Annotated in this window: 49 protein-coding genes (1 of these 49 only partly in view); 28 read left to right on the top strand and 21 right to left on the bottom strand. The window is 74.3% G+C overall.

Features of this window, described 5'->3' with window-relative positions; all coding sequences use genetic code 11:
- Positions 1-95, top strand: partial view of an NAD(P)H-quinone oxidoreductase gene (locus LPA54_RS10340; protein ID WP_228976103.1) — the 3' portion only. It extends 904 nt beyond the left edge of the window; the window shows 95 of its 999 coding nt (coding positions 905-999); its start codon lies off the left edge, out of view; it ends in the stop codon at positions 93-95.
- Positions 96-262: 167 nt separating this feature from the next.
- Here LPA54_RS10340 and LPA54_RS10335 read toward each other — a convergent pair whose 3' ends face one another.
- From LPA54_RS10335 to LPA54_RS10310, 6 genes are all read right to left on the bottom strand, one after another.
- Complete coding sequence (locus LPA54_RS10335) at positions 263-805, bottom strand: bacterial proteasome activator family protein (RefSeq protein ID WP_228976100.1); 543 nt, start codon at positions 803-805, stop codon at positions 263-265.
- Positions 806-923: 118 nt separating this feature from the next.
- Positions 924-3,800, bottom strand: a complete 2,877-nt coding sequence (locus tag LPA54_RS10330) for an ABC transporter permease (protein ID WP_228976099.1) — start codon at positions 3,798-3,800, stop codon at positions 924-926.
- Entirely contained in the window at positions 3,797-4,567 is a 771-nt protein-coding gene (locus LPA54_RS10325) for an ABC transporter ATP-binding protein (protein ID WP_228976097.1), read from the bottom strand. Before LPA54_RS10325 ends, LPA54_RS10330 begins: the two co-directional genes overlap by 4 nt.
- 118 nt (positions 4,568-4,685) lie before the next feature.
- Positions 4,686-5,405 carry a PadR family transcriptional regulator gene (locus LPA54_RS10320; protein ID WP_228976095.1) on the bottom strand — a complete coding sequence of 240 codons (720 nt, stop codon included), beginning with the start codon at positions 5,403-5,405 and terminating at the stop codon, positions 4,686-4,688.
- A gap of 96 nt (positions 5,406-5,501) precedes the next feature.
- Positions 5,502-6,473, bottom strand: a complete 972-nt coding sequence (locus LPA54_RS10315) for a hypothetical protein (RefSeq protein WP_228976093.1) — start codon at positions 6,471-6,473, stop codon at positions 5,502-5,504.
- 246 nt (positions 6,474-6,719) lie between these two features.
- Complete coding sequence (locus LPA54_RS10310) at positions 6,720-8,393, bottom strand: protein kinase (protein WP_228976092.1); 1,674 nt, start codon at positions 8,391-8,393, stop codon at positions 6,720-6,722.
- Between the two features lie 312 nt (positions 8,394-8,705).
- Between LPA54_RS10310 and LPA54_RS10305 the strand changes: the two genes are divergently transcribed.
- A complete protein-coding gene (locus tag LPA54_RS10305; protein WP_228976089.1) occupies positions 8,706-10,472 on the top strand; it encodes a protein kinase in 1,767 nt (588 codons plus the stop codon).
- Between the two features lie 111 nt (positions 10,473-10,583).
- Here the strand turns inward: LPA54_RS10305 and LPA54_RS10300 are convergent, their stop codons facing one another.
- Positions 10,584-11,630: a phosphotransferase gene (locus LPA54_RS10300; protein ID WP_228976087.1), complete on the bottom strand. Its 1,047-nt coding sequence runs from the start codon at positions 11,628-11,630 to the stop codon at positions 10,584-10,586.
- 467 nt (positions 11,631-12,097) lie between these two features.
- Here LPA54_RS10300 and pdhA point away from each other — a divergent pair, with 467 nt between their 5' ends.
- The 5 genes from pdhA to LPA54_RS10275 all read left to right on the top strand — a co-directional run bounded on the left by pdhA (position 12,098) and on the right by LPA54_RS10275 (position 17,986).
- Positions 12,098-13,291, top strand: coding sequence for a pyruvate dehydrogenase (acetyl-transferring) E1 component subunit alpha (pdhA, locus tag LPA54_RS10295; protein ID WP_228976084.1), 1,194 nt, complete (start codon positions 12,098-12,100; stop codon positions 13,289-13,291).
- 2 nt (positions 13,292-13,293) lie between these two features.
- Complete coding sequence (locus LPA54_RS10290) at positions 13,294-14,274, top strand: alpha-ketoacid dehydrogenase subunit beta (protein ID WP_228976081.1); 981 nt, start codon at positions 13,294-13,296, stop codon at positions 14,272-14,274.
- Positions 14,275-14,304: 30 nt separating this feature from the next.
- Positions 14,305-15,756, top strand: a complete 1,452-nt coding sequence (locus LPA54_RS10285; RefSeq protein WP_228976353.1) for a dihydrolipoamide acetyltransferase family protein — start codon at positions 14,305-14,307, stop codon at positions 15,754-15,756.
- A 245-nt stretch (positions 15,757-16,001) separates the two neighbouring features.
- Positions 16,002-16,661 (top strand): GntR family transcriptional regulator, encoded by a 660-nt coding sequence (locus tag LPA54_RS10280; protein WP_228976080.1) that lies wholly within the window; start codon positions 16,002-16,004, stop codon positions 16,659-16,661.
- The gene (locus LPA54_RS10275; RefSeq protein WP_228976077.1) at positions 16,658-17,986 is read left to right on the top strand and encodes a nitrate/nitrite transporter; all 1,329 of its coding nucleotides are present in this window, start codon (positions 16,658-16,660) and stop codon (positions 17,984-17,986) included. Before LPA54_RS10280 ends, LPA54_RS10275 begins: the two co-directional genes overlap by 4 nt.
- A gap of 72 nt (positions 17,987-18,058) precedes the next feature.
- Here LPA54_RS10275 and LPA54_RS10270 read toward each other — a convergent pair whose 3' ends face one another.
- Positions 18,059-18,883, bottom strand: a complete 825-nt coding sequence (locus LPA54_RS10270) for a maleylpyruvate isomerase family mycothiol-dependent enzyme (protein WP_228976076.1) — start codon at positions 18,881-18,883, stop codon at positions 18,059-18,061.
- Positions 18,884-19,059: 176 nt separating this feature from the next.
- Between LPA54_RS10270 and LPA54_RS10265 the strand changes: the two genes are divergently transcribed.
- From LPA54_RS10265 to LPA54_RS10255, 3 genes are all read left to right on the top strand, one after another.
- Complete coding sequence (locus tag LPA54_RS10265) at positions 19,060-19,875, top strand: carbon-nitrogen family hydrolase (protein WP_228976073.1); 816 nt, start codon at positions 19,060-19,062, stop codon at positions 19,873-19,875.
- Positions 19,876-19,880: 5 nt separating this feature from the next.
- On the top strand, positions 19,881-20,264 hold the full coding sequence (locus LPA54_RS10260; protein WP_228976071.1) for a VOC family protein: 384 nt from the start codon (positions 19,881-19,883) through the stop codon (positions 20,262-20,264).
- 66 nt (positions 20,265-20,330) lie between these two features.
- Positions 20,331-22,166, top strand: a complete 1,836-nt coding sequence (locus LPA54_RS10255) for an NHL domain-containing thioredoxin family protein (RefSeq protein WP_228976069.1) — start codon at positions 20,331-20,333, stop codon at positions 22,164-22,166.
- 119 nt (positions 22,167-22,285) lie between these two features.
- Here the strand turns inward: LPA54_RS10255 and LPA54_RS10250 are convergent, their stop codons facing one another.
- The 3 genes from LPA54_RS10250 to LPA54_RS10240 form a co-directional block, all read right to left on the bottom strand.
- Complete coding sequence (locus LPA54_RS10250; protein ID WP_228976066.1) at positions 22,286-22,660, bottom strand: hypothetical protein; 375 nt, start codon at positions 22,658-22,660, stop codon at positions 22,286-22,288.
- Between the two features lie 85 nt (positions 22,661-22,745).
- Entirely contained in the window at positions 22,746-22,985 is a 240-nt protein-coding gene (locus LPA54_RS10245; protein ID WP_228976064.1) for a hypothetical protein, read from the bottom strand.
- An 82-nt stretch (positions 22,986-23,067) separates the two neighbouring features.
- A complete protein-coding gene (locus LPA54_RS10240) occupies positions 23,068-24,363 on the bottom strand; it encodes a M18 family aminopeptidase (RefSeq protein WP_228976063.1) in 1,296 nt (431 codons plus the stop codon).
- Between the two features lie 104 nt (positions 24,364-24,467).
- Between LPA54_RS10240 and LPA54_RS10235 the strand changes: the two genes are divergently transcribed.
- On the top strand, positions 24,468-24,956 hold the full coding sequence (locus LPA54_RS10235) for a DUF6083 domain-containing protein (RefSeq protein WP_228976060.1): 489 nt from the start codon (positions 24,468-24,470) through the stop codon (positions 24,954-24,956).
- Between the two features lie 159 nt (positions 24,957-25,115).
- On the opposite strand, the gene LPA54_RS10230 is transcribed toward LPA54_RS10235, so the two are convergent.
- Both LPA54_RS10230 and LPA54_RS10225 read right to left on the bottom strand, forming a co-directional pair.
- On the bottom strand, positions 25,116-26,942 hold the full coding sequence (locus LPA54_RS10230) for an acyl-CoA dehydrogenase (RefSeq protein ID WP_228976058.1): 1,827 nt from the start codon (positions 26,940-26,942) through the stop codon (positions 25,116-25,118).
- Between the two features lie 125 nt (positions 26,943-27,067).
- Positions 27,068-27,256, bottom strand: a complete 189-nt coding sequence (locus LPA54_RS10225; protein WP_228976056.1) for a hypothetical protein — start codon at positions 27,254-27,256, stop codon at positions 27,068-27,070.
- A gap of 117 nt (positions 27,257-27,373) precedes the next feature.
- Between LPA54_RS10225 and LPA54_RS10220 the strand changes: the two genes are divergently transcribed.
- Together LPA54_RS10220 and LPA54_RS10215 are read left to right on the top strand one after the other, a co-directional pair.
- The gene (locus LPA54_RS10220) at positions 27,374-28,234 is read left to right on the top strand and encodes a helix-turn-helix transcriptional regulator (protein WP_228976053.1); all 861 of its coding nucleotides are present in this window, start codon (positions 27,374-27,376) and stop codon (positions 28,232-28,234) included.
- The gene (locus LPA54_RS10215) at positions 28,215-28,586 is read left to right on the top strand and encodes a DUF397 domain-containing protein (RefSeq protein ID WP_228976051.1); all 372 of its coding nucleotides are present in this window, start codon (positions 28,215-28,217) and stop codon (positions 28,584-28,586) included. Before LPA54_RS10220 ends, LPA54_RS10215 begins: the two co-directional genes overlap by 20 nt.
- Here LPA54_RS10215 and LPA54_RS10210 read toward each other — a convergent pair.
- The gene (locus tag LPA54_RS10210; RefSeq protein ID WP_228976049.1) at positions 28,576-29,256 is read right to left on the bottom strand and encodes an SMI1/KNR4 family protein; all 681 of its coding nucleotides are present in this window, start codon (positions 29,254-29,256) and stop codon (positions 28,576-28,578) included. The genes LPA54_RS10215 and LPA54_RS10210 overlap by 11 nt on opposite strands.
- A gap of 57 nt (positions 29,257-29,313) precedes the next feature.
- Here LPA54_RS10210 and LPA54_RS10205 point away from each other — a divergent pair, with 57 nt between their 5' ends.
- From LPA54_RS10205 to LPA54_RS10180, 6 genes are all read left to right on the top strand, one after another.
- The gene (locus tag LPA54_RS10205; RefSeq protein WP_228976046.1) at positions 29,314-29,646 is read left to right on the top strand and encodes a hypothetical protein; all 333 of its coding nucleotides are present in this window, start codon (positions 29,314-29,316) and stop codon (positions 29,644-29,646) included.
- Positions 29,647-29,709: 63 nt separating this feature from the next.
- Complete coding sequence (locus tag LPA54_RS10200; protein ID WP_058944046.1) at positions 29,710-30,162, top strand: SseB family protein; 453 nt, start codon at positions 29,710-29,712, stop codon at positions 30,160-30,162.
- Positions 30,163-30,390: 228 nt separating this feature from the next.
- The gene (locus tag LPA54_RS10195) at positions 30,391-31,761 is read left to right on the top strand and encodes a hypothetical protein (protein ID WP_228976045.1); all 1,371 of its coding nucleotides are present in this window, start codon (positions 30,391-30,393) and stop codon (positions 31,759-31,761) included.
- Between the two features lie 167 nt (positions 31,762-31,928).
- A complete protein-coding gene (locus LPA54_RS10190) occupies positions 31,929-32,513 on the top strand; it encodes a hypothetical protein (protein ID WP_228976044.1) in 585 nt (194 codons plus the stop codon).
- A 43-nt stretch (positions 32,514-32,556) separates the two neighbouring features.
- Complete coding sequence (locus LPA54_RS10185) at positions 32,557-32,961, top strand: hypothetical protein (RefSeq protein ID WP_228976042.1); 405 nt, start codon at positions 32,557-32,559, stop codon at positions 32,959-32,961.
- A gap of 181 nt (positions 32,962-33,142) precedes the next feature.
- On the top strand, positions 33,143-34,117 hold the full coding sequence (locus LPA54_RS10180) for a pirin family protein (RefSeq protein WP_228976039.1): 975 nt from the start codon (positions 33,143-33,145) through the stop codon (positions 34,115-34,117).
- A gap of 636 nt (positions 34,118-34,753) precedes the next feature.
- Here the strand turns inward: LPA54_RS10180 and LPA54_RS10175 are convergent.
- A complete protein-coding gene (locus tag LPA54_RS10175; RefSeq protein ID WP_228976038.1) occupies positions 34,754-36,871 on the bottom strand; it encodes a SpoIIE family protein phosphatase in 2,118 nt (705 codons plus the stop codon).
- Positions 36,872-37,019: 148 nt separating this feature from the next.
- Between LPA54_RS10175 and aspS the strand changes: the two genes are divergently transcribed.
- Entirely contained in the window at positions 37,020-38,786 is a 1,767-nt protein-coding gene (gene aspS / locus LPA54_RS10170; RefSeq protein WP_228976036.1) for an aspartate--tRNA ligase, read from the top strand.
- A 617-nt stretch (positions 38,787-39,403) separates the two neighbouring features.
- Entirely contained in the window at positions 39,404-40,291 is an 888-nt protein-coding gene (locus tag LPA54_RS10165) for a L,D-transpeptidase family protein (protein ID WP_228976034.1), read from the top strand.
- On the opposite strand, the gene LPA54_RS10160 is transcribed toward LPA54_RS10165, so the two are convergent.
- Together LPA54_RS10160 and metG are read right to left on the bottom strand one after the other, a co-directional pair.
- Entirely contained in the window at positions 40,275-41,309 is a 1,035-nt protein-coding gene (locus tag LPA54_RS10160; protein ID WP_228976032.1) for a DMT family transporter, read from the bottom strand. The two genes, LPA54_RS10165 and LPA54_RS10160, sit on opposite strands and share 17 nt — an antisense overlap.
- 198 nt (positions 41,310-41,507) lie before the next feature.
- Complete coding sequence (gene metG / locus LPA54_RS10155) at positions 41,508-43,118, bottom strand: methionine--tRNA ligase (RefSeq protein ID WP_228976030.1); 1,611 nt, start codon at positions 43,116-43,118, stop codon at positions 41,508-41,510.
- A gap of 214 nt (positions 43,119-43,332) precedes the next feature.
- On the opposite strand from metG, the gene LPA54_RS10150 reads away from it, so the two are divergent.
- Both LPA54_RS10150 and LPA54_RS10145 read left to right on the top strand, forming a co-directional pair.
- Positions 43,333-43,989 (top strand): response regulator transcription factor, encoded by a 657-nt coding sequence (locus LPA54_RS10150; protein ID WP_228976028.1) that lies wholly within the window; start codon positions 43,333-43,335, stop codon positions 43,987-43,989.
- Positions 43,990-44,060: 71 nt separating this feature from the next.
- Positions 44,061-45,314, top strand: coding sequence for a cell wall metabolism sensor histidine kinase WalK (locus tag LPA54_RS10145; protein ID WP_228976025.1), 1,254 nt, complete (start codon positions 44,061-44,063; stop codon positions 45,312-45,314).
- Here the strand turns inward: LPA54_RS10145 and LPA54_RS10140 are convergent.
- On the bottom strand, positions 45,281-46,882 hold the full coding sequence (locus tag LPA54_RS10140; RefSeq protein ID WP_228976024.1) for a VWA domain-containing protein: 1,602 nt from the start codon (positions 46,880-46,882) through the stop codon (positions 45,281-45,283). The two genes, LPA54_RS10145 and LPA54_RS10140, sit on opposite strands and share 34 nt — an antisense overlap.
- Before the next feature lie 270 nt (positions 46,883-47,152).
- Here LPA54_RS10140 and LPA54_RS10135 point away from each other — a divergent pair, with 270 nt between their 5' ends.
- Positions 47,153-49,222, top strand: a complete 2,070-nt coding sequence (locus tag LPA54_RS10135; RefSeq protein ID WP_228976022.1) for a PhoX family phosphatase — start codon at positions 47,153-47,155, stop codon at positions 49,220-49,222.
- A gap of 139 nt (positions 49,223-49,361) precedes the next feature.
- Here the strand turns inward: LPA54_RS10135 and LPA54_RS10130 are convergent, their stop codons facing one another.
- From LPA54_RS10130 to LPA54_RS10120, 3 genes are all read right to left on the bottom strand, one after another.
- Complete coding sequence (locus LPA54_RS10130) at positions 49,362-50,453, bottom strand: hypothetical protein (protein ID WP_228976019.1); 1,092 nt, start codon at positions 50,451-50,453, stop codon at positions 49,362-49,364.
- A gap of 44 nt (positions 50,454-50,497) precedes the next feature.
- The gene (locus LPA54_RS10125) at positions 50,498-51,979 is read right to left on the bottom strand and encodes an APC family permease (RefSeq protein WP_228976017.1); all 1,482 of its coding nucleotides are present in this window, start codon (positions 51,977-51,979) and stop codon (positions 50,498-50,500) included.
- A gap of 128 nt (positions 51,980-52,107) precedes the next feature.
- Positions 52,108-53,151: an endonuclease/exonuclease/phosphatase family protein gene (locus LPA54_RS10120; protein WP_228976015.1), complete on the bottom strand. Its 1,044-nt coding sequence runs from the start codon at positions 53,149-53,151 to the stop codon at positions 52,108-52,110.
- 20 nt (positions 53,152-53,171) lie between these two features.
- Here LPA54_RS10120 and LPA54_RS10115 point away from each other — a divergent pair, with 20 nt between their 5' ends.
- From LPA54_RS10115 to LPA54_RS10100, 4 genes are all read left to right on the top strand, one after another.
- On the top strand, positions 53,172-53,582 hold the full coding sequence (locus LPA54_RS10115; protein ID WP_228976013.1) for a hypothetical protein: 411 nt from the start codon (positions 53,172-53,174) through the stop codon (positions 53,580-53,582).
- A gap of 287 nt (positions 53,583-53,869) precedes the next feature.
- Positions 53,870-54,988, top strand: a complete 1,119-nt coding sequence (locus LPA54_RS10110) for an ATP-binding cassette domain-containing protein (protein WP_228976011.1) — start codon at positions 53,870-53,872, stop codon at positions 54,986-54,988.
- The gene (locus LPA54_RS10105; RefSeq protein ID WP_228976010.1) at positions 54,985-55,851 is read left to right on the top strand and encodes an ABC transporter permease; all 867 of its coding nucleotides are present in this window, start codon (positions 54,985-54,987) and stop codon (positions 55,849-55,851) included. The genes LPA54_RS10110 and LPA54_RS10105 overlap by 4 nt, the downstream gene beginning before the upstream one ends.
- A gap of 336 nt (positions 55,852-56,187) precedes the next feature.
- The gene (locus LPA54_RS10100) at positions 56,188-57,159 is read left to right on the top strand and encodes a helix-turn-helix transcriptional regulator (RefSeq protein WP_228976008.1); all 972 of its coding nucleotides are present in this window, start codon (positions 56,188-56,190) and stop codon (positions 57,157-57,159) included.
- Positions 57,160-57,186: the final 27 nt, after the last annotated feature.

Below are 57,186 nucleotides of genomic sequence, written 5' to 3'. Positions count from 1 at the left end.
TGGCGGAGGCGGCCGAGGCCCACCGGACGCTGGAGGACAGCACGCACGTCGGCAAGGTGCTGCTCACCACCGGCACGGGCGGCGCGGCCGCCTGACGCGGTGGCCTGACGCGGCGCCACCCACGGGTCGCGCCCCATCGGCCCGGACGGCGAACGGGCGGACGGCGAACGGCGGACGGCCCGGCACGCGGTGCGTGCCGGGCCGTCACGGTTCGGAAGTGCGGCCTCGAAAGGGCGGGTTCACGCCCTCACGGGTTCAGGGGTCACAGGTACGGGCCGCCCGTACGAGCCCTGCTCGGCCCCTGCTCGTCGTCCTCCTGCGAGCCGACGCCCGGCGGCAGGGCGCGGCGCATCTGCTCCAACTGGGCGCGCGCCGCCATCTGCTGGGCGAACAGCGCCGTCTGGATGCCGTGGAAGAGCCCTTCCAGCCATCCCACCAACTGCGCCTGCGCGATCCGCAGTTCCGCGTCCGAGGGGATCCCGTCGTCGGTGAACGGGAGGGACAGCCGCTCCAGTTCCTCGACGAGCTCGGGCGCGAGGCCCTCCTCCAGCTCCTTCACCGAGCTGTGGTGGATCTCCTTGAGCCGGACCCGGCTCGCCTCGTCGAGGGGTGCCGCCCGCACCTCCTCCAGCAGCTGCTTGATCATGCTGCCGATCCGCATGACCTTCGCGGGTTGCTCGACCATCTCCGTCACCGGGATCTCCCGCGACTCGTCGTCGCCGTTCCCGCCGCCGAGCGCCATTCCGTCCTGCCCGACGATGAGGACCTGCGGACTCTCCGACCGTTCATTCCTCGGCATCTCCATGCCGCCATTCTCTCGTACAGACGCGTCACCACTCGGTCTGCCCCCGCGCGAAGGTGATCCACCCTCGCGCGGGGGCACGACCCGGTGTCCGTACCGGCGCGGGCCCGGTGTCCCGGACCTAGGCCGCCGCCCGGCGGGCCACCGCCCCGCGCGACCGGGTGAGCAGGGCCGCGAGGAGCGCGGCGCCCAGGGGGACGGCGATCAGCAGGGCGCCGAGCGTCTCCCAGGGGACGACGACCGGTATGTGCGGCAGGTCGCCGGCGCCGGCCCAGCCGCCGTCGCGGGCCTCCTCGTACCAGCGCGCCGCCTCGCGCCGCTCGGTGAGCCGCAGTCCGATCGCGGGCAGGACACCCGCGACCGAGCCCAGCACGACGCCCATCACCGCGACCACCCCGCACTGGAACCCGCTGAGGGTGCGACGCACCCGGGGCGGGGCGCCGACGGCGGCGAGGGTCTTCAGGTCGGCTTCGGCGTCGGCCTGGGCGAGGCCGGTGGCGATACCGGCCGCGCCGATGGTGATGAGGCCGGCGAAGAGGGTCAGGGCCAGCAGGACGATGCCGGACTCGCTGACGTACCCCTCCTCCACGTGCAGCTGGACGTCGCTGCCGATCCGGGCGAGGTCCGCGTCGAGCTTCTGGCGCTGCTCCGAGCCGGGCACGTGGTCGGTGGAGAAGTACGAGCCCATGGGGACGGTGGTGAGACCGGCGGCCTTGGCGGCGGCCGGGCTGATCACGGCGGAGACGCCGTAGGAGTCGGTGTCCTCGGGGGCCGGGTACGCGGGGAGGCGCTTCACCGGGCCGGGCGGGACCTGGCCCTTCTCCAGCGCCGCGGCGGCCTTGGCCGGGTCGGTGACCAGGCGCACCGCGAGGGCGCCGGCGTCGACGTGCGGCTTGTGGAAGGAGACGACGCCGCCCTCGGCCAGCGCCTTCCGGGCGGCCGGGTCGTCGATCCCGAGCACCGTCAGCAGCTTCTCGTCCCCCACGACCAGGCTCTCCTCGGTGGGGACGGAGCCGGAACCGGAGGACTGGCAGCGCCAGTCGTCGGCGAGCTTGCGGCGCTCCTGCGGGGAGAACTTGGCGGAGGGGTCCTCGCCGTCGGGGCCGACGGTGCCCCACAGCGGGCACTCGTTCGCCTTCGGGACGACGACCTCCAGCCGGCCGCACCCCTCGCCCTCCTCGTGGGGGGAGCAGCCGGGCTTGCCGACCACGATCCGCGAGACGTCGGCCCGCACGTCCACGGGGAGATGCTTCTGCACGGCCTCACGCACCGCGGAGACGTCCCGGCCGGCCTCTTCGACGACGAGAGCCGAGACGGCTCCATGCGGCAGCCACGCCGTGTACTCGGCGCGCTGCTGGGCGTCCTGGCTGGCCGCGTACGTGGCCACGGCGACCGTGCCGGCGACGGCGGCGAGGACGGCGGCGACGGCCGGCGCCGTGCGGCCCCGGTTGCGGACGGCGTCGCGCAGGGCCAGCCGGGGCGACAGCGGCAGCCAGCGGCCGGCGCGGCCGAAGACGCCGACCAGCATCGGCGTCATGGCGACGACACCCAGTTCGGCGAGGGCACTGCCCCCGGCGACGATGACGAACTGGTCGGTGACCACCGAGCCGTAGAGGGCGATGGCGCCGCCGACGAGGGCGGCCGCGAGGCCGACGACGGGCAGGACGCGGTTGCTCCTGCGGACGCCGCGGCGGCCGGTCAGCGAGGCGAGGACCGTCTCGCGGGAGGCCGTGACGGCGGGGACGACGGCGGCGAGCAGACCGGTCAGCACGGCGAGGGCGCCGATGCCGAGCAGCTCCAGCGGGCGCACGTCGAAGGCGCCGAACCGCTGGCCCAGGGTGTCCTCCAGCACCGGCCGCAGCGCGAAGGTCAGGGCGAGGCCGAGGACCGTGCCGGTGACGGCCGCGGCCACGCCGATCACCAGTCCGCCGGCCAGCACGATGGCGCGGATGTGGCTGCGGGCTCCGCCGTTGGCGCCGACCAGGCCGAGCTGGCGGCGGGAGCGGCGCGCGCCGACCGCGAAGGCCGGCCCGGCGAGCAGGCAGATCTCCAGCATGGCGAGGCCCACGATCGTGGCGCCGGCGACCAGGACGGCCTTCTTCTCACCGGAGTCGCCCGTGTACCAGCTGCTCTGTCGGTACAGCGGTACGTCGGCGTCGGCGGGCGGGTCCACGAGGACGGCGCGGGAGACCACGCTGACGCCCTTGGAGTTGGCCTCCTTGACCATGTTCCACGTGAAACCGTCGCCCGCGGAGCCCCCCCGGTCGCGGTCGAGCTTCACCAGCAGGCCGGTGGAGCTGCCCGCGGTGGCCATGCCGGACGCTTCCAGGCCCTTGCGGAGCGGGTCGAGGAACGCGCCCGGGAGGGCGTTGACCTGGACCGTCTTCAGGTCGTCGGGGAGTTCGTACGCGCCGGTGATCCGGTACTCGCGGTCGAGTCCGCGGGCGGCGAGCGTGCCGCCGACCTTCAGGCCGCTCTCCTCCAGGAAGCGCGTCGAGGCCGCGACCTCGTCGGCGCGCTCGGGGAAGCGGCCGTCGAGCAGCGTCATGATGCCGCGCGCGGCCGGGTGGGCCGCCTGGAGTTCGCGGATCTCCGTGTGGAGCAGGCCGTGGGCCGTCCGCAGCTTCCCGGACCCGCTGCTGTCCTTCAGCACGGTGGCGCCCGCGGGGACGATGCCGTTCAGGTCGGCGTCGCCCTCGGGCAGCGGCTCGTCGTCGTCCCGCTCGGGCAGCGTGGTCATCTTGCCGTCGGGGGACTGCAGGACGGGCGCCCCGCCGTAGCCGGGGTCGCTCAGCCGGGCGTCGGCGGCGCCGAGCTGGCGGGTCGCGCGCTCCTGCGGGGAGAGTTCGGCGCTGCGCAGGGTCAGGTCGGCGGCGCTCACCCCGAGGATGGGCAGCGCGATCATCGCGAGGACGAGGAAGCTGCGGCCCTTGAAGCGCCAGGCGTCGCGTCTGGCGATCCGCACCGCGGCGCGCCAGGAGTGGAACCAGTTCTTCACCGCTCGCCCGCCTGCCCCGAGAGGAGGGACTCGGCGCCGGAGCGCACGGTCTGGTCGACGACGGCGCCGTCGCGCAGGAAGACCACGCGGTCGGCCCAGGCGGCGAACCGCGGCTCGTGGGTGACGAGGACGCCGGCCGCGCCGGCGTCGCACCGCGAGCGGAGCAGGGCGAGGACGGACTCGCCGGTCTCGGAGTCCAGGGCGCCCGTCGGTTCGTCGGCGAGGACGAGCCGCCGTTCGCCGACGAGCGCGCGGGCTATCGCCACGCGCTGCTGCTGGCCGCCGGACATCTCGTCGGGGAAGCGGTCGGCCAGGTGGGCCAGGCCCATCTCCTCCAGCGCGGCGAGCGCCTCCCCGCGCGCCTTGCGGGCGGAGGTGCCGTCCAGTTCGCGCGGCAGGGCGACGTTCTCGGCGGCGGTGAGCGCCGGGATGAGGTTGTAGTCCTGGAAGACGTAGCCGATGCTGCGGCGGCGCAGGGCGGCGAGGGTCTTGCGGTCGGCGGTGGTGATGTCGGTGTCCTCCACCACGACCCGTCCGGAGGTGGGGGTGTCGAGGCCGCCGGCGATGGTGAGCAGAGTCGACTTGCCGGAGCCGGACGGGCCCATGACGGCGACCAGTTCGCCCGGGAAGACGTCGAGGTCGATGCCGCGCAGGGCGTGCACCTCCGTGGCGCCGGTGCCGTGGACGCGGGTCAGCTGCTGGAGCCGCAGAACGGGCTTGGGTGACTGGTGCGCCTGCTGTGACAGCTGTGGCGTCGGTATGGACATGGAGGGTTCCCCCTTGGCGGGCGGCCCGACACGGGTCGGCGGGCGCGCTCGGAGCGGTCGGTCGTCGTGGTGGATCGGTTCGGTGGCAGGGTCTGCCGGTGCTGCCTGCGATGGGGCCTCAGCGGCCGGGCGCGCGCTCCGCGGCCGCGCCGGCGACCCCCGTGGTGCCGGCGGCGACCCCCGTGGTGCCGGTGGTGCCGCCGGCGTCGGAGTCCGTCGCCGAGGGGACCGGGATGGGGCCCGGCCCCGATCCCGGGGCCGATCCCCGGACCGGGGCGGGGTCCTGCCGGGCCGCCGCCGAGAGGCGGATCAGGCGCGCCTCGCAGTGGTCCAGCCAGCGCGCCTCCGCCTCCGTCTGGAAGATCAGCTGCTCCAGGACGAGGAGCCAGGCCACGTCGTCGCGCTGCTGCGGGCCGGTGTCCTCGACGGCGGAGAGGGCCCGGGCCTTCAGGCGCGTGTAGTCCTGCATCGCCTTGACGGTGTGCCGCCGCTGGGACTGGATCACCGCGCGGATGTCCACGCCGGACGCCCCGACCGCCATGGCGAGCTTGATCGCCAGCTCGTCACGGGCCGGACTGGTGCGGTCGACGGGGCGCTCGAACCAGGTGCGGAGCTCGGCCCGCCCCTCGTCGGTGATCACGTACAGCGGGTGGCCGGCCCCGTCCTCCCCCTGCTGCGCGACCATGCCGTCCCGCTCCAGCCGGCTGAGGGTCGTGTAGACCTGGCCGACGTTGAGCGGCCAGGTGGAGCCGGTGCGCGACTCGAACTCCGAGCGGAGCTGTGAGCCGTAGCGCGGGCCGCGTTCGAGGAGGGCCAGCAGGCCGTGGCGAATCGACATACTCAGTATGTATACCGAGTATGCCCGCGGGGACAACCGACTCAGGAGGGACCGAGGGGGTCCCCCCTGAGGAGGACGGAGGGGGCGGCGGAGGTGTCAGCGGCGGCGCAGCCGCAGCCCGATGAAGCCGAGGCCGAGGCCCATCAGGGAGAGCCCCACGCCGAGGGTGAAGACGGGAACCCGCCGGTCGACGGCCGATTCCGCGGAGTGCGCGCCCGTGTCGCGCGCGGCGGCCGAGGGCGTGCGGCGGGGGATGGTGGCCGCCGGGGGGTCCAACCCGGGTACCGCTTCCCACTCAGGTTCCTGGTGGGCGAGGGCGTCCCGGTCTGTTGCCGTTCTGGTACGGGAGCCGTCGCCGGGCACGTGCGAGGCGGCGGCCGGGCCGGTCGGGGACGGCGGGGCCGTGCGCCCCGGCTTGGGGCGCCCGGCACCGGCGGGGCGACCGGCGAGGGACGGCTGCGGCGGTGCGGTCACCGGGCGGACGGTCGGCGACGCGGGGCCGGCGGGCGGGCGGCCGGAGGCGGGGCGTGAGGAGGAGGGGGCGGGCGGGGCGGCCGGCGGGGCGAGGTGGTCGGGGCGGCCGTCCGGGCCGGTGGCGTCGTCCGCACCCGGCCCGGCACCCGCACTCGTACCCGGCCCGGCACCCGTACCCGGCCCGGCACCCGTACCCGAGCCGGTACCCGTACCCGAGCCGGCGCCCGGACCCACACCCGGACCGGGGCCCGCGTCCGAGCCGGGGCCCGTACCCGGAGCGGCACCGGTGCCCGAGCCGCCTCCGGTGCCCGATCCGCCGCCCGGGCCCGTGTCGGGGTCCTCGCCCGTGCCCGCGTCGGCGGGCGGCTCCGGCGCGTGGGCCGCGCCCTGGCCGGTGCTCGGCACGGGGAACCCGGTCTCCTCCGCGCCGGCGGGGGGCGCCCAGTACAGCCACGCCGAGAGCAGCGCCGCCGACAGGGACAGCGACAGCGGCAGGGACGGCGACAGGGACGGCGACAGCGGCAGGGCGACGGGGGCCGCGGGGGCGGCGGGGCTTCGGGGGCAGGCCCGCGGGCCGAGTGGTGGAGCAGTCACCGGGTGACCCTCTCCTGAGAGCAGCGGGGTGGTGCGATCACCGTCGCACGGCGGGGGACCGCCCGCATGCGGGGGCGGGGGCCGGCGTCGTCCGTAAAGGTGACGTCCGCACGCCCCGCCCGACCGCGCCCGCGGCATCCCACCCGCGCCCGCGGCCCACCCGCGCCAGCCGACCCGCACCGCGCGGAGCCGGAGCGCCCCGGGCACCCAGCCGGGCACCCAGCCGCCCCGCCCCGGGGGGTGCCGTTACTGCCCCGGGTCCCCCGTGGCGACCGTCAGCTCGAAGGTCTGGTTGCCCGGCACCACGGCCGCGCCCTCGCGCGGGAACTGCTGGATGACCTGGTCCTCGGCGTACAGGGGGTCGTCGACCTCCTTGATCTGGTACTTCCAGCCCGCGGCCTGGATGCACTCCTTCACCGAGATGACGTCCTTGTAGATGAAGCTGGGGGCGCGCACCTTCGCCGGGTCGTTGGTGTCCTCCTGTGCCTCCGAGCATTCCGTCGCCTTGATCGTCCGGTAGCGCTCGGGCGGCTTGTGGCCGGCCGCCGCCGGTGCGGAGGCCGTGGAGCCGGCCTGGCCGCCCGTGCCCCCGGCGCCCGGGTCGTCGTCCTCCTTCAGGGAGAGGGCGACGATGACGCCGGCGACGGCGATCAGCGCGACGAGGGCGGCGCCCACGACCATCGGCATGTTCCGCCGGCCGCCACTGCCGCCGCCCGTGCCCGGACCGCCGACGACGACGGGCCCGCCGGGGTACGTCACCGGGCCGGGCGCCGGGGTCTGGTAGGCGGGTGCCGGGGTGTGGGCCTGGTGCGGGTAGCCGTACGCGGCCGGGGCGGGCGCCGGTGTCGGCGGGCCGTACGGGCCGGGGGTCGGCGCGGGGGCCTGGTACGGGGTGTGGACACCGCCGTGCGGGACGGGCTGGGGGTTCGCCGCGTCCAGCGGCGGGAACACCGCGGAGCCCACGCCGGAGCCGCTGTTCGCGGGGGCGCCGGAGACGATCACCGGGGCGCCCGTCTGCCCGGCGTTCAGGACGCGCAGGCACTCGTCGCGCATGGCGGCGGCGCTCGGGAAGCGCTCGTTCGGGTTCTTCTTCAGCGCCCGCGCCACCAGCGCGTCCATCGCCGGGGTCAGCGAGCGGTTGATGGTGGAGGGCGCGACCGGCTCCTCCTGCACGTGCGCGTACGCGATGGCCAACGGCGAGTCGGCGTCGAAGGGGAGCCGGCCCGTCAGCAGCTGGAACAGCATGATGCCGACCGAGTACAGGTCGGAGCGGGCGTCGACGCCGCGGCCCAGGGCCTGCTCGGGGGAGAGGTACTGCGGGGTGCCGACGACCATGCCGGTCTGCGTCATCGACGTGACGCCGGACTGCATGGCGCGGGCGATGCCGAAGTCCATGACCTTGACCACGCCGCGCTTGGTCACCATCACGTTGCCCGGCTTGATGTCGCGGTGGACCAGGCCCATCTCGTGGCTGGTCTCCAGCGCGGCGAGCACGTCCGCGGTCACCTTCAGGGCCTGGTCGGCCGGCATCGCCCCGTGGTCGCGGATGTCCGCGGCGAGCACCGAGCCGAGCGGCCGGCCCTCCACGTACTCCATGACGATGTACGGCATGACGCCGGCGTCGCCCATCGACGGGTCGGAGAAGACGACCGTGTCCTCGCCGGTGTCGAAGACGGAGACGATGTTGGTGTGCTGGAGCTTGGCGACGGCCTGCGCCTCGCGGCGGAACCGTTCGCGGAACGACTGTTCCCGGCCGAGTTCCGTGTGGAGGGTCTTGATGGCCACCTGGCGGTCCAGGGCGCTGTCGTAGGCGAGGTACACCGAGGCCATGCCGCCCTCGCCGAGCAGGTCGCGCAGCTGGTACCGGCCGTTCGCCACGGAACCGCCGGCATAGCGGCCCTGAGCGCCGTCCTGGCTCATCGTGCTTCCCCCTACGCGCGCGCGTGCCCGCGGTGATCCGTACTGACGCGGCCCAGTCTGCCCCAGGCCACCGACACGTCAAGCCGGGTGCCCGTTCCGTGACCGTACGCGGTGGAAGCGTCTCGGAAGCGTTACGTGAACCGCATCGAATTTGCACGGGCGTACACCGAACCGATTGGATGGCCGGTCCATCCCGAACCGCCGCGCCGCGCGGAGGCTGTAGCGTGACGTGGCGAAGTACCCCTTGGGAGACGGCGGCACACCGCTCGCGGGCACAGCGCGCGGACGGCAACGGAAATGACGGCGAGGACGATGGCACCCGGATCCGAAGCAGGTGGCGGCGGAGTGTCGGACGACGGAGCGTCGGGGCGCCGGGAGGCCGTCGAGTTCGGCGAGGGCGGCATGGTCGGCGACGGCCGCTACCGGCTGACCCACCGCCTCGGCCGCGGCGGCATGGCGGAGGTGTTCGCCGCGGAGGACGTGCGGCTCGGCCGCACGGTCGCGGTGAAGCTCCTGCGCGCCGACCTGGCGGAGGACCCGGTCTCCAAGGCGCGCTTCACGCGCGAGGCGCAGTCGGTCGCCGGCCTGAACCACCACGCGATCGTGGCGGTGTACGACTCCGGCGAGGACGAGGTGGGCGGCCAGGCCGTGCCGTACATCGTCATGGAGCTGGTCGAGGGCCGCACCATCCGCGAGCTGCTGGTCAGCGCGGAGGCACCGCCGCCCGAGCAGGCCCTGATCATCGTGTCGGGCGTCCTGGAGGCGCTGGCGTACTCGCACCAGCACGGCATCGTCCACCGCGACATCAAGCCGGCGAACGTCATCATCACGCACGGCGGCGCGGTCAAGGTGATGGACTTCGGCATCGCCCGCGCGCTGCACGGGGCGTCCACGACGATGACGCAGACCGGCATGGTCATGGGCACCCCCCAGTACCTGTCGCCGGAGCAGGCCCTCGGCAAGGCCGTCGACCACCGCTCCGACCTGTACGCCACGGGGTGCCTGCTGTACGAACTGCTCGCGTTGCGCCCGCCGTTCGTCGGCGAGACGCCGCTGTCGGTGGTGTACCAGCACGTCCAGGACATCCCGGTGCCGCCGTCCGAGGTCTCCGACGCGGCGCCGCCGCCGGAGCTGGACGGGCTGGCCATGCGGGCCCTCGCGAAGGACCCGGACGACCGGTTCCAGAGCGCCGAGGAGATGCGCGGGCTGATCCAGTACGCGCTGCGCATGCTCCAGGAGCAGGGCGGCCACACCGGTACCTGGAGCACCGGCCCGGTCGGCGGGCACGACGGCGGTCCGTCGCCGCTCGGCGGCGTCGCGGCGACCGCGGTGATGGCCGCGGCGACGGGCGGTCCCGGGGGCGCGGCGACGCCGGGGCGGCCCGGCCACGCGGTCCACCCCGTGCACGGGGACACCTCGCAGGGCCCGATCCTGCCGCCGCGCAACCCCGACGACGGTGGCTACGCGGCCGGCTACGGCGGGCACGGCGGCGGTGGGGGCGGCGGGCGCGGCAAGGTGCTGCTGTTCGTCGCGTTCGCGCTGATCGCGATCGTGGCGGGGGCCGCGTACGCCCTCAAGGTCGGCGACTCCCCCGGCGGCGGTCCCGGTACGAAGCCGAGCACCTCGCCGAAGCCGTCCGTCAGCAGCAGCACGACGCCCTCGCCGTCGCCCTCGGCGTCGGAGGAGGAGCAGGAGCCCGACACCTCGACGGGCGGCGACCACTGGCAGCCGCAGCCCTCGTGGAAGCCGAGGCCCCCGACGTACAGCCAGGACCCGTCGCCCTCCAGCGGGGGTACGGGCGGCAGCACGGGTTCGACCGACGGCACCACCACCGGCGGCGAGACCGACCAGGGCACCACCGAGGGCAACACCACCGAGGGCTCCACCGACCAGGGGACCACCGAGGGCGGCGGCTCCACCGGCTCGACGGACCAGGGCACGACCGACGGCGGCGGCACCACCGGTTCCACGGACGGCAGCGGTGGCGGCGACACCGGGGGCACCACGACGGGCGGCGGCCAGCAGGGCGGCACGTCGACGGGGACCACCTCGACCACGGGCTCCACGACGGGCGGCTGAACGGGCGACTGAGCAGGCGGCTGAACGGGCGACTGCGCGGCCGGCTGAACGGGGCACCGCGCGGCCGGCTGGACGGCCGGCACCGGGCCCCGGCCGCCGGCCGCGCCCCGGTCAGCCCGTGAAGGCGTCGCGTACCGCCTCGTACTCGCGGGTCCACCACACCGCCAGGGCCGACACCGCGGGGAACTGCGGGTCGGCCCTGCTGTCGTGCAGCTGGTAGCGCCAGCGCAGTATCCAGAAGTCGTTGAGCCGCTCCCACCACACGCGGTGCACCGCGGCCGCCAGCTCCGCCGCGTCGACCCCGGCGGCGCGGCGGTACGCGCGCGCGTACGCCCGCACCTTCGCCAGGTCCAGCCGCCCGGTCGGCTGCACGTAGAAGATCATCGCGGCCCGGACGGCCTCCTCCGCGCGGGGCTGCACGCCCAGCCGGTCCCAGTCGACGATCGCGGCGGGTTCGGCGCCCCGGTACAGCAGGTTCAGCGGGTGGAAGTCGCCGTGGACCCAGCCGCCCGTCGCGGGCGTCGCGGGGGCCGGGCGGCGGTGGGCGTGCTCCGCCAGCAGCCGGCGCCGCTCGGTCAGCCGGTGCTCGGCGAGCTCGTCGAAGGCGACCCGGTGGCGGCGGGCGCGGGCCAGGGCCAGCAGTTCGTCGATGAGCCGGAGCGTGTCCTGCGGGTCGGCGCTGCCGTAGTCGCGGCCCGCGGGGTGGGCGCGGGTGGCTCCCATGACGCGCTCCAGACACGTGTGGACGAACCCGAGGAGCGTGCCGAGCCGCCGGGAGCCCGCCTCCGTCAGCTGGGCGCCGTCGCGGTGGCGGCCCTCCACCCACGGGTGCAGGGCGTAGCAGTGGCCGCCGAGGAGGGCGACCGTGCGCCCCTCGGCGTCGGGGAGCGGCGGGGCGACGGGGACGCCGAGGGCGTGCAGGCGCTGGGTGGCCCGGTGCTGGCGGGTGATGGTCGCGCGGTCGGAGGTGGGGGCGTCCAGGTGCTGTTTGAGGAAGTACGTGCCGCGCGTGGTGGTGAGGCGGTAGCCCCGGTTCAGCAGGCCCTGGGTGACCGGTACGCAGGTGAGGGGCTCGCCGTGCGGCGGATAGCGGCGCAGGAGGGCGCTCACGGGGGGTGCGGGGGGCGCACAGTGGCGGGGGGCGGGGACGTGGGGCACGTCGGGGACGGTGGGCGGGACCGTCAGGGAGGCGGGCGGAGCCGTTACAGATGAGCGCGGCACTTGCCAGATGTTAGATCACTATCAGATGACCCGCGTCACATCGCCTGTCCGTCAACTCTTCCCGAGCCCGGGGTGCGCGGGATAACGTGCCGGTGTTCCGGCGGCCTGCGAGGCTGTCACCCCGTGTTCCCCGTGTTTTTCCGCAGGCCTCGCCGGCGGTGTGACCAGGCGTTGTCCCCACATTTCTCGATTTACTTGGAAATCCAAGCAAAATCGCAGGTCAAATGGGGTTTCGCAGGAATGCGGCGCACTGGGTAACGTGCCTGTGACAGGGTGCTCGCCGGGGCAACTGTCACGCCTGTTCCCGGTCGCGAGAGCACCCACCCCGTGCACGCGACGGATCCAGGCGAGCCGCACTGGTACCCGGCGGACCCCGGGGGCCGGACAGACGGAGGAGCACGCACGTGACCGTGGAAGGCACTGCCGCGCGCAAGCCGCGACGCAGCAGCGGCACCAGCACCGGCGGCACCGGCACCGGTGCCAAGCGCGCAACGCGCGCCGCGAGGAAGCCGCAGAGTTCGCACTCCGAGCCGCCGCTCGTACAGCTGCTGACGCCCGAGGGCGAGCGCGTCCAGCACCCCGAGTACGACGTCGACCTCGGCCCCGATGAGCTGCGCGGGCTGTACCGGGACATGGTGATGACCCGCCGTTTCGACGGCGAGGCCACCGCCCTCCAGCGCCAGGGCGAGCTGGGCCTGTGGGCCTCGCTGCTCGGGCAGGAGGCCGCGCAGATCGGCTCCGGCCGGGCCCTGCGCGACGACGACTACGTCTTCCCGACCTACCGCGAGCACGGCGTCGCCTGGTGCCGCGGGGTCGACCCGACGAACCTGCTCGGGATGTTCCGCGGCGTGAACCACGGCGGCTGGGACCCCAACAGCAACAATTTCCACCTGTACACGATCGTGATCGGCTCGCAGACGCTGCACGCCACCGGCTACGCGATGGGCGTGGCCAAGGACGGCGCCGACTCCGCGGTCATCGCCTACTTCGGCGACGGGGCGTCCAGCCAGGGCGACGTCGCGGAGGCGTTCACCTTCTCGGCCGTGTACAACGCCCCGGTCGTGTTCTTCTGCCAGAACAACCAGTGGGCCATCAGCGAGCCCACCGAGAAGCAGACCCGCGTACCGCTGTACCAGCGCGCGCAGGGATTCGGCTTCCCCGGTGTCCGCGTCGACGGCAACGACGTCCTGGCCTGCCTGGCCGTGACCCGTTCGGCCCTGGCGCGGGCCCGCCGCGGCGAGGGCCCGACCCTCGTCGAGGCGTTCACGTACCGCATGGGCGCCCACACCACCTCGGACGACCCGACCCGCTACCGCCACGACGACGAGCGGGCGGCGTGGGAGGCGAAGGACCCGATCCTGCGCCTGCGCCGCTACCTGGAGGCCCAGGGCCACGCCGACGCGGCCTGGTTCGACGGTCTGGAGGCGGAGAGCGAGGCGCTCGGCAAGCGCGTCCGCGAGGCGGTGCGCGCCATGCCCGACCCCGACGACATGTCGATCTTCGAGAATGTCTACGCCGACGGGCACGCGCTCGTCGACGAGGAGCGCGCGCAGTTCGCCGCGTACCAGGCGTCGTTCGCGGATGGCGAGGTCAAGTGATCATGGCGGTGCAGAAGCTTCCCCTCGCGAAGGCGCTCAACGAGTCGCTCCGCAAGGCCCTGGAGACCGACCCCAAGGTCCTCGTCATGGGCGAGGACGTCGGCAAGCTCGGCGGCGTGTTCCGGGTGACCGACGGGCTGCAGAAGGACTTCGGCGAGGAGCGGGTCATCGACACCCCGCTCGCCGAGTCCGGCATCGTCGGCACGGCGATCGGCCTGGCCCTGCGCGGCTACCGGCCCGTCGTGGAGATCCAGTTCGACGGGTTCGTCTTCCCCGCGTACGACCAGATCGTCACGCAGCTGGCGAAGATGCACGCGCGGGCCCTCGGCAAGGTCAAGATGCCGGTCGTCGTGCGCATCCCGTACGGCGGCGGCATCGGCGCGGTCGAGCACCACAGCGAGTCGCCCGAGGCGCTCTTCGCGCACGTCGCCGGCCTCAAGGTGGTCTCGCCTTCGAACTCCTCGGACGCCTACTGGATGCTCCAGCAGGCCATCCAGAGCGACGACCCGGTGATCTTCTTCGAGCCGAAGCGGCGCTACTGGGACAAGGGCGAGGTCGACACCGAGGCCATCCCGGGCGAGCTGCACAAGGCGCGCGTCGTGCGCGACGGCACGGACCTGACCCTCGCGGCGTACGGCCCGATGGTGAAGGTCTGCCTGGAGGCGGCCGCGGCCGCCGCCGAGGAGGGCCGCTCCCTGGAGGTCCTCGACCTGCGCTCGGTCTCCCCGCTCGACTTCGACGCCGTGCAGGCGTCGGTGGAGCGGACGGGGCGGCTCGTGGTCGTCCACGAGGCGCCGGTGTTCTTCGGTTCGGGCGCGGAGATCGCCGCCCGGATCACCGAGCGGTGCTTCTACCACCTGGAGGCCCCGGTGCTGCGCGTGGGCGGATACCACGCGCCGTACCCGCCGGCCCGGGTGGAGGAGGAGTACCTGCCGGGTCTGGACCGGGTGCTCGACGCCGTCGACCGCGCGCTGGCGTACTGAGGAGGACACCCCGTGATCCGCGAGTTCAAGATGCCGGACGTCGGCGAGGGTCTCACCGAGGCCGAGATCCTCAAGTGGTACGTCCAGCCCGGCGACACCGTCACCGACGGCCAGGTCGTGTGCGAGGTGGAGACGGCGAAGGCGGCGGTGGAGCTGCCGATCCCGTTCGACGGCCTGGTGCACGAGCTGCGCTTCGCCGAGGGGACGACCGTCGACGTCGGCGAAGTGATCATTTCCGTGAACACGGCCCCCGGTGGGGCGGCGCCGCAGGCGCCCGCCGCACAGGAGGCCCCCGTCCCGGCACCGGCCCAGGCCGCGCCCGCCGCGGCCGCGCCCGCACCGGCGCAGGCCGCCGCCGAGGAGGACGAGCCGCAGGGCCGCCAGCCGGTCCTCGTCGGCTACGGCGTGGCCGCGTCGTCCACCAAGCGGCGCCCGCGCAAGCAGGCCGCCGCCACCGGTGCGGCGCCCGTCGCGCAGGCGGCGGTGCAGGGCGAGCTGAACGGCCACGCGCCGGCGCCCGTGGCGCCGGTCCCGCAGGCCAAGCCGCTGGCCAAGCCGCCCGTGCGGAAGCTGGCCAAGGACCTCGGCGTCGACCTGGCGACCGTCGTCCCGACCGGCCCCGACGGGATCGTCACCCGCGAGGACGTGCACAAGGCGGCCGCCCCCGCGCAGCCGCCCGCCGCCGTGTCCCCGCAGGCCACCGCGGTGGCCGCCGCCCCCGTCGCGGCGGAGCCCCGACCCGCGGCGGCCGCCCCGGCGGCCGAGCCCGTCGCGGCCGGCGCCCGGGAGACCCGCGTGCCGATCAAGGGCGTGCGGAAGGCCACGGCGCAGGCCATGGTCGCGTCGGCGTTCACCGCGCCGCACGTCACCGAGTTCGTCACGGTCGACGTCACCCGCACCATGCGGCTCGTCGAGGAGCTGAAGGCGGACCGGGACATGGCGGGGCTGCGGGTCAACCCGCTGCTGCTCGTCGCCCGGGCCCTGCTGGTCGCGATCCGCCGCAACCCCGAGGTCAACGCCTTCTGGGACGAGGCGGCCCAGGAGATCGTGGTCAAGCACTACGTCAACCTGGGCATCGCGGCCGCCACCCCGCGCGGTCTGATCGTGCCGAACATCAAGGACGCGCACGCCAAGACCCTCCCCGAACTGGCGTCCGCGCTCGGCGAGCTGGTCGCCACGGCCCGCGAGGGCCGGACCACGCCGGCGGCCATGCAGGGCGGCACGGTGACGATCACCAACGTCGGCGTCTTCGGCGTCGACACCGGCACGCCGATCCTCAACCCCGGCGAGTCGGCGATCCTCGCCGTCGGCGCGATCAAGCTCCAGCCGTGGGTCCACAAGGGCAAGGTCAAGCCGCGCCACGTCACCACGCTGGCGCTCTCCTTCGACCACCGCCTGGTCGACGGCGAGCTCGGCTCGAAGGTGCTGGCCGACGTCGCGGCGGTACTGGAGCAGCCGAAGCGCCTCATCACCTGGGCGTGACGGCGGCCTGACGGCGGCCCGGCCACCCGCGCCGGACCGCCGCCGCCCACCCCGGCATCCCGCCGCCCGCAGGCCCCGGACGCACCACGCGCCCGGGGCCTGCGGCCGTCCGGCCGGGGCCGTCCGCGCTCCGGGGCCGTACCCCGCCGGGCCGTACCCCGCCGGGGCGTGAGCCGGGCACGCCGGGCGTGTCCACATCATGGACACGCCCTTTGGTGCAACGTACTTGTATCTAAGCTGTGCGCATGCCGTCCGCCGCCCCCGCTCCCCCTTCGCCGCCCGCCGCCGAACGCGTCTACGCCCACGTCAAGCAGGCGGTCCTCGACCGCCGCATCGAGGGCGGCACGCTCCTCACCGAAGGGGAGCTGGCCCAGGCCGTCGGCGTCTCCCGCACCCCGGTGCGCGAGGCCCTGCTGAAGCTGGAGATGGAAGGGCTGCTGAAGCTCTACCCCAAGAAGGGCGCCCTCGTCCTCGCCGTCTCCGCCCAGGAGATCGCCGACGTCGTCGAGACGCGCCTCCTCGTCGAGGAGTTCGCCGTCCGCAGGGCCGTACCGCTGCCCGCGCCGCTCCTGGGGCGGCTGGAGGAGCTGCTGGACGAGCAGCGGCGCCACGCGCACGACGGCGACCTGCGCGCGGTCGCCGTCGCGGATCGCTGCTTCCACGCCGAGATCGTGCGCCACGCCGGCAACCAGATCCTCTCCAAGCTCTACGACCAGCTCCGCGACCGGCAGCTGCGCATGGGCGTCGCCGTCATGGAGGCCCACCCCGACCGCATCGCGAAGAACATCGCCGAGCACGCCGAGATCCTGGCGGCCCTCCGCGACGGCGACGCCGAGCGTGCCGCGCGGTGCGTGCACGCCCACGTCAGCCGGGTGAAGGTGCTGGTCCGGGGTGAAGACCGGTGAGTTCGCCCGCCTCGCCCCGCCCGGTCCCGCCGCCGCCCGCCGCGCCCCCGCCCGACCCGCCGGGCGGCCGCCGCGCCGTCCTCGTCTGGGGCGTCGGCGTCCTGGTGTACCTGGTCGCCGTCGTCTTCCGCACCTCCCTCGGCGTGGCCGGGCTGGACGCCGCCGACCGCTTCCACGTCAACGCCTCGGCGCTGTCCGCGTTCTCCATCCTCCAGCTGCTCGTCTACGCCGGCATGCAGATACCCGTCGGCCTCATGGTCGACCGGCTCGGCACCCGCCGGGTGTTGACGCTGGGCATCGTGCTGTTCACCGCGGGGCAGCTGGGCTTCGCGCTCTCCCCCTCGTACGGCACGGCCCTCGCCGCCCGCGCGCTGCTCGGCTGCGGCGACGCCATGACCTTCATCGCCGTGCTGCGCCTGGGCAGCCGCTGGTTCCCCGCCCGCCGCGGCCCGATGATCGCGCAGGTCGCGGGGCTCTTCGGCGTCATCGGCAACCTCCTGTCGACGATCGTCCTCGCCCGCCTGCTGGGGGAGCTGGGCTGGACGGCCACCTTCGCCGGCAGCGCCGGGGCCGGCGCGGTCGTCCTGGTCCTCGTCCTGCTCTTCCTGAAGGACCACCCCGAGGGCGCCGCCCCGAAGCCCGTCCCGCACGGCGGAGCCGCCTACGTACGGCACCAGATCGCCACCGCCTGGCGGGAGCCCGGCACCCGGCTCGGGATGTGGGTGCACTTCACCACGCAGTTCCCCGCCATGGTCTTCCTGCTGCTGTGGGGGATGCCGTTCCTCGTCGAGGCGCAGGGCCTGTCGCGGGGCCGGGCCGGCGAACTGCTCACCGTGGTGGTGCTCTCCAACATGGTGGTGAGCCTGGTGTACGGCCAGCTCATCGCTCGCCACCACCGGGCCCGCGCCCCCCTGGCGCTCGGCACCATAGGGGCCACGGCCCTCGTGTGGGCGGCCACCCTCGCCCACCCTGGCGCCCACGCGCCGATGTGGCTCCTGGTCACCCTCTGCCTGGTCCTCGGCGCGTGCGGTCCCGCCTCGATGATCGGCTTCGACTTCGCCCGGCCCGCCAACCCGCCGGAGCGCCAGGGCACCGCCGCCGGCATCGTCAACATCGGCGGGTTCACCGCGTCGATGACGACGCTGTTCGCCGTCGGCGTCCTGCTGGACGCCACCGGCGGCGACTACCGGGTGGCGTTCTCCTCGGTCTTCGTCCTCCAGGCGCTGGGCACCACCCGGATACTGCGCCTGCGCGCCCGCACCGCCCGCCGCGAACGCGAACGGCTCGTGGCGAGCCGCGTCGAGGCGGTGCACGTCCCGGTGTGAGGCCGGCGCCCGCCGCCGTCAGGCACCGTCACCGCCGCCGCCGAGCGCCGGCCGGCGCCGCCACCGCCCCGGTCAGGGCGTGACGGCGAAGTTCGCGAGGATCGCGGCGGCCAGCTCCTCGTCGCCCTCGACCTTCAACCGGTCCCGCACGGCGGCCGGCCGCACCCGCCCGCAGGCGAGGCGCACATACGTCTCCCAGTCCGTCGCCAGCGTGACGGCCGGCCCCAGCGACGGCGCGCCGTCCACCGTGCCGCGGCCCTCCGCGTCGACCCGCACCGTGCGCAGGAACTCCACCGGGCCGCTGACGTCGAAGACGACCGCGGTGTTCGGCGGCGCCCCGGCGTCCTTCGCGACGACCTTCGGCAGCACGGCGAGGAGGCTGTCCCGCACCACGTACGCGCCCGGCGAGTCGAGGTTGCCCGGCCGGTCCAGCGCCACGCGCAGGTCCTGCTCGTGCACCCAGGTGTCGAACGCCCGCATCCGGTAGGCGACTTCGAGGCTCTGCTCCGCGCCCAGCGGGGCCCGCACGAGCGTGTCGGGGGAGCGGCTCTCGTTGCGCAGCATTCGCGCCCGGCGGATCAGGACGTACTCCAGCTCCGCCGTCATCTCCGGCGCCGTGTGGTGCCGGCGCACATCGACCTGCATCTCCATGTAGCGGGCGAAGTCACTGCGCACGTGGTACAGATCGCGCGGCAGGGAGTGAATCGGCCGCGGGTCGCCCAGCATCTCGCACTCCAGGCCGATCACGTGGGAGACGATGTCCCGGACCGACCAGCCGGGGCACGGGGTGGCGCGGTTCCACTCGCCCTCGACGAGCGACTGCACCAACTCGGCTATCGCCTCGACGGAGTGGGTCCAGGCGTCGGCGTAGGTCTGGAGGCTGGGATGGACGGTCACGGGACCCCTCGTGCGGCTTGGTACGCGGGCTGGGTGCTGTGTGTCTGCCGGGGGGCCGGGCCCGGGGGCGTTCCCCCGGGAGGAAACAGTACGCTCCCCGCCTGCCCCTCGGCAGTGCTTTCGTGTGACGATCGTAGGCCCGTATTGACGGCCTCAACGCCCAGGACGGTGGTAGTGTGCGCGCCTCTCTGATCCAGATCGCGGTCAACCCGGACGAAACGGTCGACGCCCGAAGGCGCCGCGCGGCGGCGCTCGTCCGCGAGGAGTCGGCGTCGGACCTCGTGGTCCTGCCGGAGCTGTGGACGGTCGGCGCCTTCGCGTACGAGTCGTTCGCGGCGGAGGCCGAGACGCTGGACGGGCCGACCCGCGAGGCGATGGCGGAGGCGGCGGCCGGGGCGCGGGTCTGGCTGCACGCCGGCTCCATCGTGGAACGCGCCCCCGAGGGCCTGTACAACACCTCCCTCGTCTTCTCCCCGGACGGCACGCTGGTGCGGACGTACCGCAAGATCCACCGGTTCGGCTTCGACCAGGGCGAGGCGGTGCTGATGTCCGCCGGCGACGAACCGGCCGTCGCGCCCTGCCCCAAGCTGCCGTTCGGCCTGGCGACCTGTTACGACCTGCGCTTCCCCGAGCTGTTCCGGAACCTGGTGGACGCCGGCGCCCACGCGTTCGTCGTGCCGGCCGGCTGGCCCGAGTGCCGCCGCGAGCACTGGTCCCTGCTGGCCCGCGCGCGGGCGGTGGAGAACCAGGCGTACGTCCTGGCCTGCGGCACGGCGGGCACGCACGCGGGCGTGGAGCAGGCCGGCCACAGCGTGGTGGTCGACCCGTGGGGCGAGGTCCTCGCGGAGGCGGGCCGCGGCGAGGAGGTCCTCGTCGCGGAGGTGGACCCGGCGCGCGTCCCCGCGACCCGCGACCAGTTCCCGGCCCTGAAGGACCGCGTCCTCGGCCTGCCCCTCCCCCCGGCGCCCGCCGCCCGCCGAGAGGGACGGTGACGGCCGTGGCGTGCCGCATCAGCGAACTCGTCCTCGACGCCGCCGACCCCGACCGGCTGGCCGCCTTCTGGAGCGACGTCCTCGGCTACGTCGAACTGGAGCGGGAGGCGGACGGCAGCGTCGCGATCGGCCCCCCGGACACCGGCTTCGGCGGCCCGCAGCCGGTCCTCGTCTTCGGCCCGACCGGCGACCCCCGGCCGCGCAAGCTGCGGCTGCACTTCGACGTCAACGCCACCGACCGCGACCAGGACGCCGAGCTGGAGCGCCTGCTCGCCCTCGGCGCGCGCCCCGCGGACGTCGGCCAGAGCGGCGCGGAGAGCTGGTACGTCCTGGCCGACCCGGAGGGCAACGAGTTCTGCCTGCTGCGCACCCGGCTGAAGCCCCTGTGACCACCGGGGCGTGAGGGGCGGGACGGCCGTGGCGGGCCGCTCCCGCCCGGATGGCAAGCTTGAAGGATGAACGATGCTGCCCCGGCGCCCGCCCCCGCGCCCCGCCGTGCCCGTGTCCGCGCCCCCGAGCTGATCGGCAAGGGCGGCTGGCTCAACACGGGAGGAACCGCACTCACCCTCGCCGACCTGCGCGGCAAGATCGCGATTCTGGATTTTTGGACGTTCTGCTGCATCAACTGCCTGCACGTCCTCGACGAGCTGCGGGAGCTGGAGGAGAAGCATCGCGACACCGTGGTGATCGTCGGGGTGCACTCGCCGAAGTTCGTGCACGAGGCCGAGCACCAGGCCGTCGTCGACGCCGTCGAGCGGTACGGGGTGGAGCACCCGGTGCTGGACGACCCGGAGCTCGCGACGTGGAAGCAGTACGCCGTGCGGGCCTGGCCGACGCTGGTGGTGATCGACCCCGAGGGGTACGTGGTCGCGCAGCACGCCGGCGAGGGGCACGCGCGGGCGCTGGAGGCGCTGGTGGCCGAGTTGGAGGCGGAGCACGGGGCGAAGGGGACCCTGCGGCGCGGGGACGGCCCGTACGTGGCGCCCGAGCCGGTCGCCACGCACCTGCGCTTCCCCGGGAAGGCGCTGCTCCTGGAGTCGGGCAACCTCCTGGTCTCCGACACGACCCGGCACCGGCTGGTCGAGCTGGCCGCCGACGGGGAGACGGTGGTGCGGCGGTACGGCGACGGTGAGCGCGGGCTCGTCGACGGCGGCGCGGGGACGGCGCGGTTCAGCGAGCCGCAGGGGATGTGCCTGCTGCCCGACGGGCGGGTGGTCGTCGCCGACACGGTGAACCACGCGCTGCGGGCGCTGGACCCGGTGACCGGTGAGGTGTCCACGCTGGCCGGGACGGGCGCGCAGTGGATGCAGGGCCGGCCGACGTCGGGGGCGGCGCGTGAGGTGGCGCTGTCGTCGCCGTGGGACGTGGCGTGGTGGCGGGGGCGCGTGTGGATCGCGATGGCGGGCGTGCACCAGCTGTGGGCGTACGACCCGGAGGCGGGCACGGTGGAGGCCGTCGCGGGTACGACGAACGAGGGACTGGTGGACGGTCCGGCGGGCGAGGCGTGGTTCGCGCAGCCCTCGGGGCTGGCCGCGACGGAGGACCGGCTGTGGGTGGCGGACTCGGAGACGAGCGCGCTGCGGTGGGTCGACGCGGACGGCGCGGTGCACACGGCGGTGGGGACGGGGCTGTTCGACTTCGGCCACCGCGACGGGGACGCGGGGCAGGCGCTGCTCCAGCACCCGCTGGGGGTGACGGCGCTGCCGGACGGCTCGGTGGCGGTGTGCGACACGTACAACCACGCGCTGCGCCGCTTCGACCCGGCGAGCGGTGAGGTCAGCACGTTGGCGACGGACCTGCGGGAGCCGAGTGACGCGGTCCTGGTCGGCGGGGACGTGGTGGTGGTGGAGTCGGCGCGGCACCGGTTGACGCGGCTGCGGCTGCCGGAGGAGGCGGTGCGGGTGGACGCGGTCGCGCACCGCACGCGGCGCGAGGCGACGGAGGTGGCGCCCGGGTCGCTCCGGCTGGACGTGGTGTTCCGCGCGCCGGCGGGGCAGAAGCTGGACGAGCGGTACGGCCCGTCGACGCGGCTGCTGGTGTCGGCGACGCCGCCGGAGCTGCTGGCGGCGGGCGCGGGGACGGGCACGGACCTGTTCCGGGAGCTCGAGCTCGACCCGTCGGTGCCGGAGGGCGTGCTGCACGTGTCGGCGATGGCGGCGTCGTGTGACGACGACCCGGCGAACGAGTACCCGGCGTGCCATGTGCACCAGCAGGACTGGGGTGTGCCGGTGAAGGTGGTGGAGGGCGGCGCGAGCCGTCTGCCGCTGATCCTGGCGGGCCTGGACGCGTAGCGGGCGGCGTACGTCGGGGCCGGCTTCGCGGAGGGGTGCGGCTCCGGGGCCGGTTCGCGGAGGGCGTCGGCCGCGTGGCCGGCTCGCGCGCGGTTGTCGGCCGCGCGGCCGGCGCCTCGTCAGCCGCCGAGGAGTCCCTGGTGGCCGGAGGGGCGCCCGGCGGCGCCGTCGAGGCAGCCGGCGATCCACCGGTCGGGTGCGAGGGCGGCCTTCTCGCCGGCCAGGCCGTCGCGTAGCAGGCGGGCGCAGCCGCCGTGGAGCAGGTCGCGCACGCGTTCCCCGGTCAGGTCGCGGTGGCGGGTGCGCAGCCCCTGGACGTACCCCGACTCGTAGGCGATGTCGTCGCCGAAGGGCGGGCGTTCGTGGTACGTGGAGATGCCCGCGCCGGCGAGGACGAGCAGGGTGGCCAGTCCGGCCGCGCCGGCGGCGAGCAACTTCCCTCGGGACGGCCCCCGATGGCGTACGGGGGCCGTTCGGTGTTCCGGCAGAACCATGCCCACACGGTGTCACCGGGGTCCTTTCGCGGATGTTTCCGCGTGGGCGCCGGGGGCGTGGTGGGCGTCGTCGTGCGGTCGGCGCTCAGAGTCCGCGGCCGTCGTGGCCGTAGGGGTCGGTGGTCTCGACGACGGTCGGCGCGACCGGCGGTACCACCGCCCTGCGCCGTCGCAGCACGCTGCTGTAGACGGCGACGCCGATGAGGCCGACCGCCATCATGATGAGTCCTGCCACGTCCAGGTTGAAGCCGCTGGCTTCCCAGTCGGTCGCGAACGTGAGGATCGCGCCTCCCGCGATGAGCAGTAGGCAGCCGCCCAGGCCCATGATGTGCCTCCTCGTTCCTCTCCTTGGTGCCGAGACCTCACGGGTACCCGCTGCGGGCGCCGCAACGCCTCGGCCGGTGAGGTCACTTGAGGAAGGCGACGAGGGCGTTGGCGAGGAGGTACGGGTCGTCGGCGCCGCAGAGCTCGCGGGCGCTGTGCATGGAGAGGCAGGCGACGCCGATGTCGACGGTGCGGATGCCGTGCCGGGCGGCGGTGATGGGGCCGATGGTGGTGCCGCAGGGCAGGTCGTTGTTGGAGACGAAGGTCTGCCAGGGCACGTCGGCCTCCTCGCACGCCGCGGCGAAGACCGCGCGGCCGCTGCCGTCGGTGGCGTAGCGCTGGTTGACGTTCACCTTGAGGATGGGGCCGCCGTTGGGGCGGGGGTGGTGCGTGGGGTCGTGCCGTTCGGCGTAGTTGGGGTGGACGGCGTGGCCGACGTCGGAGGAGAGGCAGACGGTGCCGGCGAAGGCGCGGGCGCGGTCCTCGTAGGTGCCGCCGCGGGCGTGGACGGATCGTTCCAGCACGGTGCCGAGGAGGGGGCCGTGGGCGCCGGTGTCGGACTCGGAGCCGTTCTCCTCGTGGTCGAAGGCGGCGAGGACGGGGATGTGCGCGGGTTCGGTACCGGCGGTGGCGACGGCGGCGAGCGCGGCGGCGCCGGCGTGGACGGAGAGCAGGTTGTCCAGGCGGGGGGCGGCGAGCAGTTCGCGGTCGCGGCCGAGGTAGGCGGGCGGCTCGACGGAGTGGACCATGAGGTCCCAGCCGGTGACGTCCTCGGCGTCGAGGCCGGCGCCGTCGGCGAGGAAGCGGATGAGGTCGCCTTCGCGGACGTCGTCGCCGAGGCCCCAGATGGGCTGCATGTGGCGCTGGCGGTCCAGCTTGAGGCCGTCGTTGGCGCCCCGGTCGAGGTGGATGGCGAGCTGCGGGACGCGCAGCAGGGGCCGGTCGACGTTCACCAGCCGGTGGGTGCCGTCGCGGAGGCTGAGGCGGCCGGCGATGCCGAGGTCGCGGTCGAGCCAGGAGTTCAGCAGGGGGCCGCCGTAGATCTCGACGGCGACCTGGCGCCAGCCGTGCGCGCCGCTGTCGGGGCGGGGCTTGACGCGGAGGTTGGGGGAGTCGGTGTGCGCGCCGACGACGCGGAAGGGGGTGTGGGGGGCGGCGCCCTCCGGCACGTACCACGCGATGATCGCGCCGCCGCGGACGACGTACCGGCCGCCGGTGGTGCCGTCCCACGCGGCGGTCTCCTCGACCTGCCGGAAGCCGGCCTTCTCCAGGCGCTCGGCGGCGGTCGCCACGGCGTGGTACGGCGAGGGGCTGGCCGTGAGGAACGTCATCAGGTCGTCGGTGTGGCCGCGGTCGAACCGGGTGGGAGAGCTGCTCATGCCCACACCATACGGGCGGGCGCGGGGGCGGGCGCAGGGGTTCGCGGCGGGGCGTTGTCAGTGGTGACTGGGAGCATCGAGGGCGATACACCGTCGACCGACGCGTGACCGGAGGTGCACTGGTGGAGACGGAGAGGACAGCGGCCGCCACGCCGACGGCCGGGCCCGCCTGCGCGGCGTGCGGGGCTCCAGGCGGGCAGTGGAGCGCGGCCCTGCTGATGCCGCTGTGCCCGGACTGCACGAGGGCGGGGACGGGTTCGCCCGACCGGGACCCGGTGCGGCTGGGGGAGGTCCTGCCGGTGACGGCGGCGGCGCTGCGGGCGTCCGGGGGGCTGCCGCGGGTGCCGCCGCCGCGCACGGGCCCGGTGATGACATGCCGGTACTGCGGGGGCCGGGCGCGCTGGCACCGGACGACGGGCGACCGGTGGGTGGCGATGGAGCCGGGCGCGCGGCCGGTGGCGGGGGTGCCGCGGGGGCGGCGCTGGTACATAGCGGGGGACGGCACGGCGGTGCATCTGCGGGGCGCCGTCCCGTCGGACACGTGCCGGGTGAGCCACTTCGACGTGTGCCCGGCGCGGGCGCAGGCGGGCTGAGGCGCGAGGGCCGGGGCCGGGCGGGCTGGGGCGCGCGCGGACCGCGGCTCGGACGGGCCGCGCTCCGGGGTGGGGGCGGGGCCGGAACGGCGGACGGCCCGCTCCCCCGGACCGGACCGTCCGGGGGAGCGGGCCGTCAGGCCGCGCGGGAAGGGAGGCTCAGAAGGCCGCCTCGTCCAGCTCCATGAGGGAGTTGTCGACGCCCTCGGCGATGAGGCGCTCGGTGGCGACGCCCGGCAGGACGTTGGCCGCGAAGAACTTCGCCGCCGCGATCTTGCCCTGGTAGAAGGCCCGGTCCTTGGCGGAGGCCGTCTCCAGCTTCTCCGCCGCCACGGCCGCGCCGCGCAGCAGGAGGTAGCCGACGACGACGTCACCGGAGGCCATCAGCAGGCGCGTGGTGTTGAGGCCGACCTTGTAGATGTTCTTGACGTCCTCGCCCGTGGCGGTGAGGTCGGTCAGCATCGTGCCGACGATCGCCTCCAGGTCGACGGCCGCCTTGGCGAGCGCCTCGCGGGCGCCGGCCAGCTCCTCGCCGCCGGTGCCGACCGCGAGGAACTTCTTGATCTCCTCGGAGAGGGCGTTCAGGGAGGCGCCCTGGTCGCGGACGATCTTCCGGAAGAAGAAGTCCTGGCCCTGGATCGCCGTGGTGCCCTCGTAGAGGGTGTCGATCTTGGCGTCGCGGATGTACTGCTCGATCGGGTACTCCTGGAGGTACCCGGAGCCGCCGAAGGTCTGGAGCGACTGGGCGAGCTGCTCGTAGGAGCGCTCGGAGCCGTAGCCCTTCACGATCGGCAGGAGCAGGTCGTTCAGGCCGATCAGCGCCTTGGCGTCCTCGCCGGCCGCCTCCTTGACCTGGATCTCGTCCTGGACCGCGGCGGTGTACATGACGAGGGCGCGCATGCCCTCCGCGTACGCCTTCTGCGTCATGAGCGAGCGGCGCACGTCGGGGTGGTGCGTGATGGTGACCTTGGGCGCGGTCTTGTCCATGAAGTTCGCCAGGTCGGGGCCCTGCACGCGCTCCTTGGCGTACTCCAGCGCGTTCAGGTAGCCCGTGGACAGGGTGGCGATGGCCTTCGTGCCGACCATCATCCGGGCGAACTCGATGATGCGGAACATCTGGCGGATGCCGTCGTGCTTGTCACCGATGAGCCAGCCCTTGGCGGGGTGCTTGTCGCCGAAGGTCATCTCGCACGTGTTGGACGCCTTGAGGCCCATCTTGTGCTCGACGTTCGTGGCGTAGACGCCGTTGCGCTCGCCCAGCTCGCCGGTCTCCCAGTCGAAGTGGTACTTCGGGACGAGGAACAGCGACAGGCCCTTGGTGCCCGGACCGGCACCCTCGGGGCGGGCGAGGACGTAGTGGAGGATGTTCTCCGACATGTCGTGCTCACCGGACGTGATGAAGCGCTTCACGCCCTCGATGTGCCAGGAGCCGTCCTCCTGCTGCACGGCCTTGGTGCGGCCGGCGCCGACGTCCGAGCCGGCGTCCGGCTCGGTGAGCACCATGGTCGAGCCCCACTGCTTCTCGACGGCGATCTCGGCGACCTTCTTCTGCGCCTCGTTGCCCTCCTCGAAGAGGATGCCCGCGAAGGCGGGGCCGGAGGAGTACATCCACACGGCCGGGTTCGAGCCGAGGATCAGCTCCGCGTACGCCCAGATGAGCGACCGCGGCGAGGTGGTGCCGCCGATCTCCTCCGGCAGGCCCAGGCGCCAGTACTCGGAGTCCATGAACGCCTTGTAGGACTTCTTGAACGACGCCGGGATCGGCGCGGTGTTCGTCTCCGGGTCGAAGACCGGCGGGTTGCGGTCGGCGTCGGTGAAGGACTCGGCGAACTCGTTCTCCGCGAGGCGGCAGAGCTCGTCGAGGACGCTCTTGGCGGTCTCGACGTCCATCTCCTCGAACGGACCGGTGCCGTACACCTTGTCGCGCCCGAGCACCTCGAAGAGGTTGAACTCGATGTCGCGGAGATTCGACTTGTAGTGCCCCATGGCGACGGCTCCGTAAGGGATCGGGAGGCAGGTTCCTCGTGCAGCTACCAGTTGGTAGCTACGATGATGCTACCCGTGGGTAATAAGGGCAACCCCTGCCGCCCGAACTGTGACGAGCTTCGCGCCTAGACCCGTCGCAGCACCGTGACCAGCGCCCGCGCGGTGGCCAGGTTGCAGTTGCCGAGCGTGATCAGCGGCGGGTCCCCGTAGTCCCGTCCGAGCGACGGCAGCTTGATGTCGTGCGACCCGAGGAGGATCCGCAGCTCGTTCACGAGGCTGCGGGCCTCCTTGTCGGCGTCCAGGTCGATGCCCATGGGTGGCGCGGTCCTTTCTGTGCGCGTTGTGACGAACCGGTCACAGAGTGGCGTGATCGCCCCTACCGTTGGAAGGGGCTGTCCCACCACGGCACGACCTGCGAAAGGTGAACCCGGATGGCGCGAGGGCAACGGAAGGACATCGACGGCTCGGCGAGCGTCCCGTGCTTCTACGGCAAGGAGCTGCGCTTCCAGCGCGAGCGCGCGGGCCGCACGCTGGAGCAGACCGTGGACGGCAGCTTCTACGGCGCGACGTACCTGAGCGAGATCGAACGCGGCCAGCGCCGCATGCCGGTCGACCTGGCCCGCCACGTCGACCGCGTCCTGGAGACGGACGGGTACTTCGAGCGCTGCTGCGAGGACGTACGGCGAGCCCGCCGATCCGGCCACGCCGAGTACTTCGAGCGGGTGTTGGAGGCGGAAAAGCACGCTTTGTCGATCGAGGAGTGGTGCCCCAACGTCTTCCCTGGCCTGCTTCAGACCGGTGCGTATGCCCGCGCGGTCGTCCGCGCCACCCACCCGCTGGAGGCCGACGACGAGACGGACGCCAAAGTCCAGGCGCGACTGGCGCGAGCCTCCCTCTTCGAGGACGACCATAGGAAGCCCACGTACTGGGTGGTCCTCCACGAGTCGCTGTTACAGCAGCCGGTGCTGCCGCCGGAAGCCATGGCCGACCAGCTGGCCCACGTCGCGGGCCTCGTACGGCGGCGGCGGATCTTTCCACAGGTACTCCCGTGGAGCGCCGGGGCGCACCCTTTTATGTTGGGCACAGCCCTGATCATGACCTTTGCCGACGCCCCGCCCCTCGTCTACACCGAGTCGCTGCACACAGGGCACACCATCGACGAACCGGCCCTCGTGACGGCGTATCGGAAGTCGTACGATCTGCTGAGGGCCGCCGCGCTTCCGCCAGAGGCGTCCCTCGCCTTGATCGAATCAGCGGCTGAGGACTACCGACATGGCAAGCAACCGCGTTGACTTGAATGCCGCCGCATGGCGGAAGAGCAGCTACAGCAATGGATCGGGCGGGAACTGCGTCGAAGTGGCCGAGGGCTTCCTGGGAGCTGCCTCGTGGCGCAAGAGCACTTACAGCAACACCTCCGGCGGCAACTGCGTCGAAGTGGCCGGTGACTTCCCCGGTGCCGCCTCGTGGCGGAAGAGCACCTACAGCAACGGGGACGGCGGCAACTGCCTAGAAGTCGCCGACGACCTCCCCGGGGTCGTCCCCGTGCGTGACTCCAAGGTGCCGGACGGGGACGTCCTCGTGGTCAGCGCCCGCGCGTGGGTGCCGTTCGTGCGGGGACTGAAGGGCGGGGCGTTCAGGGGCTGACCGGCTCCGCCGCCACGTCCGCCTTCCGCTCGGCCTCCGCGAGCCACTCCAGGTACCACTCGCCGAAGGTGACGCCCATCGGCTCCAGGTCGGCGTCGTCGCAGCGCGGGTCGTCCCACATGGCGCCGCGCTCGGGCCCGGAGACGACGAGCCACTGCCGCTGGGCGCAGCCCGTGGTGGAGAGGCAGACCGCGCCGACGGTGATCTCGTCCGTCCACAGGACGTCGCCCATGCGGTCCTCCCACGCGTCGTTCGCCGCGTCGAACTCGTCCTCGTCGTCGTACTCCTCCTCGTCCGGCTGCTCGTCCAGCAGCGTGTCGAGGACGGCGGGGTCGACCCGGTCCACCGGGAACGGCTCGGCGAGCCGCGTCGGCAGCGTCATGTCCGCGCCGTCGCCGTGCCAGGCCCACGTACCGTCCGGGCCCCGGCGCACCGGGTACACGCCGTACGCGGGGCCGGCGCCGCCCGCGCCGACGTGCAGGAGGAAGCCGCGGTACTCCTCCGGCAGCCGCACGCCCGCGTACCGCTCAAGCTCCGCCAACTCCCCCGGCGTCAACGGCCGCTCCAGCGGTGCACCGCCCCGGGGGAAGCCGAACACCGCCTCCACGCCGGGCGTTTCCGCCAGTGCCGTGACCCGCTCGCGAACGCCCGCCCACATGTGCGTACTCATGACCGAGACCCTAGGCCCCGCAGCCGACACCCCCGACCACCCTGGGAGACTGCGCGGATGCGCAAGTGGCTGGCGGTGGGTGCGGGAGTGAACCTGGTCCTCGGCGTTCCGGGGGTCGTACCGGTCTGGCTGGTCTGGTACTGGGCGTCGAACTGGCCGCTGGCCGGGCTCGGGTGGACGCAGGCGGAGCCCACCGAGAACGACGGCATGCTGCCGTGGTTCATCGTCGCGACGCCGGTCCTGGTGCTGTTCGGGCTGGGCTGGTGGCTCGTGAACAGGCCCGTGCGGCGTCGGGCCGGGGTGCGCGGCCGCGTGTACTGGCCGGTGGCGGCGGCGGCGACCGCGGCGCCCACCGCCGCGCTGATCGTCGCGAGCCTGGTGCACGGCTGAGGGCCCGCGAGGAAGCCCGGGGACGCGTCACGGGCGCGGCGGGCACTCAGTACCCTTGCGTGCATGTACGGCTACGAGCAGAACCAGGGTGCCCAGCAGCAGTACGCGCCGCCCCAGCAGGGGTACGCGCAGCAGCCGCCGCTGTACCCGGAGCCGTCGCCGCCCTCGCTCGCCGACGCCGTGCGGGCGTTCACCACCGGGTCGCTCTCCGCCGAGGACTTCCAGCAGATCTTCGCCACGTCGAAGGTCTACTGCCCGCGCGGCGACAACCCGGGCTTCCTGGCGCTGCACAACACGCAGCAGCCGGTCATCCCGATGTTCACGTCGCTGAAGCAGCTGCGCCGGTACGCCGGCAAGGAGTCCAAGTACTTCGTGATCACCGGCGCAGAGGTGCTGGACCTGCTGCCGACCGGGTACGGCTTCGTCCTGGACATGGAGGGCGACCACCGGATCGTCTTCGACGCGAAGGCGGTCGAGGAGATGGTCGACTTCGCGATGCGCCGCATGTACGGCTAGTCACACCCCGGGGGGCTTCGCCTCGCTGGCTGACAGACCGCACCCGGCACTGACCGGTGCGGATGCTCCGCGTCCGGGTGGTGGCCGGTGTGTTGGCCAGGGTGGAGCAGGTGGGCCGGTCAGGCGCTTGGCGCACGGCATGGGGACGCATGTCTTCCGCGTACGGGTCCTTTGCGGGGTCAGGCGGAATCGGTCCGCCGCCGCTGGGCTCGGGACGAGGAGTACGCCATGTACCTGCGCACACCCATACTGTCCGCCGCGTCACACGGTTCCCTCGGCCGCCGCCGGGGTGGGCGCGCCGTTGCGGTGGTGCTGCTCGGCGCGGCGCTGGCCGGGGCGGCGGGCGCCACGGCATCGGCCGCCCCGGCCGCCGCCCCGGGTCTCGCCCCGGCGTCGCCGGTGGTCGCCGAGGTGGATCCGCCGCTGTCGTGTCCGTCGGCGGCCTGCCGCCGGGTCTCCACGGAGCTGGGCTCGCCGCGAGGGGCGGCGCTGAGCAGCACGGGAGAGTGGCTGTACGTCATCGACGAGGCGAAGGACGCCCTGTTCCGCGTGAACACGCGGACGGGGGTGCGGGAGAAGGACCCGATCGCGACGGCTGTCGGCAGCGCCATCAGGCTGGCCGATGACAAGACCGCCTACACGGTCGCGTGGGGCGCGGGCAAGCTGTGGCGGGTGGACCTGGAGACGGGTCGCAAGACCGAGGTCGCCTCCCTCCCGCACCCCATCGCCCTGGACCTGGACGGCAAGGGCAAGGCTTACGTCGTCACGCAGACGTCCTCCAAGGCCCTGTACGAGGTCGACCTGGCCAGTGGGAGGGCCACGGAGATCTTCGTCGCCGACCACGGCCTGTCCTCGGTCGTGCTGGACGGCAGGGGCAACGCCTACGTGATGGAGACGAACAGCCAGGTGCTGTACCGCGTCTCACTGGAGACCGGCCGCAAGACCAGGATCGCCGGGAACGTGGCGGCCAACTTCACTCTGCGAACGGATTCGGCCGGGCGCATCCACTACGTCAACGACGACAACGGCGGCAGCCTCAACCGCATCGACCCCTCGAAGCCCGCCCCGGTCACACCGGAGACGCTGGTGACCGGCCTGGGCAAGCCCCACTCGCTCGACTTCGACCCCTCGGGTGCGGCGCTGATCGCCGACCGTGCGACGGGCACGCTGTGGCGCGTCACCCATGTCCTGCCGCCCGCCCACACCGCGACGGTCACCTCCGCCGGGGCGGGTGCGAAGGTGGTCGCGGGTGGCTTCGCGACCCCGGCGGTGAAGATCCGGAACACCGGGAAGACGACGATCGGCACCGAGCGGGTCACGGTCACGGCCGGGCCGGGCACGAAGATCTCGTCGTCGCGGATCGGCTGGTGGGCGAACGGTGCCACGCACACCGCCGACTGCACCCGCTCCGCCGACAAGACGACGCTGACCTGCGACAAGGTCGACCTGAACCTGGCCCCCGGTGAGCAGGCGCAGGTGTGGGCGTCGGTGAAGCTCGACGCCGGGCTGTCGGTGGGCACCGACCTGAAGGCGACGTTCGCCTTCGGTTCGCCGGTCTTCGCCAGCGGCGACAGCACCTACAAGGTCACCACCAACTGATCCGAGGCGGCCGGCACCGGGGCCGCGCGTCCGGTACACGTCTTCTCCTCCGTGTGCCGGACGCGTACCGGTTGCCTCGCGGGTGACGCCGTCCCCCCCGGTCGGCGGGGCGGCTATCCCCCCTGAGGAGTAGGGATCGGGCCCCGGGACCTGCCTACTGTTCCCCTGTGGAGCAGCTGAGCGAATTCCTGATGACGCAGAAGGTCACCCCGCTGGTGAACCGGTACGTCGTCACGGGGCGGGACGGCGGTGACGTCCTGGCGTTCGCCGAGCAGAAGCGGTTCGCGCTGAAGGAGGAGCTGACCTTCTGGTCCGGAGAGGACCGGTCGCGTGTGCTGGGCGGGTTCAAGGCCCGCAAGGTGATCGACTTCGACGCGGTGTACGACGTTACCGGCGCGGCCGGGGAGCCGGTCGGCTGGTTCCGCAAGGACGCCAAGGCATCGCTGCTGCGCTCCACCTGGCAGCTGGCCCAGGGCGGGGATCCCGCCGCCGTCGGGCGCGAGCGCGGCCTCGGCGTGGCGCTGGCCCGGCGCGCGTGGGAGGTCGTGGACGCGGTCGTGCCGGTCGTGCCGGTGCCGCCGATCCCCTTCGTGTACCACTTCGACTTCGTCCGCGACGGTGAGCCCGTGCTGTCCGTCGAGCGGATGTGGGGCCTGCGCGACCGGTACGCGGTGCGGATCCAGGACCCCGCGCTCGACCCGGTGCTCGCCCTCTGCATGGCCGCCGGGCTGGATGCCCTGCAGAGCCGCTGACCCGCCCCTTGCCCCACCCGTCACGATCGAGGAGCCCGTACGCATGCTGGTGCTGGAATTCGTCCTGCACGCCCTGATGGACCTGGTGCTGTGGGTGGGCGGCAGGAGCCTGGACCGGGTCCGCGCGGCCCGCCGGGTCGCCGCATACCGGCGCGGCGAACCGGTCACCCTGCGGTGCCGGTACCGCGTCCGCCCCGGCGGGCGTTCGACCCACCCCGCCCGGCTCACGCTGAGCCGTACGGGCGCGAGCCTGGACGCCGCCGGTGCGCGGGGCCTGGCCCTGTCCGGCCCGACCGGCGCGGCGATCGGCGGCGGGCGCGGCGGAACGGTCCTCACCTGCACGGCGACCGGCGCGGACGGCACCCCGCGCGAGGCCGAGCTGGCGCTGCTGACGTGGGACGCGGAACTGGTGTCGGCGGTGGAGGAAGCGGTGGCCGCGCCCCGCTGACCGCCGGCTCCCCCCGGGCGCCCGTCGAGGGGGCGGGACGGGAGGGATCAAGCCGACCGCGGAGGCGGAGGGGCTTCGTGGGGCGGGAATGAGGGGACCCGGTGCGGGGTTCCCCTGGCAAGAAGTTCAAGCTTCAACTAAAGTGGGCGTACGCCGCCCCGCCGACACCCGGAGGTCCGCAATGCCCGCCGTCACCGTCGAGAACCCACTCGCCCTGCCCCGCGTCACCGCGCCGACCGGCGCCGCAGCCCGCAAGGTGCTCACCGTGACCACCGCGCCCAGCGGCTTCGAGGGCGAGGGCTTCCCGGTCCGCCGCGCGTTCGCCGGGATCAACTACCGCCACCTCGACCCGTTCATCATGATGGACCAGATGGGCGAGGTGGAGTACGCGCCCGGCGAGCCCAAGGGCACCCCCTGGCACCCGCACCGCGGCTTCGAGACGGTCACCTACCTGATCGACGGCACCTTCGTCCACCAGGACTCCAACGGCGGCGGCGGCACCATCACCAACGGCGACACCCAGTGGATGACCGCCGGGTCCGGGCTCCTGCACATCGAGGCCCCGCCGGAGCAGCTCGTCATGTCGGGCGGGCTCTTCCACGGCCTCCAGCTGTGGGTGAACCTCCCCGCCAAGGACAAGATGAAGGACCCCCGCTACCAGGACATCCGCGGCGGCTCCGTCAAGCTCCTCACCTCCTCCGACGGCGGCGCGCTGCTGCGCGTCATCGCCGGCGCGCTGGACGGGCACGAGGGGCCCGGCATCACGCACACCCCGATCACCATGGTCCACGCCACGCTGCGGCCGGGCTCCGAGGTCACCCTCCCCTGGCGGGAGGACTTCAACGGCCTCGCCTACGTCCTCGCCGGGCGCGGCACCGTCGGCGCCGAGCGGCGGCCCGTCCGCAGCGGGCAGACCGCCGTCTTCGGCGACGGCGGGTCGCTCACCGTGCGCGCCGACGACAAGCAGGACGGCCACACGCCGGACCTGGAGGTCGTGCTCCTCGGCGGGCGCCCCATCCGGGAGCCCATGGCGCACTACGGGCCGTTCGTCATGAACACCCGCGACGAGCTGATGCAGGCGTTCGAGGACTTCCAGGCCGGCAAGCTCGGCCGCGTCCCCGCCGTCCACGGCATGGGCGAGGGCCTGCCCGCCTGACCCGGCCCGGACCGCCCGGACCCGGCCCGCGACCGTGTCACCCCCCGTGGGCCCCGCCTCAGGCGGGGCCCACGGGCACGTGGGGCGGCCTCAGGCGTGGGGCGGGCGCATGGGGGTGTGGGGCGGCGCGCCGGGCGGGGCGGCGTGCGCGTGCGCGGGGCGGGCGGCGGCGGTCCGGGACGGCTGCCCCGGCCGGGACGCGGGGCCGCGACCATCCGGTAGCCGTAGCCGTAGCCGTAGCCGTAGCCGTAGCCGTAGCCGTAGCCGCAGCGCAGGCCGGGAGAACTTGGCGGAGGGGTGCCCGACGTGGACGGCGGTCACCTCCAGCGACTCGGGCGGGGTGAGCGGCGGCAGCAGGCCGGGCATCTTGCGGTAGTCGTGGCCGTAGCGCGGGCCGGGACGCGGGGTGCCCGACCGTGCGGTAGCCGTGGCGGTGGCGCGGGCCGGGACGCGGGGTGCCCGGCCGTGCGGTGGCCGCAGCCGCAGCCGCAGCCGCAGCCGCAGCCGCAGCCGCAGCGGTGGCGCGGGCCGGGACGCGGGGTCCCGGCCGCCCGGCGGCCGAAGCTCCGGCCGGGGCGGTCGGTGCGGGGTCCGCTCAGCCGGCGGGCGGGTCCACCGGCCCCGGCGGGGGGCGGCTCACCCCGCCACCGGGGCGCCGGCCTCGTACAGCTCGAACCAGATCGACTTGCCGTCGCCGCGCGGGTCCACGCCCCACGCGTGCGCCAGCATCTCCATCAGCAGCACCCCGCGCCCCGACGAGGCCATCTCGCCCGGCCGGCGCCGGTGCGGCAGCTCGTCACTGGCGTCCGCCACCTCCACCCGCAGCCGCCGCGCCCCCTGCTCGCCGGTGGCCTCCGCCACCAGCAGCGCGTCCCCGTCGGTGTGCACGAGGACGTTGGTGACCATCTCCGACACCATCAGCACCGCCGAGTCCACCTGGTCCTCGTCGGCCCAGTCGTGGAGCAGTTCCCGCAGCTGCCGCCGGACGCCCGCGATCCGCTCCGGCTCGGCCTGCGCGACCGTGAGGACCGTCCGCCGCGGCGGCGCCTGCCGACCGGCCGGTCCGGCCGCCGCCCGCGACAGCAGCAGCACCGCGATGTCGTCCTCGCGGCGGTCGGCGAGCGGGCCCGTCGTGTGGTGCGAGCCGGGCCCGTGCACCGCGTGCACCAGCGAGTCCGCCAGCACCTCCAGGTCCTCGGTGGCCGGGTCGTACTCCTCCAGCAGCTTGCGGACCCGCAGCCAGCCCGTCTCCATGTCGTGCCCGCCCGTCTCCAGCAGGCCGTCCGTGCAGAGCAGCAGCGTGTCGCCCGGCTCCAGGGTGAGCCGGGTCGTCGGGTAGTCGGTGTCCGGGACGATGCCCAGCGGCAGACCGCCCTCCGCCGACCGGATCATCACCGTCCCGTCGGCCATGAGGACCGCCGGCTCGGGATGGCCCGCGCGGGCGATGTCGAGGGTGCCCGTCGCCGGGTCCACCTCCAGGTACAGGCACGTCGCGAACCGCGCCCCGTCGAGGTCGCCCCCGTCGGCGCCGCTCCCGTCGCCGTTGCCGCCCGCCGTGATCCCGTACAGGAACCGCGACGCCCGCGACAGCACCGCGTCCGGCCGGTGGCCCTCCGCCGCGTACGCGCGCAGCGCGATCCGCAGCTGGCCCATCAGCCCCGCCGCCCGCACGTCGTGGCCCTGCACGTCGCCGATGACGAACGCGGCCCGGCCGCCCGGCAGCTGGATCATGTCGTACCAGTCGCCGCCCACCTGGAGCCCGCCGCCCGTCGGCACGTACCGCGCGGCCACCTCCATGCCCGGCACCGCCGGACCCAGCACCGGCATCATCGTCCGCTGGAGGCCCAGCGACAGCTCCCGCTCCGACTCCGCCACCTCGGCCCTGGCCAGCGCCTGCGCCAGCATGCGGGCCACCGTCGACAGCACCGACCGCTCGTCCGGCGTGAACCCGACCCGGTACTTGAACGCCGCCATCCACGCGCCCATCGTCCGGCCCGCCACGATCAGCGGCAGGAACGCCCACGACTCCCGCCCGAACCGCTGCGCCAGCGGCCACGCCGCCGGGTAGCGCTCCTTGTACTCCTGCGGCGTCGCCAGGTAGATCGCCCGCCCGGTGCGCACCACGTCCGCCGCCGGGTAGTCCGTGTCCAGGGGCATCTCCGCGAAGGGGCCCTCGTCGCCCACGCTGTGCCCGTGGTGGCCGATGATCGTCAACCGGTCGCCGGCCACGCCGAACACCGCGAGGCCGTCCGGCGAGAACCCGGGCATCGACAGCGACGCCGCCACCCGCAGCACCTCCGCCGTCGACCGGGCCTCGGCCAGCGCCCGCCCCGCGTCCAGCAGGAACGCCTCACGCGAGCGCCGCCAGTCACCCGTCACCGGGGTCCGCGCCGCCGTCCCCGGCTGCGGCTCGGCCACCTCCTGGAGCGTGCCCACCAGCTCGAAGCGCCGCCCGTCCACCAGCGGCTTCGAGCGGCTGCGCAGCGTACGGATCACCCGGCCGCGCCCGTCCATGACGCGCAGCCGGGCCTCCGCGAGGGTTCCCTCGGCCACCGCCAGGCTGACGATCCCGTCGATCTCGTTCCAGTCGACCGGGTGGAACCGGGAGCGGATCGCGCCCTCCGTCAGCTCGACCGGCTCGGCCGGCAGCCCCACCAGCCGGGCCGCCTCGGCGTCCAGCGAGACGATCCCGGTCGCGTTGTCCCAACGCCACAGACCGGTCAGGATCGCGGCCAGGACGTCCTCGGTGCGCATTGCCCCACTTTAAGAAGATGCACCACTCGGACGCCACCGTGCGGGGGGTGTGAGCTGCGGCTCGCCGATGCCGGAAACCGGCCGGGGGCCGGACGGTAACCTTGACGGGTCGAGCCCAACCCACCCACCCAAGACTGGATGAACGACGATGCATCGGTACAGGTCCCACACCTGCGGCCAGCTCCGCGCCTCTGACGTCGGCACCGACGTCCGGCTGAGCGGCTGGCTGCACAATCGGCGCGACCTGGGCGGCATCCTCTTCATCGATCTGCGCGACCACTACGGCATCACGCAGCTCGTCGCCCGGCCCGGCACCGCCGCGTACGAGGCGCTCGACAAGCAGACGAAGGAGTCCGTGGTCCGCGTCGACGGCCGCGTCGTCTCCCGCGGCACCGAGAACGTCAACGCCGACCTGCCCACCGGCGAGGTCGAGGTCGAGGTCGTCGACGTCGAGGTGCTCGGCGCCGCCGGCCCGCTGCCGTTCACGATCAACACGGACGACGGCGTCAACGAGGAGCGGCGCCTGGAGTACCGCTTCCTCGACCTGCGCCGCGAGCGCATGCACCGCAACATCATGCTGCGCACGGCCGTGATCTCCGCGATCCGCCACAAGATGGTCGCCCTCGGCTTCAACGAGATGGCCACGCCGATCCTCACCGCGACCTCCCCCGAGGGCGCCCGCGACTTCGTCGTCCCGTCCCGCCTGAACCCGGGCAAGTTCTACGCGCTGCCGCAGGCGCCCCAGCAGTTCAAGCAGCTGCTGATGGTCTCCGGCTTCGACCGGTACTTCCAGATCGCGCCCTGCTTCCGCGACGAGGACGCCCGCGCCGACCGCTCGCCGGGCGAGTTCTACCAGCTCGACGTCGAGATGTCCTTCGTCGAGCAGGAGGACGTCTTCCAGCCGATCGAGAAGCTCATGACGGAGCTGTTCGAGGAGTTCGGCGGCGGCCGCCACGTCACCTCGCCGTTCCCGCGGATCCCGTTCCGCGAGGCGATGACGAAGTACGGCTCCGACAAGCCCGACCTGCGCGCCCGGCTGGAGCTCGTCGACATCACGGACGTCTTCGCGGACTCCGCCTTCAAGGCGTTCGCCGGCAAGCACGTGCGGGCCCTGCCCGTCCCGGACGTCCAGGACCAGCCGCGCAAGTTCTTCGACTCGCTGGGCGACTTCGCCGTCGAGCACGGCGCGAAGGGCCTGGCCTGGATCCGCGTCGGCGCGGACATGGCGCTGACCGGCCCCATCGCCAAGTTCCTCACCGAGGACGACGTCAGGACGCTCACCGACCGCCTGGGCCTCAAGCCCGGCCACGCCGTCTTCTTCGGCGCCGGCGACGTCGACGAGGTCTCCAAGATCATGGGCGCGGTCCGCGTCGAGGCCGCCAAGCGCGCCGGCCACTTCGAGGAGAACGTCTTCCGCTTCTGCTGGATCGTCGACTTCCCGATGTACGAGAAGGACGAGGAGACCGGGAAGATCGACTTCTCGCACAACCCCTTCTCGATGCCCCAGGGCGGCATGAAGGACCTGGAGGAGAAGGACCCGCTCGACATCCTCGCGTGGCAGTACGACATCGTCTGCAACGGCGTCGAGCTGTCCTCGGGTGCCATCCGGAACCACGAGCCCGAGATCATGATCAAGGCGTTCGAGATCGCCGGGTACGACCGCGACACCGTCGAGCAGGAGTTCGCGGGCATGCTCCGCGCGTTCCGCTTCGGCGCCCCGCCGCACGGCGGCATCGCCCCGGGCGTCGACCGCATCGTCATGCTGCTGGCCGACGAGCCGAACATCCGCGAGACCATCGCGTTCCCGCTCAACGGCAACGCGCAGGACCTGATGATGGGCGCGCCCACCGAGCTGGCCGAGTCCCGTCTGCGGGAGCTGAACATCGCGCTGCGCAAGCCGGTGTCGGAGAAGTAGCGGGTAGCTAGCGGGCACGAGCGACGCGGGCGGCAGGCCCCGGGACCGTACGGCGTACGGACCCGGGGCCTCCGGCTTGTCGGGGCCGGGCGCCCCGCGGGGTCCCCGGGGCCGGGCCGGTGCCGGTTGGCGCCCTGCGGGGTCCCGGGGCCGGGCCGGGCCGGTGCCGGGGCGGGGGCCGGGGTTCGGCCCGGGGCGGGGGCCGGGGTTCGGCCCGGGGCCCGGGGGTGGAGGCCGGGGTTCGGCCCGGGGCCCGGGGGCGGGGGCCGGGGTTCGGCCCGGGGTCCGGGGTCCGGGGTCCGGGGGCCGGTCCGGGGCGCTACGTCTGTTCGAGGGGCCGCACCCCCGCCGACGGCCCGGCAAGCCCGATCGGCCGCCGCCGCGTTGACAGGGTGTGAACCACCCATACGACGGCGGACGGCGGGTACGTGGACGCGACGACAGGGGCACGGCGGAGCGGCGCGGGGGACGAGGCGGTCCTCCGGATGACGGCGGGTGACGCGCCGGACGGCGCGACGGCGCCGAGACTGGCTGTGGCGTCCTCCGGCGCGTCCAGTCGGTGCGGCGGCGTCCCCGCCGACGCGACCTCCGTCCCGAGCACCACCGAAAGGCCCGACATGCCCGTCCCGCGACGCTCCCGCCTCGTCCTGGCCGCGACGCTGCTGTTCCCGCTCCTGCCACTGGCCGGCTGCACCGCCGCCGCCGACCCGGCCCCGGGCGGCGGCGACCGGCAGCGGTCGGCGGCCGGCGCCGCCCCCACCCCTGCGGGCGCCGCGCCCGCCTCGGCCGGCACCGCCCCGGCCGGTACCGCCCCGGGCACGGGCGGCGGCGACGGGCGGCGGTCGGCGGCCGGCGCCGGGCAGGAGGGCGCCTCGGTGAAGGCGGCGCCCGGGCCGCCGGCGCCCGCCACCCTGCCCGTCATCCCCGGTCTCGGCCCGGCGACCCGGGCCCGCATCCCGAAGGACAGCCGGCAGGCCGTCGTGGTGCGGGGCGACGACCGCGACGCCAGCACCTCCACCGCGACCCTCTACGAGCACGACCCCGTCACCGGCTGGACGGCCGTGTCCGACCCGTGGCCCGCGCACAACGCCGCGAAGGGGTGGACCGACCACCACCTCCAGGGCGACCTGCGCTCCCCGATCGGGGTGTACGGCCTCACGGACGCGGGCGGCCTCCTGGACGACCCGGGCGCGAAGCTCCCGTACGAGCAGGGCGAGGGGTTCACGGTCACCGGCAACGGGTCCCTCGGCGAACCGCTGGAGGGGTCGTTCGACTACGTCGTCGCCATCAACTACAACCGGCGCCCCGGCGTCACCCCGCTGGACTGGACCCGCCCCTGGGGCGACGAGCGGGGCGGCGGCATCTGGATCCACGTGGACCACGACGGCCCGACGCAGGGCTGCGTCTCCCTCGAACGCGACCGCATGCGGGAACTGCTGCGCTGGCTCGACCCGGAGAAGAAGCCGGTGGTGGTGATGGGCGACGTCCTCAGCCTCGGCCGCTGACGGGCGCGGGCTCGGACCCGTCAGCGGGCTCGGGCACGGGCACGGGCACGGGCTCGGGGGCGGGTACGGGCAGGGGCTCGGGCGGGGCCGAGGCGCGGTCGGCGGCGGTACGGCCCCACGCCGTACCGCACAGGACCAGCGCCACGCCCACCAGGCCCGGCCACCCCGGCCGGTCACCCGCCAGGGCGATGCCCGCCACGGCGGCCCACACCGGCTCGGTGCCCAGCAGGAGGCTCACGCGCGACGGGGAGGTGCGCCGCACCGCCCACATCTGCACGAAGAACGCGAAGAGCGTGCAGCACACCGACAGGTACAGCAGCCCCAGCCACTGGGCGGCGCCGAAGCCCGCGGCCACCGCCCACGGCGCGCCGTCCGCCCCGGCGACCGGCGTCAGCGCCGCGAACACCAGCGTCGCCGCGCCCAGCTGGACGGTCGTCAGCGACAGGGAGTCCGCGCCCCGCACCGACCGCAGGCGCGCCATGGCCAGCACGTGGACCGTACGGGCCACGGCCGCCGCCAGCACCAGCAGGTCGCCGCCGGACGGGGCGCTGAACCCGGCGCCCTGCGTCAGCAGCACCACACCGAGCACCGACAGGCCGGCCGCCGCCGTGAACGCCCCCGGCAGCCGGGTGCCCCGGACCCGGCTCTCGGCGATCGGCGTGAGGATCATGGTCAGGCTGATGATGAGCCCGGCGTTGGTCGCCGAGGTGTGCACGAGCCCGTACGTCTCCAGCAGGAAGATCCCCGCCAGGACCGACCCCAGCAGCGCCGCGCCCCGCACCTGGGCGGCGGTGAGCGACCGCAGCCCCCGCCACCCGGCGACGACGAGCGCGGGCAGCACCACGGCGAACCGCAGCACCAGCACCCCGAGCACGGTCTGCGCGGTGGTGATGCCCTTGGCGGTGAGGTAGCTGGTGCCCCACGCCACCGCGACGAGCAGGACGGGCAGGTCGGTCAGCCAGGCGCGGCGGGCCGGGCCGGCCGGGCGGGCGCCGAGGTCGGCGGGGGCGGCGGTCACGGGGGCTCCTCGGCACGGTGTGGCGGGCCCGCACAGCGTAGTGGCTCGGGGGAACGCCCGTTCGGTGGCGGGGTGAGGCCGGGCGGGGCGGGTGCGGCAGGGGTGGCCGAAGCCCCCTGGCGAGCCGGTGACGCCGAAGACCGCCGCCCCGCACGGGGGCGGCGGTCCTCGAAGGGCGTCGCGGTCGGGCCGGCGGCGTCAGGCCGTCTTCTTCGGCTCCTCCAGGCGCGGGAACAGCACCGCGCCCTTCGTCACCGTCGCGCCCGCGGGGAGCAGGCCCCACGTGGCGGCGGACCGCACCCGCTGGTCCGCGAGGGCGCCCAGCGCGGGCTCGGCGCCCAGGGACTCCCACAGCTTCTGCGAGGTGTCCGGCATGACCGGGTTCAGCAGGACGGCCACGGCGCGCAGCGCCTCGGCGGCCGTGTACAGGATCGTGGCGAGGCGGGCCCGGCCCTCCGCGGAGTCGTCCTTCGCGACCTTCCACGGCTCCTGCTCCGTGATGTAGCCGTTGACCTGCTTCACGAAGTCGAAGACCGCCAGGATGCCGCCCTGGAAGTCCAGCTCCTCGCCGATCTTCCGGTCCGCCTCGGCGACGGCCTTCTCCAGCCCGTCCCGGACGGCCTGCTCGGCGTCGCCGGCGGCCGTGGCCTCCGGCAGGGCGCCGTCGAAGTACTTGCCGACCATCGCGGCGAGGCGCGAGGCGAGGTTGCCGTAGTCGTTGGCCAGCTCGGAGGTGTACCGGGCGGTGAAGTCCTCCCACGAGAACGAGCCGTCGCTGCCGAAGGCGATGGCCCGCAGGAAGTACCAGCGGTAGGCGTCCACGCCGAAGTGCGAGGTCAGGTCCTGCGGCTTGATGCCGGTCAGGTTGGACTTCGACATCTTCTCGCCGCCGACCATCAGCCAGCCGTTGGCGGCGACCCGGCCCGGGACGGGCAGGCCCTGCGCCATCAGCATCGCCGGCCAGATCACCGCGTGGAAGCGGAGGATGTCCTTGCCGACCAGGTGCACGTTCGCGGGGAACGTCCCGTCGAACTTCTCCTGGTTGGCGCCGTAGCCGACGGCCGTCGCGTAGTTCAGCAGCGCGTCGACCCACACGTAGATGACGTGCTTCTCGTCCCACGGGATCGGGATGCCCCAGTCGAACGTCGACCGGGAGATCGACAGGTCCTGGAGGCCCTGCTTCACGAAGTTCACGACCTCGTTGCGGGCCGACTCGGGCTGGATGAAGTCCGGGTTCGCCTCGTAGAACTCCAGCAGCTTCGGGCCGTACTCGCTCAGCTTGAAGAAGTAGTTCTCCTCCTTGAGGATCTCCACCGGCTTCTTGTGGACGGGGCAGAGCTTCGCGCCCTGCTCGCCGTCGATCAGGTCGCCGGGGAGCTTGTACTCCTCGCAGCCCACGCAGTACGGGCCCTCGTAGCCGCCCTTGTAGATCTCGCCCTTGTCGTACAGGTCCTGCACGAACTCCTGGACGCGGTCCGTGTGCCGCTTCTCCGTGGTGCGGATGAAGTCGTCGTTCGCGATGTCCAGGTGCTCCCAGAGGGGCTTCCACGCCTCCTCGACGAGCTTGTCGCACCACTCCTGCGGGGTGACCCCGTTCGCGTCGGCCGTGCGCATGATCTTCTGACCGTGCTCGTCCGTGCCGGTGAGGTACCACACCTTCTCGCCGCGCTGACGGTGCCAGCGCGTGAGCACGTCGCCTGCGACGGTCGTGTAGGCGTGGCCCAGGTGAGGAGCGTCGTTGACGTAGTAGATGGGGGTCGTGACGTAGAACGCCTTCGCCCCCTGCTTCTCGGATCCAGTGGCCGCCATGGTCGAAATCCTAACGGGCGCCCGAAGCACCCCTCACCTTTCGAATCCGCTCCCTCGCCGCCCCCGCCGGGAGGGGGCGCGGAGACGTTCCGGAAACATGGGGGCCGGTAGACAGACCGGTGGACAGACCGGTGGACAGGCCGGTGGACGGGGCCGGCGCGGAGGCCGGTGGGCAGGGCCCGCGGGGCCGGGTCCGGGACGGGGGGAGGGCGCGGTGCGCGTACTGGTGGCGGAGGACGAGCGGGTCCTCGCGGAGCTCGTCGCCACGGGGCTGCGGCGGGCCGGGTTCGCCGTCGACACCGTCCACGCCGGCGACGCCGCCCTGGACCACCTGGACCTGTACGACTACGACGTCGTCGTCCTCGACCGCGACCTGCCGCACGTCCACGGCGACGAGGTCGCCCGGCGGCTCGTCGCGGGCGGCGCCCGCACCCGCATCCTCATGCTCACCGCGGCGGCCGACCCCGAGGACCGGGTGGCCGGCCTCGACCTGGGCGCCGACGACTACCTGGGCAAGCCGTTCGACTTCCCCGAGCTGGTGTCCCGCGTACGGGCCCTGCGGCGGCGCACCGCCCGCCCGCCGGTGCCGCCGGTGCTGGTCCGCCACGGCGTGCGGATGGACACCGTCCGCAGGACCGCCGAGCGCGACGGACGGGACCTGGGCCTGTCACCGAAGGAGTTCACCGTCCTCCAGGTCCTGCTGGAGGCGCAGGGCGCGACCGTCTCCGCCGAGGAGCTGCTGGAACGCGCCTGGGACGCCCACACCGACCCCTTCACCGGGGCGGTGCGGGTGTGCATGAGCAAGCTGCGGGGGAAGCTCGGCGCGCCCCCGCTGATCAGGACCGTGCAGGGAGTGGGGTACGCGCTGTGAGCGGGACGGCGAGGGGGACGGGGCCGGGATCCAAGCCGGGATCCAAGCCGGGATCGAAGCCGGGGCCGGCGATGGAGTCGGGGCCGGGGCCGGGGCCGGGGTCGGGGCCGGGGGCGCCGGGCGCGGCCGGGGGCGCCGCCGGCCGGTCGGCCTCCGGGGCGGGCATCGGCAGCGGGTCCACGATCCGCACCCGCATCGCCCTCGTCTACGGGGCGGTGTTCCTCGTGCTGGGCGCCGCCCTCCTCACCGTCGTCAACCTCCTCGCGCGCGCCGGGACGCGCGGCGAGGCGGAGGAGATCGCGGCACGCGTCGTGGCGCTCCCGCCGGACGCGCCGCCGGAGCTGCGCCCGCACTTCGCGTACGCCGACGTCACCGACGAGCTGACCCGGGCGGCGTCCGAGCAGGTGCTGGTCTGGTCCTGTTTCGCGCTGCTCCTCATGACGGTGTGCGCCGTGTTCGTCGGCTGGTGGACGGCCGGGCGGGTGCTGCGGCCCGTCCACGTGATGACCGCCCGCGCGCGGCGGCTTTCGGCGCGCACCCTCGGCGACCGGATCGCGGTGCGCGGCCCGGACGACGAGCTGAAGGAGCTGGGCGACACCATCGACGCGCTGCTCGCCCGGCTGGAGAAGGCGTTCGACAGCCAGCGCCGGTTCATCGCCAACGCCTCGCACGAACTGCGCACCCCGCTGGCGACGCAGCGCACCGCCATCCAGGTCGGCCTGGACGAGGACGAACCGCTGGCCGGGGAGCAACTGGCCGCCCTCAAGCGGATCCTCCTCGACGGCAACCGGCGCAGCGAACGGCTCATCGACGGGCTGCTGCTCCTGGCACGCGGCGAACGCGGCCTCGACCGGCGGGAGGATGTCGACCTGGCGGGGGTCGTCGCGGAGGAGTGCGCCCGGCACGGCGTCCCCGTCGACGCGGCCGCCGTCGCCCGCGCCGGGACGGTGCGCGGCAACCGGCCGCTCCTCGGCCGGCTCGTGGGGAACCTGCTCGCCAACGCGGTCGCGTACAACGTGCCCGGGGGCGGTGTCGGCGTCCGCGCCGAGCACGGCGTGCTGACGGTCGCGAACACCGGGCCCGTCGTACCGGCGTGGGAGGTCCCGCACCTGTTCGAGCCGTTCCGGCGCGGGAGCGGCCGCGACCGGACGGGCGACGGGGCGGGGCTCGGCCTGTCCATCGTGCGGTCCGTCGCGGAGGCGCACGGCGGCACGGTACGCGCCGAGCCCGGCGGGCCGGGCGGGGGCCTGGTCGTCACCGTGGACCTGGCCCCCGCCCTGGCGGAGCCGCGTCAGACCGACCAGGCGGCCAGGGCCTCGCGGTAGAAGCGGGCGTGCGGGACCTCGCGGGGGTCGGGCCCCGCGTGGAAGAACGCGGCGTTGTCGACGTCGAGCTTACGCAGGTAGTCGAACGCCTTGCCGTCCTCGTCGCCGAACGCCACGAACTGCCAGAACACCGGCCGCCCGGTGGCCGCCGCGTCGGCGAGCGCCTGCGTCGCGGCGGTCTTCGACTCGGGGGCGCCGTCGGTCTGGAACAGCACCAGCGCGGGCCGGTCGCCGCCGGACCGCGCGTGGTGGTCGACGACCTCCTTGATGGCCCGGTCGTAGTTGGTGCGGCCCATGCGGCCGAGCGCGCCGTGCAGCTCCTCGACGCGGCCCTCGACGGCGTCCAGGCCGATCTCGCCGGTGCCGTCGACCTCGGTGGAGAAGAACACCACCGGCACGGTCGCCGCCTCGTCGAGGTGCGCGGCGAGCGCGAGCGCCTGCTCGGCGAGGCGCTGGGCGCTGCCGTCCTTGTAGTACGGGCGCATCGACCCGGACCGGTCGAGCACCAGGTACACGGTCGCCCGCGCCCCGGCGAGGCCCCGCTTGCGCAGCACGGCTCCGGCGGCCTTGTACGCCTCGACGACCCCTTCCGGCGCCCGCGCCTTCACACGTGCGAGCGACACGGCGGGCTTCCCGCCGTCCCCGCCCCCCTGCGGAGCGCCTTCACCACCGGGCACGCCACCCTGCCGGGCGTCGGCGTCCCGTACGGCGGTGTCGTCGGCGGCCTCTTCGGCGGCGGGGGCGTCGTTCTTCGGGGCGTCCTTGCCGCCGGTGGGTGCGCTGCTCCGGGTGTCGGTGTCCTGTACGGCGGTGTCGTCGGCGGTCTCTTCGGCGGCGGGGGCGTCGTTCTTCGGGGCGTCCTTGCCGCCGGTGGGTGCGCTGCTCCGGGTGTCGGTGTCCTGTACGGCGGTGTCGTCGGCGGCCTCTTCGGCGGCGGGCGCGCCGCCCTTCGGGGCGTCCTTGCCGCCGGCGGGGGCGTCGCCCGGTGCGTCGGCTTGCGGCGCGGAACCCTCCTGGCCTGCGTCGGCTGCGTCGGCTGCGGCCGGGCTCTGGGTGGCCTCTTCGGCGGCGGGGGCGTCGTTCTTCGGGGCGTCCTCGCCGCCGGTGGGTGCGCTGCTCCGGGCGTCGGTGTCCCGTACGGCGGTGTCCTCGGCGGCCTCCTCGGCGGCGGGCGCGCCGCCCTTCGGGGCGTCCTCGCCGTCTTCCGGTGCGCCGCCCTGCCGGGCGTCGGCTTCCTGCGCGGCGGCCTCCTCCGCGACCTCCGCGGCGTCGGCCCGCCCGCCGTCCGCGGACTCCGCACGGGCCGCCGGCACCGTGGCCTGCCGGGGTGCCGGGGTGTCGAAGGACGCCGCGACGAGCGCCGCGGCGGTCTGCTCCGGGGAGGGCGCGTCCTCCGCGCGCTCCGCGGGGGACGGCGCCGCCGGGGACGGCACGGTCGCCATCGCCGCCGGCTCGTCCTGGGGCACCGTGCGTTCCGCCTGGGGCGGGACGGAGGGAGTGGTCGTCGACTCGTCACGCTCCGCGCGGTCGCGTCCGAACACCTTGCGCAGCAAGCTCCGAATGCCCATGGGCCATGGCCTTTCGCATATTGGGTGCCGTATATGTCCGTACTGCTGGGGTTCCATAGGAATCATCCCTGGCCAGGGCGGACACGTAAGGTTAGCCGCCCGGAGTGGCGCGGAACGGAGTCCTCCCCGGCCGTCAACCCCGCCCCTGACGCCCCGCATTCATCGCCCGTTCATTCCGACGCCTCCGCCCTGCACGGGGGCGTGTCTAACGTCGCGGCGAACGACATCCCGACAGCACGTCGGCGCGGTGCGCGCCGAAGGAGGAACACCGTGCGCAAGCTGCTGCCGTTGCTCACCACCACCCCGCACGCCGGCGGGCGGTCCGCCCTGACCTGCCGCTACCGCTGCGGTGACGCCTGCTTCCACGAGGTGCCGAACACCAGCGACAACGAGTACGCCGGCGACGTCATGGCCCGGGCCCTCTCGCGCCGTTCGATGATGCGCGCCGCCGCGACGGTGACCGTGGCGACCGCCGCGGGCGGCGCCGTGCTCGGCGCGGGCGCCCCCCAGGCGCACGCCGCGCCCGGCACGGCGCCCGCCGCCGCGCCCGGTTCCGCGGCCGCCGGCAGGGCGCTCGGCGCGCGCGGCCTGCGCTTCGCGCCCGTCGCGCCCAACACGGCCGACAAGGTGACCGTCCCCAACGGGTACACGCACGAGGTCGTCATCCGCTGGGGAGAACCGATCCTGCGCGGCGCGCCGGCCTTCGACCCGGAGCGGCAGACCGCGCGGGCGCAGGCCGGCCAGTTCGGGTACAACAACGACTTCCTGTCGCTGCTGCCGCTGCGCGGCGAGCCGGGCCGCCAGGTGCTCGTCGCGAACCACGAGTACACCGACGAGGTGCTGATGTTCCGCGGGTACGACCCGCAGAACCCGACGCGCGAGCAGGTCGAGATCGCCTGGGCGGCGCACGGCCTGTCCGTCGTCGTCGTGCAGGAGGAGCACCGCAACGGCCGGCTCACCCCGGTCCGGCGGCACCCGCTCAACCGCCGCCTCACCGCCACCAGCGTCTTCGAGCTGACGGGCCCCGCCGCCGGCAGCCCGCTGCTGCGCACCTCCGCCGACCCGACGGGCCGCAGGGTGCTGGGCACCCTCAACAACTGCGCGGGCGGCACCACCCCGTGGGGCACGACCCTGCACGGCGAGGAGAACTTCAACCAGTACTTCGCCAACGCCTCCTCCGCCACCGACAAGCGGTACGGCCTCGGCTCCGGCGCCACCGAGCGCAAGTGGGAGCGGTTCGACAAGCGCTTCGACGCCCGGCAGGAGCCGAACGAGTCGCACCGCTTCGGCTGGGTCGTCGAACTCGACCCGTACGACCCGGACTCCACGCCGCGCAAGCGGACCGCGCTCGGCCGCTTCAAGCACGAGGCCGCCCAGCCGCGCCTGACCGCCGACGGCCGGCCGGTCGTCTACATGGGCGACGACGAGCGGTTCGACTACTTCTACAAGTTCGTCTCGTCGAAGCGGATGATGAAGGGCGGCTCCCGCCGGGCCCGCGAGCACAACCTCACCCTCCTCGACGAGGGCACCCTCTACGTCGCCAAGCTGACCGGCGACAGCCCGCAGGACGTCGACGGCACCGGCAGGCTCCCGAACGACGGCGAGTTCGACGGCAGCGGCCAGTGGATCCCCCTCGCCACCGGGAACGTCTCGCACGTGCCGGGCATGACCGCCGAGGAGGTGTACGTCTTCACCCGCCTCGCCGGCGACAAGGTCGGCGCGACGAAGATGGACCGCCCCGAGGACGTCGAGCCGTCCCCGCGCACCGGCCGCGTCTACGTGGCCCTCACCAACAACTCCAACCGCGGCAAGCCCGGCCAGCCCGGCGCGGACGAGGCGAACCCGCGCAATCTCAACAAGCACGGCCAGATCCTGGAACTCGCCGAGCACTGGGACGACCCGGCCTCCGACGGCTTCGCGTGGCGCCTGTTCCTCGTCGCGGGCGACCCGGACGACCCCGCCACGTACTTCGCGGGCTACCCCAAGGACCGGGTGTCGCCGATCTCCTGCCCGGACAACGTCGCCTTCGACCCGCACGGCAACCTGTGGATCTCCACCGACGGCAACGCCCTCGGCTCCCACGACGGCCTGTTCGGCGTCGCCACCCACGGCGACCGGCGCGGCGAGCTGAAGCAGTTCCTGACCGTGCCGACCGGCGCCGAGACGTGCGGCCCGATCATCCAGAACCGCCGCGTGCTCGTCGCGGTCCAGCACCCGGGCGAGGTCGACGGCGCGAGCGTCGAGAAGCCCGCCTCCACCTGGCCCGACGGGCCGGGCCGGATCGTCCGCCCTTCGGTCGTCGTGGTGTACCGCGAGGACGGCCGCCCCATCGGCGTCTGACCCCCGCCGCTCCCGCGCCCGGCCCACCGGGGCGCCGCGCCCGCGACCCCCGGCCGCGGGCGCGGGAGCGGCGGGGCCGGGCCCCGGGCCGGGCGCCCGGCACCCGCCCGCATGCGGGCCGGGCGCCGGCCCCGGGGCGTCACGGGGTGGCGCGGACCTGTGCGCGCCACCTCGTGAACTGCTCCGCCGGGTCGCCCGTGTACGACCACGGGACCCGCGAAGCCCGCGACCCCAGCAGCCGGAACAGCTCGTCGGCCACCTCCAGGCGGCCCGCGTGACAGGCGGCGTGGGTGAGGTAGTTGAGGAGTTCCACCTCCTCGGGGCGGACCGGGCCCGGCGCCCGGTCGCCGATCCACCGCTCCCAGGTGCGGCGCACCTCGGTCACCGCCAGCTCGTGCTTCCAGTGCTGGTCGAAGCCGCGCACCGAGCCCGGCCGGCGGCCCCGCCCCAGCTCCCCGTCGACGACGTACCGGTACTCCTCGACGCGGGCGATCTGCACCAGCACCGGCAGCGGGCAGCCGGGCGGCGCCGCGCCCGCCGCGTCCCGCGCGAAGTCGTACATCGAGCCGTGCGTGCCGTGCCACCGGGCCGACCAGTAGCGCAGCAGCTGCACATGGCCCTCGGTGTTGTGCGGGTCGCGCCGGCGCAGCTCGTCCCACCAGCGGCGCAGCTCCGCCCGGCCGACACCGCCCTCGTACAGCCGGGCCACCGTCAGCAGCGACACCCACGGCATCGGGTCGACGGGGCGGGCGTCCGCCGCGGCCAGGCAGGCGTGGACGGCCGCGTCCACCCGCGCCCGGTCCACCGGGGTGCCGCGCCCCGCCGCGATGGCCGCGTCGAAGACCCGCACCACCCCGGTCGCGGCCCGCAGGACCGCCGCGTCCGGGTTGTCCGGCTCGGCCGCCCACCACCCCTCGACCGCCGACGTGCCGGCCGCGGCGTGGGCGAGGAGGCGGACGCGGTGGGTGCGCAGCGGCCAGTCGTCACCGGTCTCCCGCAGCAGGTCGCGCAGGCCCTGCCAGCGGCCGATGACGAGGTCGTGCCGCACCTCGCCGAGGGCGGCGTCGCCGAAGTACGGGTCGAGGTCGGGGACGAACCGCCCGTCGCGCGCGGCGCGCGCCGCGCGGCCGAGCAACCCGCCCCGTCTCCCGGTGCGTCCGTGCCGGGCGTGCCCGCCGCGGACGGTCCTGTCCGGGCGCTCCCCTCCGGTGGCGCGGTGGCGTGCGGCCATGCCTTCTCCCCCCGGTCGCGTGGTCCTCGCGTGTTCGGTCGTGGTCAGAAGTCGGTCGCCAACGGCTCGTCGGCGTCCGGCCGGTGCTGCCGCGGCACGTCCGGGTACCGTCCTTCCTCCCCGGCGAGCGTCCGTACCGCGTCCAGCTTCGCCGGACGGTAGTACGAACTGCCCCGCCGCCAGTACCAGGTCATCGGAATGAGACCTGCCGCGAGACCGCCGAGCCCGATCACGACGGACGCCCCGGACAGCTCCGCCAGCGACTCGAAGAAGATCCACAGCATGAACGCCGAGCCCAGCAGCGGCCACACCCCGCCCAGCAGGAACTCCCGCACCGACGACAGCAGCAGCCTGCGGTACGCGACGACGGCGGCGAGGCCGGCCAGGCCGTAGTAGAACGCGATCTGCAACCCCATCGCGCTGACGGCGCCGGAGAGGATGTCGCCGACCGAGCCGAGCGCGTTCGCCGCGACGAACAGCGCCAGCGCGACGGCCCCGACGACGGCGATCGCCACCCACGGCGTGTTCCAGCGGCGGTGCACCGTGCCGAACGCGGCCGGCACGGTACGGTCCCGGCCCATCGCGAACAGCGTCCGCGAGACCTGGATCAGCGTCGTCTCCAGCGTCGCCACCGTCGACAGGATCACCGCCACGACGAGCAGCTTCCCGCCGACGCCGGGCCAGATCGCGTCCCCGAGCAGGGAGATCGTGTCGGCGCCGCCGCCCGCGCCGATCTCCTCCGCGGTCAGGACCACGTTCACGGCGATGGTGAACGCCTCGAAGAGCAGGAACACCACCCCGACCCCGACGAGCGCGGCGAACCCGGCCGTCCGCCGGCTGTCGCGGGTCTCCTCGCTGAGGTTGCTGGTGACGTCCCAGCCCCAGTACGAGAAGGCGGCGATCAGCGCGCCCGCCGCGAAGCCGGACACCCCCTCGAAGTGACCGAAACCGAACCACGACCAGTCGAACGCGGCGGCCGCGCCCCCGCGCACCACCGCCCCCAGGACGAACAGCAGCAGGATCAGCAGCTCGACCCCGGTGATGGCCATCTGGGCCCGTACGGTCAGCCGGGCCCCGCCGAGGACGACCAGCAGCATCACCAGGAACCAGCCGGCGCCCACGGCCGTCGCCAGCCAGGTGTCGTCGGCCAGCGCCGGGTCGACCAGCGACAGCGTCAGCGCGCCGGCGGGCAGCGAACCCGCCACCATGAACAGCGTCGTGGAGACCACCAGCGCCCAGCCGCACAGGAAGCCGAGGAAGGGGTGGAGCGCCCGCCCGACCCACGAGTACGCGGCGCCCGCGTTCACGTCGAGCCGGCCGAGCCGCCCGAAGGCCAGCACGATGCCCAGCATGGGCAGCGCGCAGTACAGCAGGGCGGCGGGCGCGGCGAACCCGACGGCGGCGACGAGCACGGCGGTCGTGGCGGCCAGCGAGTAGGCGGGGGCACTGCCCGCCACCGCCATGACGACGGTGTCGAACGTGCCGAGCACATTGGGTCGAAGCCCTCTGCCGGAAGTGTTGCGCATGCCGAACGTCCTTGACTGGCAGGGGATATGGCGCAGGGACAGCCGCATCGTAGACCCCCGCCTGGAACCCGCGGCTCCACCCCGTTCCCCGGGCCGCGGTAGTGCCGTGGCGCGCGGGCACGCGCGGCTCATCCGCCGCGGTGCAGCACGGCGTCCACCACCAGGGCCCGGTGGTCGCTCCCCGGCAGGTCCAGGAAGCGGGCGTCGCGCACCGAGAAGTCGCCGCTGACCAGCACGTGGTCGATCTGCGTCCAGGCCGGCACGGGCAGGTCCGCCGGCCACGACGGCGTACGCGCCCGGCCCGCGAGCCGGGCCGCGTCGTGCAGCCCGCCCGCCCGCAGGACGGCCCGGAACGCCGCGTGGTCCTGCGCCGCGTTGAAGTCGCCCGCCACGACGGCGGGCGCCCCCCGCCGCGCCGCCGCGTCGTCCCGCAGCAGCCCCAGCTCCCGCCGCCACCGGCCGACCAGGCCCGGCACGGGCGGCAGCGGGTGCGCGAGCCGGAGCCGTACCGCCGTCCCGCCGATCCGGGCGGTCGCCCCCGGCATCTCCAGGGCCGTACCCGGCAGGGCGACCGGCGCCGCCAGCGGGAACGCGCTGAGCACCACCGACCCGGCGGCATCCTCCCGGGCCGCCCCCGCCCGGTGCGGCAGCCGGCCGCCCAGCGCGGCGGCGAGCGCGTCCGCGCAGGCCGGGTCGCACTCCTGGACGAAGAGCAGATCGGGCCGCTCCCGCCGGGCCGCGTCGACGAGGGCGGGCACCGCGCCGCCGTACTCGACGTTCGCCGTCAGCACCCGCACCACCGCGGCGGCCGGCCCGCGCGCGCCGGTCGCGGCGGGCCCGTAGGGCAGCGCCGACCACACCGAGGCGGCGACGGCCGCCACCGCCCACGCCACCAGGACCGGCCGGGCGCGGCCCCGCGCCGCGGGGGCGAGCAGCAGGGCGGCGAACGCCGGGGCGGCCAGCCACGGCAGCAGCGACAGCAGCTGCGGCACGGGTGTGACGGCGTCGGCGTCCAGCAGCCGGGCGGCGCAGGCCGCGGTGGGCGCGACGAGCAGCGCCGCGGCGATCCGGCCGGGCCACCGACGCCCTGATCCACTTGCCGGTTCCCCCGCCGGGGTGTGCCCTGGGAAACGGGTCCACCGGCCCGCCCGCCGCAGGACCCGTCGGGACACCCGTCGGAAGGAGCCCGGCCATGGGCGCACACGCGGCACCCGCACGCCACCGCCGTTCACGGACCCGCCCCCCGGGCGGTGCGGCGGACCGCCACCCCCTGCGCCGGGCCCTGCCCGCCGCCCTCGCCGTCGTCTACGGCCTGTACGCGGGCTTCCTCCACCGCGGCGACGGCCCGACCGACTGGGGCGACGTGCTGTTCGCGCTCGCCGCCGCGGTGGTGTTCGGCGCGCTGTGCCTCGGCCTCGCCCGCGTGCAGCGCAGACTGCCCCGGGAAGCGCGCGGCCTGGCGTACGGGGCGCTGGGCGGCACCGCCATCGGCTTCCTGTACAGCGTCTCGGGCGGCTCGCTCCTCGCGAGCGCCGTCCTGGGCCTGATCGTCGGCGCGGCGTTCTTCTGCGCGGCGTTCTACGTCTTCTACACCCATGAGTGACCCCGTGACCCCGCGGATCGGCCGCGCACCCGTCCGCGCGGACGCCTCCGGTCACGGTAACGCAGCCCGCCGTTCCGGCCACGGCCGGTGACGGCCGGTCGGGGGCGGGTGGCGAGGCCCGCCCGTACGCCCGTACCGCGCCGGATGGCGCCGCGCGGGTGACGGCCGGAGACTGGGGGAGGACCGCCCGAGCCGCCGACCCGGCGCCGGGCAGCGCGCCCCCGCGCCGCCGCGCCGCCGCACCCCTCGGAGGACCGCCGTGAGGACCCCGCCGTGAGGACACCGCCATGACCCCGCAGCCCGCCGACACCGGCCGCGGCACGAACCAGGGCCACGGCACGGACCACGGCACCGGCACGGACCACGGCACCGGCACGGACCACGGCACGGGCCACGGCACCGGCACGGGGACCGGGGCCGGGGCCGGCCACGGCGCGGAGGCCTCCGGCCTCGCGGTCGAGACGCACGGCCTGGTCAAGGCGTTCGGCTCCACCCGCGCCGTTGACGGCGTCGACCTGCGCGTGTCCGCCGGCACGGTCTACGGGGTGCTCGGACCGAACGGCGCCGGCAAGACGACCGTCGTGAAGGTCCTCGCCACCCTGCTGCGCCCCGACGGCGGCGAGGCCCGCGTCTTCGGCCGGGACGTGGTCCGCGACGCCGACGCCGTCCGCGGCCGGGTCAGCCTCACCGGCCAGTACGCCTCCGTCGACGAGGACCTGACCGGCACGGAGAACCTCGTGCTCCTCGGCCGGCTCCTCGGCCACGGCCGGGCCGCCGCCCGCGAGCGGTCCGCGCAGCTGCTGGAGGCGTTCGGCCTCGCGGACGCGGCCGCACGGCAGGTGAAGCACTACTCGGGCGGGATGCGGCGCCGCATCGACATCGCCGCCTCCATCCTCAACACCCCCGACCTGCTCTTCCTCGACGAGCCGACGACCGGCCTCGACCCCCGCTCCCGCAACCAGGTGTGGGACATCGTGCGGGCCGTCGTCGCCCAGGGGACCACCGTGCTGCTCACCACCCAGTACCTGGACGAGGTCGACCAGTTGGCCTCCCGCATCGCGGTCATCGACCGGGGCCGGGTCATCGCGGAGGGCACCAAGGGCGAGCTGAAGGCGTCCGTCGGCGCCGGCTCCGTCCACGTGCGGCTGCGGGACGCCGAGCAGCGCGACGAGGCGGTACGGGTCCTGGGGGCGGCGCTCGGCACGAGCGTGCAACTCGACCCGGACCCGGTGGCGCTGACCGCGACGGTCGACGGCGGGCGCAGCGAGCTGGGCGCGGCCGAGCAGGCGGCGCGGGCGCTCGCCGAACTGGCGCGGGCGGGCGTCACCGTGGACGACTTCGCGCTGGGCCAGCCGAGCCTGGACGAGGTGTTCCTGGCGCTGACGGGCAAGGAGGGGTCGACATGAGCACGACCACGTCGCAGAAGCGGCGGACCGGCGGCGCGTCGTCCGCCGCACCGCGCCCCGCCGACCTGGCCGCCCTGCTGGTCACCGGCGCGGACCGGCGGCCGCCGCGCCCGTCCGCCCTGTCGGCGTCCCTCACCTTCGGCTGGCGGGCGATGCTGAAGATCAAGCACGTGCCCGAGCAGCTCTTCGACGTGACGGCCTTCCCGATCATGATGGTGCTGATGTACACGTACCTCTTCGGCGGCGCGCTCGCCGGGTCGGTCGCGCAGTACGTCCAGTTCCTGCTGCCCGGCATCCTGACGATGAGCGTCGTGATGATCACTATGTACACGGGCATCGCCGTCAACACCGACATCGACAAGGGCGTCTTCGACCGCTTCCGCACCCTGCCCATCTGGCGCCCCGCCCCGATGGTCGGCTACCTCCTGGGCGACGTGGTCCGCTACCTGATCGCCTCGGCCGTCATGCTCTCCGTCGGGCTGGTCATCGGCTACCGGCCCCACGGCGGACCGGCCGGGGTCCTCGCGGGCGTGGCGCTGCTCATGGTCTTCTCGTTCGCGTTCTCGTGGATCTGGACGATGTTCGGGCTGCTGCTGCGCAGCGAGAAGTCCGTGATGGGCGTCAGCATGATGGTGATCTTCCCGCTGACGTTCCTCAGCAACGTCTTCGTCGACCCGCGCACCATGCCGGGCTGGCTCCAGGCGTTCGTGAACAACAACCCCGTGACCCACCTGGCCTCCTCGGTACGGGAGCTCATGGCGGGCGCCCGGCCCCTGGCGGACATCGCCTGGACCCTGGGCTGGTCGGCGGTGCTCGTGACGGTCTTCGGCGCGGTGACGATGCGGCTGTACAACCGCAAGTAGGAGGCGGGGCGGGGATCGGCCCGGCACGGCCGCCGAACCTTCCCGGACGCGGGTCATCCGTCGCCGCCCCGACTGCGGCACCTGGGACACCGGCAGGGCGGCCACACGCCGGTGGCCAGTGGGGCGAGGACCTCGTCGCTCGTGATGCTGCGCACCGGTCCCCACGACCGGCCGCCGTCCCGTGAGACGCGCAGGGACAGCAGGCGGGTCGGTGGCTGCGGGGCACGGTACTGCTCGTTCGCCATGGGACGAGCCTCCGGGATACCGCCGCTCACCCGGGAGTTGACCGTCGTTGACCTACAGTGGATGTCAACGGTCAACGCCGCGAGGTTCACGATGCGTGATGAGTTCGCCGACGTGGCGCGCAGAGCCCTGCGCGACAAGGGCTTCTCCCTCAGGGCCGCCGCTCGCGCGGCCAACTACGACCCCGCCTACCTCTCCCGAGTGCTCAACGGGCGGCAGCGTCCGTCCGCCGCGCTGGCGCGCGCCCTGGACGGCCTGTTGGAGGCGGACGGCGCCTTGGCGGGCATCCTGCCGGACGACGACGGCCAGGCACGCTTGTCTCGCGCGGCCACGCACCCGTCACGACTGGACCCGGGCGCCGTGGAGGCGCTGGCCGGCGTGCTGGCCGCCTACCGGCGGCTGGACGACACGGTGACACCCCGAACCGTCATCCCGGCGACGCTCGCCCAGGCGCGGGAGGTCGTCCGGCTGCTGAAGGGCGCCAGGGGACCGCACCGCGACCGGCTGGCGGAGGTCGCCTCCGAGTTCGTCCAGTTCGGCGGCTGGCTCCTGGCCCAGAACCGGCAGGACCAGGAGGCGGCACGGCTCCTCGGCCAGGCGGTGGAGCTGGCCGACGAGACCGGCAACGGCACGCTGGCCGCACAGGCGCTCAACTTCCGGGGCTACCTGGCCCGGCGACAGGGGCGGCCCCGTGGCGTGGCCCGCTGGTACTCGGCCGCCGCCTTCACGCCGGGCGCACACCCCGCCCAGCGCCTCGGGGACATGCTCCAGGCGGCGGCGGGCCTGGCCGAACTGGGCGAGACGGACGACGCCCTGCGCATGGTCGAGAACGCGGAGCGGCTGACCGACGAGGCGGCCGCCCTTCCTCCCCCGGACACGGCGTACTGGCTCACGCCGGAGTTCAACCGCCTCAACATGGGCCTGGCCAGCCTCGGGCTCGGCAGGTACGGCGACGCCGTGGACCACATCACCGCCGGTCTGGCGGGGCTCCCGCCGGAACTCAGGGACGCCCCCTGGACCTGGGAGCACCGGGACGCTCTGCGCAGGGCCACGGAAGCCCGCTGAACCCGGCGGCCCGCCCACACCCCCCCC

Source organism: Streptomyces sp. DH12 (genome assembly GCF_020873895.1).
GTDB lineage: Bacteria > Actinomycetota > Actinomycetes > Streptomycetales > Streptomycetaceae > Streptomyces.
This window is presented reverse-complemented; position numbering and strand designations above follow the sequence as displayed.

Excerpts from the sequence above, each read along its gene's own strand:
- LPA54_RS10335 (WP_228976100.1), bottom strand. The coding sequence starts at position 805 with ATGGAGATGCCGAGGAATGAACGGTCGGAGAGTCCGCAGGTCCTCATC.
- LPA54_RS10325 (WP_228976097.1), bottom strand. The coding sequence starts at position 4,567 with ATGTCCATACCGACGCCACAGCTGTCACAGCAGGCGCACCAGTCACCC.
- LPA54_RS10320 (WP_228976095.1), bottom strand. The coding sequence starts at position 5,405 with ATGTCGATTCGCCACGGCCTGCTGGCCCTCCTCGAACGCGGCCCGCGC.
- LPA54_RS10310 (WP_228976092.1), bottom strand. The coding sequence starts at position 8,393 with ATGAGCCAGGACGGCGCTCAGGGCCGCTATGCCGGCGGTTCCGTGGCG.
- LPA54_RS10305 (WP_228976089.1), top strand. The coding sequence starts at position 8,706 with ATGGCACCCGGATCCGAAGCAGGTGGCGGCGGAGTGTCGGACGACGGA.
- LPA54_RS10290 (WP_228976081.1), top strand. The coding sequence starts at position 13,294 with ATGGCGGTGCAGAAGCTTCCCCTCGCGAAGGCGCTCAACGAGTCGCTC.
- LPA54_RS10285 (WP_228976353.1), top strand. The coding sequence starts at position 14,305 with ATGCCGGACGTCGGCGAGGGTCTCACCGAGGCCGAGATCCTCAAGTGG.
- LPA54_RS10280 (WP_228976080.1), top strand. The coding sequence starts at position 16,002 with ATGCCGTCCGCCGCCCCCGCTCCCCCTTCGCCGCCCGCCGCCGAACGC.
- LPA54_RS10255 (WP_228976069.1), top strand. The coding sequence starts at position 20,331 with ATGAACGATGCTGCCCCGGCGCCCGCCCCCGCGCCCCGCCGTGCCCGT.
- LPA54_RS10250 (WP_228976066.1), bottom strand. The coding sequence starts at position 22,660 with ATGGTTCTGCCGGAACACCGAACGGCCCCCGTACGCCATCGGGGGCCG.
- LPA54_RS10245 (WP_228976064.1), bottom strand. The coding sequence starts at position 22,985 with ATGGGCCTGGGCGGCTGCCTACTGCTCATCGCGGGAGGCGCGATCCTC.
- LPA54_RS10240 (WP_228976063.1), bottom strand. The coding sequence starts at position 24,363 with ATGAGCAGCTCTCCCACCCGGTTCGACCGCGGCCACACCGACGACCTG.
- LPA54_RS10230 (WP_228976058.1), bottom strand. The coding sequence starts at position 26,942 with ATGGGGCACTACAAGTCGAATCTCCGCGACATCGAGTTCAACCTCTTC.
- LPA54_RS10225 (WP_228976056.1), bottom strand. The coding sequence starts at position 27,256 with ATGGGCATCGACCTGGACGCCGACAAGGAGGCCCGCAGCCTCGTGAAC.
- LPA54_RS10220 (WP_228976053.1), top strand. The coding sequence starts at position 27,374 with ATGGCGCGAGGGCAACGGAAGGACATCGACGGCTCGGCGAGCGTCCCG.
- LPA54_RS10215 (WP_228976051.1), top strand. The coding sequence starts at position 28,215 with ATGGCAAGCAACCGCGTTGACTTGAATGCCGCCGCATGGCGGAAGAGC.
- LPA54_RS10210 (WP_228976049.1), bottom strand. The coding sequence starts at position 29,256 with ATGAGTACGCACATGTGGGCGGGCGTTCGCGAGCGGGTCACGGCACTG.
- LPA54_RS10205 (WP_228976046.1), top strand. The coding sequence starts at position 29,314 with ATGCGCAAGTGGCTGGCGGTGGGTGCGGGAGTGAACCTGGTCCTCGGC.
- LPA54_RS10200 (WP_058944046.1), top strand. The coding sequence starts at position 29,710 with ATGTACGGCTACGAGCAGAACCAGGGTGCCCAGCAGCAGTACGCGCCG.
- LPA54_RS10195 (WP_228976045.1), top strand. The coding sequence starts at position 30,391 with ATGTACCTGCGCACACCCATACTGTCCGCCGCGTCACACGGTTCCCTC.
- LPA54_RS10185 (WP_228976042.1), top strand. The coding sequence starts at position 32,557 with ATGCTGGTGCTGGAATTCGTCCTGCACGCCCTGATGGACCTGGTGCTG.
- LPA54_RS10180 (WP_228976039.1), top strand. The coding sequence starts at position 33,143 with ATGCCCGCCGTCACCGTCGAGAACCCACTCGCCCTGCCCCGCGTCACC.
- LPA54_RS10175 (WP_228976038.1), bottom strand. The coding sequence starts at position 36,871 with ATGCGCACCGAGGACGTCCTGGCCGCGATCCTGACCGGTCTGTGGCGT.
- aspS (WP_228976036.1), top strand. The coding sequence starts at position 37,020 with ATGCATCGGTACAGGTCCCACACCTGCGGCCAGCTCCGCGCCTCTGAC.
- LPA54_RS10165 (WP_228976034.1), top strand. The coding sequence starts at position 39,404 with ATGCCCGTCCCGCGACGCTCCCGCCTCGTCCTGGCCGCGACGCTGCTG.
- metG (WP_228976030.1), bottom strand. The coding sequence starts at position 43,118 with ATGGCGGCCACTGGATCCGAGAAGCAGGGGGCGAAGGCGTTCTACGTC.
- LPA54_RS10145 (WP_228976025.1), top strand. The coding sequence starts at position 44,061 with ATGGAGTCGGGGCCGGGGCCGGGGCCGGGGTCGGGGCCGGGGGCGCCG.
- LPA54_RS10140 (WP_228976024.1), bottom strand. The coding sequence starts at position 46,882 with ATGGGCATTCGGAGCTTGCTGCGCAAGGTGTTCGGACGCGACCGCGCG.
- LPA54_RS10130 (WP_228976019.1), bottom strand. The coding sequence starts at position 50,453 with ATGGCCGCACGCCACCGCGCCACCGGAGGGGAGCGCCCGGACAGGACC.
- LPA54_RS10125 (WP_228976017.1), bottom strand. The coding sequence starts at position 51,979 with ATGCGCAACACTTCCGGCAGAGGGCTTCGACCCAATGTGCTCGGCACG.
- LPA54_RS10115 (WP_228976013.1), top strand. The coding sequence starts at position 53,172 with ATGGGCGCACACGCGGCACCCGCACGCCACCGCCGTTCACGGACCCGC.
- LPA54_RS10110 (WP_228976011.1), top strand. The coding sequence starts at position 53,870 with ATGACCCCGCAGCCCGCCGACACCGGCCGCGGCACGAACCAGGGCCAC.
- LPA54_RS10105 (WP_228976010.1), top strand. The coding sequence starts at position 54,985 with ATGAGCACGACCACGTCGCAGAAGCGGCGGACCGGCGGCGCGTCGTCC.
- LPA54_RS10100 (WP_228976008.1), top strand. The coding sequence starts at position 56,188 with ATGCGTGATGAGTTCGCCGACGTGGCGCGCAGAGCCCTGCGCGACAAG.